The organism is Calothrix sp. FACHB-168 (genome assembly GCF_963889195.1).
In the GTDB taxonomy this organism is placed as follows: domain Bacteria; phylum Cyanobacteriota; class Cyanobacteriia; order Cyanobacteriales; family Nostocaceae; genus Aulosira; species Aulosira anomala_A.
This window is the reverse complement of the sequence record NZ_CAWPNJ010000028.1, coordinates 1-57,671: the sequence shown is the minus strand read 5'-3', so window position 1 is coordinate 57,671 and position 57,671 is coordinate 1. Positions and strand designations below refer to the sequence as shown.

The following is a 57,671-nucleotide window of genomic DNA, read 5'->3' as shown; positions in this document are numbered from 1 at the left end:
TAAACTCCGGGTCGCCCTATTTTTAGGAGCGTTCAGCAGCAATGCCTGGTTTTGGAGATATTGTTCAAAAAGCTTTTTACCTCGGTGTTGGTTTAGCTTCTTACGCGGGTGAGAAAGCAGGGGGAAAATTAGCCGAAGTGCGATCGCAAGTCCAAAAACTGGCCGATGAAATGGTGGCAAAGGGCGAAATGACCACAGATGAAGCCCGCCGCTTTGTCGAAGATATGATGAAGCAAGCTCAACAGCCTCCATCATCTACCGCACCTACAGACAAAACACCGCCTGCTGAACCTCGTCGCATCGAAATTGTCGAGGAAGATGAAGAACCAACGGTCAAAGATTCCTCCCCAACTGATGATGTAGATGGATTGCGTAACCAAGTGCTAGAACTGCAAGAAGAGTTAAAACGGTTGCAACGCAATGACTAGTCAATAGCAGTAATTTAGCCATAGCACAAACAAAGTAAATTTTTGCATATACTTGAACTAGGATCTACCTAGTAAATCATGGCGGGAATCCAAAATCCTTTGTGAACTTTCAGCTAAGATACTAGTACTTCCAGCCAGGTCACACTGAGCGCTCTATTCATCAGCCAGTAAAGGTGTCAAGTTTATGGACAATTGGCAAAAAGATTTGATCGACATCATTGAGACTGTGGCTGAGGAAGTAGAGCAGTTTTTCCTGGGAATGAGTGACATGGTAGATGCTTTTTTGGAACTCACAGAAGAAATTACTGAACAGGTACAAACTACAATTGCGACTGAAGTTGACCAGTATTTACAAGATTTAGCCGAGCCAATGTTTGAGGCTTACTGGGAACTAGAAGATGTAGTTACAGATTTAGATCCGGGTTTTCCCTATTCAGTGGAAGCCACAGCAGAAAAAAATCCGGCTTGTATCGGTTGTACCCATTACCACGGACAAGCTTATGGTGGTAATTTATTAGTCTGTGCCATGCATCCTCACGGCTGGGATGATAATAATTGTCCAGACTGGGAACAGGATTAGGGACAAGGGAAGGTGGACAAAAACAATTGTACAGACGCGATTAATCGCGTCTCTGCCCAATGCCCAATGCCCAATGCCCAATGCCCAATGCCCAATTACAACTGACTATTTGACAAATGACAACTGACACCAAAGAAATGAAATATGGCGAACGCGAGATTGCGGAAGGACAATTAATTACCTTTCCGAATCCGCGTGTGGGTAGGCGATATGAGGTTAGCATTACTTTACCGGAGTTTACTTGTAAATGTCCGTTTTCTGGCTATCCGGATTTTGCGACGATTTATATTACCTACGTCCCCGATGAGCGGGTAGTGGAGTTAAAAGCGCTGAAGCTTTATATTAACAGTTACCGCGATCGCTATATTTCTCACGAGGAATCTGCAAATCAAATTCTTGATGATTTTGTCGCTGCTTGCGATCCTTTAGAGGTGACAGTCAAAGCAGATTTTACTCCCCGTGGGAATGTGCATACTGTGGTGGAAGTACGTCATCAAAAATAATACCTAAATTATCTCGTTGACTGTTGACTGTTGACTGTTGACAGTTAAGAGTCATTAGGGGTGGGTTTAACCAACATATCTGTTTTCAAGCATGAATATTTGACAAAACCCGCCCGTACAATAGTGAAAAAGAGGAATGGAATATTTTTTTTAATTAGAAATGCCAAATGGCGTATACTTCCCTCCCAAACCCTCAACAATCGATTGGGTATTTGCAATCAGCATTTTTTGATAGGTATCGGCATCACTCCCTGCTTCTCCTAAACTATCAGCATAGAGTTCTCTGTCTGAAACCTTGACATTAGCATTTTTCGCTACTGCTGTAATTAACTTGGCATCATTTGTTACCTCTGCAAAAATCGTCGGTACGCCAGTTTTTTGAATATCTTTCACCAATGCACTCACCCTGGCGGCTGTGGGTGCGGCTTCAGTGCTAATTCCCCCTAATGCTTGTTCTACAGGGATACCATAGGCTTGAGCGTAATAACCTAAAGCATCGTGAGTTGTGACTAACTTGCGATTTTTTGGTGGAATTGTTGCTACTTCCGATTTAATCCAGGTGTCGATTTTGCTAATTTCGTTAGTAACTTTTTGAGTATTTTCACTATATAAATTAGCATTTTCTGGTTTTAATTTACTCAAACTGTCGCCAATTACCTTCGCTATGGCTACCCCATTTTGAGCATTATGCCAAACATGGGGATCGGTGACAGTTTTGCCATCTTCTGCAAACTTTTGCGGGTTGGGAACAGCTAGTTCGTTCACTGCGACTTTGGTAGCTGGGTTAGAAGTTGCTTTGATCAACTTAATTAACTCCGGTTCAAAGTCATAACCGCCATATAATATCAATTTAGCTTGTTCAATGGCTTTGCGATCGCCTGGTTTAGCTTGGTAAACATGAGGATCGGAACCAGGCTGAATCAAACATTGCAGATTCACTGTTGTGGCGGCTATTTGTTTGGTTAAATCGCAAAGTATCGTATTAGTTGCTACCACCAACGGAACTTCGCTGGCGGCGGTAGCTGGGTTTGCAGTTGCAATGGAAGCAGCGCTGTCTACTGGTTTTGTTTGTTGTGTTGTGGTTGGTGTCGCCTCGCATCCCAGTAAGCTGAAGGTAAGAGCTAATACCATCAGTCCTTTATTTTGTCGATTTTCTAACATTGTTGATACTCAGAAATATGATTATGATTATCATTATCATAAAATCGGAGTCTCAGGGACTTTTAAGTAAAAAAATATTCCATTGCTATTTGTTCATTGTTGACTGTTGACTGTTAACTGTGAACCGTCAACACTTCGACTGCGCGGTAGTTGAGCGAAGCCGAAACTACCCCGCAGTCAAAACTCAATAACCGCAGTCAACGACTTTAATGGAATAATTTATTTTTTGGAGTTACCTAATGTTAGAAGTTCGTCATTTAGCAGTTAACTACAGAGGCGTTTGTGCGGTGACTGATGTCAGTTTCCGCCTAGAACCAGGACAAATCGTTGGTGTCATCGGCCCCAATGGTGCGGGTAAAAGTACGATGGTGAAAGCGATTTTGGGTTTAATTCCCCGTGAAAGTGGGGTAGTTAAATTTCGTAACGGTTCCTTGAAACAGCATTTGGCGCAAATTGCTTATGTACCGCAAAAAAGTCAAATTGATTGGGATTACCCGATTACAGTGTTTAATGTGGTGATGATGGCGAGAACTAGACATACAGGGTGGTTTCGTTCCCATTCTCGCCAATCCCAAGCCATAGTCAGAGAAGCTTTAGAACGTGTGGGGATGTGGGAATTGCGTCAGCGTCAGATTGGGGAATTATCGGGAGGACAACAGCAAAGAGTATTTTTAGCGCGATCGCTTGCCCAACAAGCTGAGTTATTCTTTTTTGATGAGCCATTTGTCGGTGTAGACAAAAAAACCGAGGCGGTAATTTTTGAAGTATTTAACGAACTGAAATATCAAAATAAAACCTTGATGGTGATTGGTCACGATTTGGGCGAAGTTTCCCGCAGATATGACCGATTTTTACTTCTCAATAAAACCATTATTGCTGATGGAAATAGTGCAGAAGTCATAAATGCTAAAAATATTCAAAAAGCCTATGGTGATGGAGTCTTTTTTCTCCGCAGTGAATTAATTTAATTAGAACTGATGCACAAAAAATCAAACTCTTATCTCTCTGCGTTCTCTGTCTTGAAAAGTTGTTCATGGGGGAAACCCCCAAGACCACACTTTTCGCTGTGTCCTCTGCGGTTAAAATTCTCTTAAAGTTACGTAATACCTGTTAATTAATGTGGAGTTTATTTAATGTTAAATCTACTTTTAGAGCCGCTACAATTTGAATTTATGCGCAACGCCTTATTTACATCCATAATGCTGGGGGTATTGTGTGCTGTTGTCGGTAGCTATTTGATTGTACAACGCATGGGATTATTAGGAGATGTGATTGCTCATGCTGTTTTACCAGGATTAGCGATCGCCTTTTTTTTTGGTGTCGATATTTTTATCGGTGCGTTCATTTCTGGTACAATCAGTACCTTGATTATTGCCTGGATTGAAACTCAGTCACGGGTAAAAGTTGATGTAGCAATGGCAATGGTTTTTTCAGGTTTTTTAGCATTAGGAATTATGCTAATTACAATATTAAAAAGTCAAATAGACCTGCATAGTTTTTTATTTGGCGATATTTTAGGCGTAACTACATCTGATGTTGCACGTACTTTAATAATTACAATAATTGTTTTACTAGGTGTAAAATTATTTTACAAAGAATTATTATTTTACACCTTTGATGCTTTAGCCGCGCAAGCAATAGGATTACCTGTAAATTTAATGCAAATCGGTTTAATTTCCGCCATTACTCTGACCATCATTGCTAGTATGCAAGCAGTGGGAGTAGTTTTAGTAGTATCACTATTAATTGGGCCTGCTATCACAGCTTATTTATTAGTCAAAGAATTACATCAAATGATGTTTTTAGGAGCAATTATTGGTATAGTTGGCAGCGTGAGCGGCATGTATATCAGCTATTATTTAAATGTGCCATCAGGAGCCGCAATTGTTCTAGTCATATCTGGACTATTTTTATTAGCGCTTTTATTAAGCCCATCACAGGGAATTCTCACGAGACCAGAAATGGCTCATCAAAGAGCTAGACTAATTCAACAATTGACATCTGCAAAAAAGAAATGAGTTAATTTTAGATTTTAGGTTTATTCTTTGTAGAATATACAAATTCTCTATGAAGATGAGCTTTTATTTATAAAATGAACCGCCAAGTACGCCAAGTAAGAAGGAGTAATGATTAAGCTCAATTTCACAGAGAATTGCTATTAGTTTTTGTAGAGCAAATATGAATTAACTTGCTCTTTGGCTAGTTTAGACTTTAAATGTTAAATCTTCTCCTGAAGGAGAGGCTACGCCAACAACCCAAAATCTAAAATCTAGAATTCGGTTACAGATATGGCTACAGCATTAAAAAAACAACTTCTTGCACCAGTGTGACAAGCAATATCACCAACTTGCTCAACTTTCAACAAAATGGTATCTCCATCACAATCATAAAAAAGCTGTTGGACTTTTTGAATATGCCCAGATGTCGCCCCTTTATGCCATAATTGGCAACGCGACCGACTCCAATAATGAGCTTCACCAGTAGCGAGTGTTTTTTCAATTGATTCCCGGTTCATCCAAGCCATCATTAAAACTGTACCATCGCGGTAATCTTGGGCGATAGCTGGAATCAAACCTTGGTCGTTAAACTGCAAATTGTTCAACATTTGATTAACTGCTTTTAAATAACTTGTTTAGCAATTACAACCTCTTCTAAGCGGTGAAGCAATTCATCCAGATTCATAGTTCCTAAATCTCCGCCGAGTCTAGTTCTGACGCTCAGATTTTGATTTTCTACTTCTTTTTTACCGACAACAGCCACAACAGGAATTTTCTCTAATTCGGCTGTACGAATTTGTTTTCCTAATCGCTCACCACTGTTGTCTATTTCGGCTCTTATCCCAGCTTTTTTTAAAGCAATTACTACAGATTCAGCATATTCTCGCACATCATCACTCACAGGTAATAAGCGTACTTGAATTGGGGCTAACCATAAGGGAAAATCACCAGCATAGTTTTCTACTAAAATGCCAAAAAACCTTTCTAAAGAACCAAAAATAGCCCGATGAATCATAATCGGTCGTTGACGACTACCATCAGCTGCAATATATTCCATATCAAAACGTTCTGGTAAATTAAAATCTACCTGAATTGTGGAACATTGCCACAAACGACCGATAGCATCTTGGATTTTAATATCAATTTTGGGGCCATAAAAAGCACCACCACCTTCATCAACAACATAATTCCAGCCTTTAGCATCTAAAGCTTGTTTGAGCGCTGATGTTGCTAACTCCCAGACTGTATCTGTTCCTACTGATTTATCTGGACGGGTAGAAAGATTAACTTCATAATTTTTAAAGCCAAAATCTGACAAAATCTGTTCTGTAAGATTTAAAACTTTGAGAATTTCTTCAGCGATTTGGTGAGGTAAACAGAAAATATGTGCATCGTCTTGGGTAAATCCTCTCACCCGCATCAAACCATGTAAAGCCCCGGAGCGTTCATAGCGATAAACTGTACCTAATTCTGCCAATCTTAAGGGTAATTCGCGATAGGAATGGAGTTGATGCTTGTAAGTTAAAACATGAAAGGGACAATTCATCGGCTTAATTTGATAAGCCTGATTTTCTACATCCATCGAGTCAAACATATTCTCTTGATAAAAGTCAAAATGACCCGATGTTTTCCATAAATCAAGATTGGCTATATGGGGAGTGTAGAGTAATTGATATCCTGATTCTAGATGGGCTTTGCGCCAATAATCTTCAATAATGTAGCGAATATTTGCACCTTTGGGATGCCAAAAAACTAATCCCCCACCAGCTGCTTCTTGAATACTAAATAAGTTCAGTTCTTGACCTAATTTTCTATGATCTCGGCGTAAGGCTTCTTCTCTTTGTTTGAGATATGCTGCTAATTGGGCGGGAGTTTCCCAAGCTGTACCATAAATACGTTGTAGTTGGGGCTTGGTTTCATCTCCTTGCCAATAAGCGCCAGCAATATTTAATAATTTAAAAGCATCAGGTTGAATTTCACCAGTAAAATTAATGTGAGGCCCTGCACATAAATCCCACCAATAATTATTGTTAGGTTGAATATCTGTAATAAATAAAGAAGATTCTGGTGTCCCAACATCAGGACTACCAATAAAGTAACGAGTAATTGTTTCTGCTGGTGGAATCCGGTCGAGAATTTCTAATTTATAAGGTTCGTTTAATTCGGTAATTTCAGCGCGAATTTCTGCTCTTTCTACCTCTTCGCGAATGATAGGAAGATTCGCTTTGATTATCCGCACCATTTGTTGCTCAATTTTTCCCAAATCATCAGGGGTAATACTAACTGGACAATCAAAATCGTAATAAAAGCCGTTTTCTATAACTGGGCCAGTTGCTACTTTAGTCCCAGGAAATAGCTTTTGCACCGCCATCGCCATGATATGGGCGCAGGTGTGACGAATTCGCAGCAGTTTCTCACTGTCTTCCTGGGATAGGTTTTCCTGGGGTTTATTTAAGGAACTGACCATAGTTAAACTATAATGATAATCGTTATCATTATACGCCAAAACACAGAAAATTCCCCACCATGAGGGTGGGGAGTCGGTTAAAAAAATCTACTTTTTGCCAAAACCTTGACCTCGCTTCCCCTTTTTCCAAATAATTAACTCACCATTATTCCCACCGGCGGCTAATAAATGTCCTTGGGGATGCCAAGATAGACAAGAGAAACCATTTGCAGCACCATCAAGAACTTGAGATATACGCTTACCCTTATTCGAGAGACAAACCCAACCATCTTCAGCAGCAGAAGCTAACAGGTGAGTGTGGGGTTGAAATTGGAGCGATCGCACTGTATCTTGATGTACTGTGAGAACTTGCGCTTCCCAATCATCAGATTTTTTTTCCCACACCACCACACCTTCGGCGCTAGCAGCAGCCAAAAGCGGTGCGCCAGATTTTGTGGCTGTATCTGACCATGTTAAATCACGAATTTTACCCGGAAAGCCGCGCATCATCCAAGGGTTGGGATTCTCCCATTCTAAAACAGTAATTGAACGATCCATATTCGCAGAAGCGATATATTTACCATCCGGCGACCAAGTTATCATCAAACTTGCAGACTCAACAGGTAACAAAGAAGGTTCATCATTCCAATTTTCCGCCATCCATATTTTTACCTCTTGATAACCAGCAACAGCTAAACTTTCCCCGTTGGGATGCCAATTAATATCAAGTACAGAGGAAGTATTAAAATTTAGTATCGCCTCAAGTTCACCAATTTCTGCATTCCATATCTGCACGATGCGACCTAAACTAAAAGCCAGTAGATTGCTGTTTGGACTCCACACCATTCTGTCAATCCAAGCACCATCATTCTTCCGTACACTGACTAATTCTGGCTGCTGGGACTGTAAACGCCAAATTTTCACCTCTCCATTTTGCCCAGTTGCAGCGAGAAATTGACCATCCCAAGAAAAAGCCAGACAATCTAAAGATTCTCCATTTCCTGGTAGGAGAGAAATTCCCTCAACTCCTTCTCCCACCAACCACATCATCACCTCGCCATGCGCAGAACAAGCGGCGAGAATATCACCTTGAGGAGACCAAGTAACTGCTGTAACATAATCTGACAGCATTCCTCGCCACTGCTGCTCAAATTCTCCTTGTATCTTTGCTTTTAAACTAGACACGCCCAAAAACCTCTTGACTGATATCTTGCACCTACACCCTATAAGGGTGAGGCTATACAACCAAAGCCTGCCTACGCAGGCTGATAAACTTCGTTTTTCGTTTTATTGCGAAAATGACATGTTTATTGAAAAGAAGTTATTTCAGTATAAATACTTTAGTCCAAGATGTGAGTTGATAACTCTGCGTACCTCTGAGTGCAAAACAATAATTTACCCAAGTAGTTACACAAAAATCACCAATGACGGTTGTACGGGCGGGTTCACAGATATCCTCGTGGATCAACAATGATCTAAATAAACCCGCCCCTACTGTTGACTCTAAAGCAACATCAACGCTACTTCCTTAGCAAAATAAGTCAAAATCAAATCAGCACCAGCCCGTTTCATACTGGTTAAAGTTTCTAAAATCACCTTTTTCTCATCAATCCAACCATTTTGCGCCGCAGCTTTAATCATGGCGTACTCACCACTGACGTTATACGCAGCTACGGGTAAATTAGTATAATCTCTTACCTTTTTGATAATATCCAAATAAGCCAAAGCCGGCTTAACCATGACAATATCTGCACCTTCAGCAATATCTAGGGCTACTTCCTTGATTGCTTCCCGTGAATTTGCGGCATCCATTTGGTATGTTTTTTTATCGCCAAACTTAGGCGCAGAATCTAATGCATCGCGAAAAGGCCCGTAATATGCAGAGGCGTATTTTGCTGAGTATGCCAAAATTCTGACATCAAAATATCCAGCTGCATCTAATCCCCGACGGATAGCGCCAACTCTACCATCCATCATATCGGAAGGCGCAACCATATCAGACCCGGCTTCAGCTTGGGACACTGCCATTTTCACTAATACTTCGACTGTGGGGTCGTTGAGAATCACGCCATTTTCATCGACAATGCCATCATGACCGTGGGTAGTAAATGGGTCAAGGGCGACATCGGTAATTACTAAGATATCAGGCACAGCTTGTTTAATTGCCTTGATGGTGCGCTGTACCAATCCTTCAGGGTTGTAGCTCTCCGTACCAGTATCGTCTTTTTTAATTTCTGGAATCACGGGAAATAATGCGATCGCATTTATCCCCAATCGAGATACTTCCGCAATTTCATTGACTAACAAATCTAGACTATATCGATAACATCCCGGCATGGAAGCAATTTCCACTTTTTGCGCTTCTCCTTCCATGACAAACATCGGATAAATCAAGTCATCCACAGTCAATGTTGTTTCCTGAACCATGCGACGTAAGGTAGCAGTGCGACGCAAGCGCCGAGGGCGATGTACTGGGGTAGTAGGAGTAAGATTTTCTGATGACATGAGATTTGAAAACGATTATCGCTAACATATAATGATAATCGTTTTCATTGTCCGCACCGCAAAATACTTTCACAAAAAAATAGCAATCCGGTTATTCTGCTTTTAAGTTGCACAATCCATCGTGAGGGCTGTCAACAGTCAACAGTCAACAGTCAACAGTCAACAGTCAACAGTCAACAGTCAACAGTCAACAGTCAACAGTCAACAGCCCCTATTAATAGTTATGCAATATTGAACAGCCCGAACCTACAAATCGCGCCATAATTGAGTTATTGGTCACGATAATGGTGTACAAATTTGAACAATTGAGCCGTAAAGAGGTTGAATCAATGTTAGGAATTACGCTTCAAGAAACGAGAGTGTACCGGGAAATTAAGGAAGAAGGAGAAAGAGCGCTGGTTATCCGTCTATTAACTCGGCGGGTGGGAGAATTACCTCAAGAGGTGCGTGAAAAAGTTGAATCTCTTCCCCTAGAACAATTAGAGAATCTAGGGGAAGCACTGCTAGATTTTACTAGTTTGGCTGATTTGCAAGCTTGGTTAGAAGCATAAATTATGGCTGCACTAAAGATAGAATGATCCCAACTAGGGAACCAACAAGTAGAACCATACCGCTAAGAGAACTGATACCAAAGCCAACTATACGTTTTTCCGCAGCTTGATAATATCCCCAAGCGTAAACAATTCGTCCTACCAGCCAAACTGCACCAATACCAGCTGCCCATAACGGGTTAACGTAAAAAGAGAATAACCATAAACCCGGTAAGAACAGAACTATTTGCTCTAGAGTATTTTGCTGAACGCGCAACACTCGCTCAAAGTTCGGATCTCCTGTCATTTGTGGAGGTGGTACTTTATATTTACCTCTCGCTCGACCAACATTAATTGTAATGACTAAGTAGAGTACCAGTGTCAAAGCAGTTATCAGACTAGTCCAGGGTGACATATCAATGCAAATCTTTGTGTACCAAAAAAGTATACTTAATGTTGATGATTGACGGTTGACTTACTTAAAGACAAGCTGATAGGCGACAACTGACGCATTCCAGAAACTAAACTTAAGCCACCCATACCAAACACGAACCAAGGTACTAATGATTCTAAAGATCGCACTTCCCGTGCAGTTTTTGCTGGTTGCTTGGGATCGTAACGCACAACTACGATTTTGCCTTTAATTACTTTAGAAGAATCACGATGACCTGTAAATTGAACGCGATCGCCTTTAGCGGAAAACTCGATAATTGGTGCATAGGTGTCTTTTTGCTGATTCTTACTATCGCGTTCCCGATAATGGGCATTATCCACAACTGTACCCTGTGTTTCTATGAAGTGGGCACGCTCATATGTTATTTGGTGGTTGACGTAAAAACCTCCCCCAATCATCAGCAATCCAAATAACACCAGGTAAGTTCCACTCCATTTATCTTCAAATGTAACTTGCCGAATTTTAATATTCATGGATTTGGCAATCCCAAGTAAATATAAGTTTTATTACTGCATTCAGTCTTGCTTTATAGCTTCACGAATACAGACTATTTACTTAACGGTAAATCTATCATTAATTATGTGAACTACCTTTCGTAGATTGAAAAGTCTGGTTAAACCCCTTACTTACTCCATAGTGGATAGTTTTAAATTCTACAATGTTGGTGCTGGGATTGTAGAGAGTGTAGATGGCTTTCCCTGGATTGCGTCCCACATTACCCACGCCTATAACTTGACTGGGTGTAATGTTGACGGTTTGGGAAACTGGGGGACTATCAAGGGTGGTAACCCCTGTGGTGATGGAACCTGCTTGTAATTCGTATTGAAAAGCTAACCCAGAACGACCGCAAAATAAATTATGGGCTTGCATTCGTGACAGGCGATCGCACATTACAATTGCAGAAGTATCTGGTGTCAGTTCCTCATCTACAGATACCGTTGTTCCATGAATTAGCAAACAATCCAGTTCAAAAAAACCAAAATCCAGATTTCTGATCCATTGTACTGTTTGGCGAGAAACACTATCCCAAAGTAATTTGGCTGTATCTCCTCCATATTTAGCCATCAATTCCGTCGGTTCTCCCGTCGCACCTAAACAATGCAAAATCAAGCATTGTTCTTCCCACCATCCCTTACAAATCTGAGGTATTAACTCACCACGGCGAGGTTTACGCACCCGTTCTACCAACTGTTCCGATTCTGCTGTCGGCCCTACTAAATCACCCAGAATATACAAAGCCTCTATTACCCGACTTTGACGTTTAATATCAGCCATCACAGCCTCATAAGCTGCCAAATTACCCTCAATTCCACTCAAAATAGCCCATTTCATACAATTTTAGATTTTAGATTTTAGATTTTAAATTACTTGTCCCCCTTCCCTTGTCTCCCTCACCGCGTACACACATGAGTCGGATCATCCGCCCGTTCCGCAAACTCTAAACCCCGCGCTAAACGCCAAGCAAAAATTGCTGGTAAGCCCTTTTCAATAATCGCCGCACAAGTTTTTTGATAATCATAAGGGACTTCACGCAAAATTACGGCTTGAGTATCTGTGTCATAAATTATATATGTGGCATTGGGTCGCCCATGTCTTGGTTCTCCCACAGAACCAACATTAATAATTCGTTTTAAGGATGTATTAAAACTCTTTTCTTGGGCTTTTTCACCTTCAATTTGCACGCTAACTTTTAACTTACCTGCATCTAAATTGCGAACATAAGGAACATGAGTATGACCGCAAAATAGCACATCTGCATTTACAGATAGTACCCTTTCTAAAGCCACAAAAGCATCAAGTTCTGGTAATAAATACTCGTGATTACTGTGAGGACTACCATGTACAAAAACAAGATTTTCGTGACGCAAACTGTAAGGTAATTGGGCAAGAAATTCGCGGTTTTCTGGGTGAATTTCTTTGTTAGTCCACTCATGAGCTAAATGTCCGCGTTTCTCAGCTAATAATGAGGGATAACTACAGTCACAAGCGTTCAAGCCTTCCACAATATCGTCATCCCAACAACCAGCACAAGTGGGAATATCTAAAGAACGAATTTGTGCTACTACTGCATTTGGATGGGGGCCATATCCGACTAAATCACCAACACAATAAATTTGTTCAGCTTTGTGTTTATCTATATCTAATAAAACAGCATCTAAGGCTTCATAATTACCATGAATACATGATATTACCGCTATTTTCATGCTTCTATTTCCTCAGCCAGCAATTGTTTAGTTTGTTCTTGGTAATTTAAAATTGCCATATCCGATAAACAGCAATCTCCCAATGTTTGAGTTACAGTAGCTTCATCTAAGTCTTGAGCAAAAACTTCTATCCCACTAAAACGTTGTGGTCTACCTTCTAAATGACGAGGTAAGTCGAATTCGAGAAAGTCATTTTTGGGAACGCCAGCCACATAATCTGCGTATAAATACCGCCCATCTGCAATATTAAAAATGCCTTTTGCACGGATGACTTGACCATAAGCGCCATGTGTCATTTCATACCAAAATTCGTCTAAACTGTTTTCATCCAAAACTTCGCCAGTGCTGGAGGCACGCCAAATTCTAGCTTGTGTTGCAGTATTGGAGATATTTGCCCCTGGTATAATTTTGTTAGCCCATTCATGCCATTCGGAATCTTGCAGGTTTGGGGGTAGAATTGCGATCGCCTGATAATGTAAATTATCTAAAATCTGGGTAACTGCGCTTAACTCTAAGTAAAACCCCAATTCTAGATAAACCGCATCAGCTAAGGCTAGTTGATTCAAAAACTCAACTCTTTCGCTATCATTAAAAACCTTCACCGTGGGAAATTCTGCTACAAGGCGAGTTTGGTCTATAGGAACAGCCCCCGTACCCGGACTAAAATACAATACTTTGTCTCTCTGTTGTAATCTCAACTGTTGCTCAATCCAAGTGGTTTTTCCACAGCCAACAGGCCCAGCAACAACGGTAATTAAAGGTATCATACCAGAATGATAATCGTTTTTATGGTTTTAAAAAAATCAAGCACTGCGCAGATGAGACAGCGCCAGACTCGGCTTGACAATTGCGGGAACAATCTTTTCACTCGCCATTTTTGCGCCTGACAAATTTCTCGCGGTTGGGCCTACTTGTAAAGCTGCTAACCCACCCATGATAAATAATTCCGAACCGGGAATACGCAAATATTCATCTAAAACAGGTAAACCGTTAACTATAGAAGTGGGGTAAGTTGCGAAAACTTCTTGTAATAATGGCTCAGATGTAGCATCAAATTGAGTACCAGTAGAAAGCCAAATTCTACTATATTCTTGCTGACTTCCATCACTACATTTAACTAGCCAATTCTCACCTAACCACTCAGCTTTGACTACTTGACAATTTTCATCAAGTTTCAGATTACCATGACGCACCTGTCGCCGCAGTTGCATTCCCATTGCTGGTGTCATAGAACCACCATTACGCGCTTGTTTAATCATAGTAAAGCGCTGTGTGTAATCTGATTCGGCAAAAAATCCCTTGAGATACTTCGGCCCTAACCATCCTGGTTCCGCATCAAATAATTTTTCTTGTAACTGTCTGCGTAACATTAAATCGACTTTTGCACCACGGGAAATTGCACCTACGGCTAAATGTCCGCTAGTTAACCCACCACCAATAATTAGGACTTTCTCACCCATGAAGCGCAACTTCCGTAAATCTACGGTGTGGGAATGACAAAGTCTATCTTGAGGATACAATGACTCAATTTGGTTTACCCAGTCAGGAAAGTTTAATTTAGCACTACCTGTTGCTAATACTACCCGTCGCGCCATAATTGCTTGTCCATCTTCTAGCCACAAACGCAAGCGGGGACGAATCAAATGACGCAAAGGTTCAATGCGAATTACCTTTAAAGGAATGACTTGCTGTGGTATGGAAAAGCGAGAAATTACATCCTGACAAAAATCTCCAAATAGCTTAGTTCCTGGTAAATCGTAGGGGGGGAATAATTCACTACCGCGAGATTCCGCGAATTTCCGCAACGCAAAAGGATTGGGGTCAGGATGATGAACTGCGGGGGAACGTAAATGAGGAATTTCTAAAGCTGCAAATTGATGTTCCCAATTACTCATCCATATACCACTAGGGTCAAATACTAAAAATTTACCCCGGATATTTTGGCGTTTTTGTAGCAGGTGCGTTACCAAGGTTAAAGCATGAGGGCCAGCACCGATAATTGCTAGGTCAATTGTTTGGGGTATGGATGGTGGAGTATCTTGCATTTGCTGGTTCAGATTATGATAATGATTATCATAATAGTTTAAAGTAATTCATGATGACGAGTTAGGGACTTTCAGGTAAAAAAAGATTCCATGACTATTGTTAACTGTTGATCGTTGACAGTTCACAGTCAACAGTCAACAGTTAACCGTCAACTTAAAACTTCGGATTGTGTTGTACCAAATTCATAAATTCTTGACGAGTACGAGGATCTTCTGCAAATACTCCACGCATCGCACTGGTAACAGTCCAAGAACCAGGTTTTTGCACACCACGCATCACCATACACATGTGGGTTGCTTCGATTACTACTGCTACACCACGGGGTTGGAGTAAACCTTGTAATGCATCTGCAATTTGTAAAGTTAGACGTTCTTGAACTTGTAAACGGCGTGCATACATTTCACAAATGCGGGCGATTTTTGATAATCCGATGACTTTACCGTTAGGAATGTATGCTACATGGGCGCGACCAATTATTGGTAATATATGGTGTTCGCAAGAGCTAAAAATATCGATGTCTCTGACTAACACCATTTCGTTAGCATTTTCGGTAAATACTGCCCCATTTAAGAGTTCATCTAAGGATTCATGATATCCTTTGGTGAGAAATTGTAAGGCTTTGACAACTCTTTTGGGCGTATCTTTTAAACCTTCACGGTCGGGATTTTCTCCTAAACCAATCAATAAGGTACGCACGGCTTGAATCATTTCTGATTCTGTAACATTGGGTAATTGCTGATTGCGTAAGGTGAGCATTTCTTCAGAGGAGGAGATTAGTTCGGGAGGAATTGATAAAGTCATTGTTGATAAATTAATTGTTGATTGTTACAAAATTTTGGGTTTTCGATTTTCTGTTGGGAAGCTAGGTACAGGTTTGCATGAAATGCTGGTGAGTTGAGGATGGGAGGTTAAACGCAAAGTTGCGCAAAGGTAGGCGCAAAGGTACGCGGAGAATGAGATATGAATTAAGGAATTTTTTTGGTTAGTTGTGATTGTTGGTTGAGGATGGTTATGGATGATTAATTGAAGATGTTCAGACTAAACATGCATTTAAGAGGGAGTTAATGTGGCTTTTATCTAGGTCTCTACCAATGACAACTAACTGATTTTTTGGTGGAGATGTCCAGTCATCTGCATGTAGTTGATAACGCACTCCACTAAGTTGGAAAATATGCCTTAAGTCGCTATCGTTGAACCAAAGTAAGCCTTTGGATCGCATAATATTTTCTGGTAGTTTGTCTGTGAGAAATTCTTCAAATTTGTGAACGTCAAAGGGGCGATCGCTCTGAAATGATATGGCTACAAATCCCTCATTTTCTATATGGTGAGAGTGATGTTTATGCTCGTGATGATGGTGGTCATGGTGGTCATGGTCGTGGTGGTGATGATGTTCGTCTTCCTCTAATAGATGCTCGGTATAATCATTGATTGGTGTTAAATCAACATCTAAAATTAAGGGTAATGCTACTTCACCAAATTGACTGTGTAGAATTCTGGCTTGGGGTTTGAGTTGCTTGATGTAATTTTCTAATTCTCCTACTTTTTCGGTTGTTGTTAGGTCAGTTTTATTTAAGAGAATTACATCGGCATAGGTGATTTGTTTTAAAGCTGCTTCGCTGTCATAATGGCTAGGGGTGAATGCCTCAGAATCTACTACGGTGATGATAGAATCTAGCTGCGTTAAATCTCTGAGTTCTGTACCTAAAAATGTGAGGATGATTGGTAGAGGATCGGCAATACCAGTAGTTTCAATTACTAAATAATCGATACGTTCTTCTCTTTCAAGAACTCGATAAACTGCATCAACTAATCCATCATTAATGGTACAACAAATACAGCCGTTGCTCAGTTCTACCATATCTTCATCCATCGATACGAGTAACTGACTATCGATGTTGATATCACCAAATTCGTTAACCAGGACAGCTACTTTTAAATCGTGCTTATTCTTGAGAATTTGGTTAAGCAGCGTTGTTTTCCCACTACCAAGGAATCCTGTAATAATTGTAACTGGCATTCCTCGCTTAGGAATAGCAACTATTTCGGTGTCGGTTGCTATATTTGTGGCTGTGTTAGTCATAATTCCTGGTTAATGCCATAGGCTGTTTGATAACGATTCTCATTCTACACAAAAATTTGCCATCTGCAAGCAACAATTGTGCTTTGCGACTTCAACAATGGTTAGAGGTGCGCCAAATATCAAGTTAATTGTGCGGAAACTGGTGAAAAAACTGGCTAAGGAAGAGTTAGCTGCACAAGGGTTGGTGTAAATTTTGCCGTATGTGGAGAGAAAAGCGATCGCATTCACCTTATGTAATGAATTTTTGCCAACTAATCATCAATAGTTCAACTAAAAAGCTGCAACTGTGAGGTTAAAAGGTGCAAACTTGGAGTTCAAAGCTGCAAACCTCGCCTTCAGAAGTTCAAGTTCCGAGTTCAAAGCTGCAAACTTCGCCTTCAGAAGTTCAAGTTCCGAGTTCAAAGCTTCAAGCTTCGCCTTCAGAAGTTCAAGTTCCGAGTTCAAAGCTCCAAGCTTCGCCTTCAGAGGTGCAACAATGTCGCTATAAATGAGATTGGTGGTGATGCGAACTAAAAGTACCTTGTTTAGGATGTAGCAGTAGCCAGATAGATTAGGACATCAAGTCAGTCAATAGTCAATAGTCAACAGTCAACTGTCAACCGTCAACAACTATAAAACAAAATGGGGCACAGCAATGCTGTACCCCGGAAAATATATATGAGTTATTGTGATTTTATTAACCAGGTATCACAGCGATACAATCAATTTCTACCAAAACATCCTTAGGTAAGCGCGATACTTCTACACAAGCGCGTGCTGGTGCTGTGTCTTCTGGAAAATATTTGGCATAAATCGCATTTACAGCCGCAAAATCATTCATATCAGCCAGAAAGACGGTAGTTTTTACCACATCTTCAAAACCTGCACCAGCTTCTTTTAAGATAGCTTCTAAATTAGCGATTACCTGTTCAGTTTGCTTTTTAACATCATCAGTATAGACAACTTGACCAATGCGGGGATCGATGGCAATTTGTCCAGCTACAAACAACATTTGACCAGAAGCGGCGATCGCTTGATTATACGGCCCCACTGGTTCCGGTGCATTATCAGTGCGAATAACTTGGCGTGTCATAGATATTACTTTCCCCAAAGATGCTTGCTGCTTACCGACTTCCATCTCACAGGCGATCGGTTTGTAAACTTCTCCATCAGGCATTATCGCACCAGTTAGGTCAGCATCTTTAAAGCTAGCTCCGTAAATATTTGCTCCAGTAAAATTAGCCTTCTTTAGGTTTGCACCATCAAAGTTTGCCAATATCAAGTTAGCATCTAACAAACAAGCTCTTTCTAGATTCGCGCCTTGTAGCAAAGATTTTCTCAGGTTAGCTGCTCTAAGATTTACTCCACACAAATCTGCATAACTCAGGTTTAAATCTGACAAATCAAATTTTTCTAAATTTACCCCCCGGAGTTGAGCTTTTGGGAAATTTGCACCTTTAAGATTCACTCCAGTAAAGTCAACTTGGGTTAAATTTACCTGAGTCAAGTCTGCTCCGGTGAGATTTGCATCTTTCAAGTTAGCGCAGCTTAAGTTCGCACCACTAAGATCCGTCCAACTCAAATCAAGTAAACCACCTTGCACCCGCATCAAATTTGCGCCTCTAAGAGATGCTCTAGAAAGCTTTGTTTCCCAAAGATTAGCTTTTACTAGCGTTGTCTCACTCAAATCTGTGCCATTCAAATTTGCTTTGTATAAGTCTACCTCACTCAAATTTTTGCCTTTGAGGTCTACTCCTTGAAGATTAACTGCATGAAATTTCCTTTGACCTTCCGCAAATTTCTTTAAAAGCTCCTCAGCATCCATAATGCACCTTTAAATACCCCTGCCTCAGTATAATCTCGATAATTTGGCAGGAGTATTCTTCTCCTCTCTTCCTTAGCGAACTTCGCGCCTTCTCTGCGAGACGCTTCGCGAACGCGGTTCGTTTCCCCCAACCCAACCCATAAAGCCGAAATATTAATTACTCCCTCTCTCTGTGCCCTCTGCGCCTCTGCGGTTAACTCCCCCAACCCAACCTCGGACGCAACCCATAATGCCGATACTGCCAATAATCCCGCAGAATGCGATCGTGGTCAAAACACAAATTCCCAGGAACCCGCCAAGACTCAAAAATGCCGATATTCTTCGCATCATCACCGGCTTTAGGTTCACCTTTTGCGATCGCTAAAAACACAACACTCATAGTATGCTGACGCGGATCGCGGTTGGGGTCAGAATATACCAAAAATTGTTCAATTAACTCCACCTGTAAACCCGTTTCCTCCTCCGCTTCCCGCTTCGCCGCTACTTCCACCGCTTCACCATAATCGACAAAACCACCAGGAAGCGCCCAACCTAAAGGCGGGTTATGTCGCTCAATTAACACTATAGGTAGATGAGGGCGATCCACCAATTCAATAATGATATCTACTGTCGGCGCGGGATTTCTGTAATTCATCTGCATTATTAAGGATTAAGTAGTAATTATGAGCTTTTATAGGGAATTGTTACATTCTCTACATCTATCACCATAGGCAGCTTTTAAACCAACCCCTACCGTGATAAATTCGATGCGATCCCCTAGCGTCATGTTAAGGCGATCGCTTGCTCCTATATCATCTAATTAACTATGCCTTTCCCTAGATCCAGTGGCATTTTGCTGCACCCTACTTCCTTTCCCAGTCGATTTGGGATTGGGGATTTAGGCCTAGAAGCCTATAATTTTATTGATTTTTTGCAACAGAGCTATCAACAATATTGGCAAGTTTTACCTTTAGGGCCTACTGGGTATGGTAATTCTCCTTATGCATGTTATTCAGCAATGGCGGGTAACCCCCAACTCATCAGTCCAGAACAACTCAAAGACCAGGGTTTACTCACAGAAGATGACTTTGCTAACTTACCAGCATTTGACACCTCTCAGGTAGAGTACGAAAAAATTGCGCCCATCAAGCTTGATTTGCTCAAAAAAGCCTGTAATAACTTTAAAACTCAAGCCACACCTTTACAGCAAAAAGAATTTTCTGGTTTTTGTCAGAGTAAAGCTTATTGGCTCGATGACTATGCTTTATTTATGGCGCTGAAAGATAGCAATGGCGGCTCAAGTTGGTATACTTGGGAACCAGAAATTGCCAAACGCGAACCCAAAGCCATCGAGCAAGCACAGCGACAGCTAACTGAAGAAATTTACTTTCACAAATATCTCCAGTTTGAATTTTTCCGTCAGTGGTCGGAACTCAAAACCTATGCCAACATGAGGGGTATCCACATAATTGGCGATATCCCCATTTATGTAGCTCATGATAGCTCTGATGTCTGGGCTAATCCGAATATTTTCTGTTTAGATGAAGAGACAGGCGAAGCAGCTTTGATGGCTGGCGTTCCACCAGATTACTTTAGTGCTACAGGTCAACTGTGGGGTAACCCAGTCTACAACTGGGAGGAATTAGAAAAGCAAGACTTTAAATGGTGGCTGGGACGCTTCCAAGCCATGCTGGATTATGTGGATGTGATTCGCATTGACCACTTCCGAGGTTTTGAAGCATACTGGGCTGTGGAACAAGGAGAAGAAACAGCAATTAATGGTGAATGGTTAAAAGCGCCTGGGGAAGAATTGTTTGAGACAATCAAACAAAAGTTAGGTACTCTACCTGTATTAGCAGAAGATTTAGGAGTAATTACGCCAGAAGTAGAAGCACTGCGCGATCAATTTGAATTTCCGGGAATGAAAGTTTTACAATTTGCTTTTGGTTCCGATCCTGGTAATCCTTTTCTACCCTTTAACTACCCCCGCAATGCTGTAGTCTACACCGGCACTCATGATAATGACACCACAATTGGCTGGTACAACCAAGCTAGTGATTGGGAAAAGCGTAACTTGTTACTTTATATTGGCTGTATCAGTCCTGAAGGAATTCATTGGGATTTAATTCGACTGGCTTTAAGTTCTATTGCCAATCAGGCAATTATTCCTTTACAAGATGTTTTAGGATTGGGAACAGAAGCGCGAATGAATTTCCCCAGTGTTGCTGAAGGGAATTGGGGATGGCGTTATCAAAAAGAAGCCTTGACTGAGGAATTAAGCCAGAAGCTCAAGGTTTTGACTACACTCTACGGACGCGCACCCAAAGAATCCTGAGAGATTGCTGAATTTTCATCAAAATAAATCAGCACTTCAGTGTTGCAAAATTTACTAACTGAAGTGCTGAGTAATTAAGGTAAATTATCTTGCGAGCAAAATTAACGTGGTAGACTACGGGGTCTAGCAGCAATTTGCACTTCCTCTGGCTTTCCTAACTCACCCATTTCCTTGGGTTGCTCCTGATTGACGCTCATCAATACACCACCAGCATTATCAGTTTTCACAGTGAGCTGCTCGTTAGCTTTCCAAGTGCGTTGAGTTCCTTGTGGAAGAGTACCCTCAAACTCAGTTTTACCATCAGCTACTACCCGAATCCAAGATGAAGCTTTTAAAGTAACACCCACCTGTACTGGTGTACCAAGTTTAGTGGTCATCAGGGTGTTGCTATATGGTTTGATATCTGGTAATACTTGTTTTGAGTTTTTTTGTTGTGCTGCTTTGGGTTGAGGTGGGGTAGTACTTGCTTGTAAAGCAGAATCTTTCACAAGTTGAGATAAGCCGCTTACAGAGCAGATAATCACAAATATATAAAGAAAATACAAATGCAAAGGACGTAATTGATTAATGGGCTTATTCGTCCAAGCTGGTTTAGGGTGCTTTTGTTGATAGACAATGGGAAAAGTGCTAGACAATTCCACGCCATTAAAACCTAAAGCATCGGCAAATTGCCGAATTAAACCTTGAAGATAAACTGGTTCTGGCAGTTCCTCTAAATTCCCTTCTTCTATCGCTTGCAGGAGCCGTTTGGGAATTCTGGTTAATATAACGACTTCTTCTAAAGATAAGCCTTGTTCTTGACGCGCCGCCCAGAGTTGACCGCCAATTTCCGCTAATTTTTCGGACTGTTGTTGCTCTACTGACAGTGTTGGTGGCTGATTATCCTTCCTGTTGAACCATTTCATGTGTAGTTACACTCCTTAACTCAGCTGAATCTGTAATAGGTATGTGCTTGATTTGCTGTTGCAAAAAGCGCATCTCATCATTTCTTAGGGAACGATACTTACCCTCTTTGAGATAGGGTTGTTTGGGAACTTGTAATTTAATCAGTCCGATGGCAGTTCTATGTAGCTTGATGACCGGGTAGCCTAATTGTTCGGCTATACGGCGAATCTGGCGGTTACGTCCCTCCTTTAAGACAATCTCTAAAGAGCTTTGTGCATTCAAACTTTCGATGAGGCGCACCTCAGCCGGTCTTGTTCTTCTACCATCTAGGATCACACCCTGACGCCACATTTGTAACAGTTCTTCTGGCGGATGTCCTTTAACTACTACACGATAAGTTTTAGGAACGCTGTGACTGGGATGGGTCAGCGCAAATGTTAAATCGCCATCGTTAGTCAGTAATAATGCACCTGTGGATTCTGTATCTAAACGCCCTACTGGGTGAATACCAGAACCACTACGTAATTCTTTGGCTAATAAATCTAAAACTGTTGTTCTTCCCTGCGGGTCGTAGCAAGTAGAAACTACCCCAGCAGGTTTGTTTAGCAACAGATATATAGAAGCAGGACGTTGTTTAGTAACGACTGGTTTGCCGTCAACTGTAATTTTGTCTTTTTCTGGGTCAACTTTTTGACCTATATGTGCTAACACACCATTAATCCGCACGCGCGATCGCCTAATCATTTCTTCAGCTTCACGACGTGAGGCAATACCCCATTGAGCGAGAACTTTTTGTAACCTAGCCTCCATGTGGAAATTACTTATTCTACCGTTAACATTTAAATTATAAAATTTGCACTTTGTCGTTAATCACCATAAATGTTACATTTATGGATTGATTAACTTCTACCGATTTTTGAGTCACTACCCATAAATAACAAGTGAAATGACTGAGCAAAATTCCGATGGCAAACGTAATCACAAGATACGGATAATTACGAATCTGCTCACAACGGCACTAAAGATATGGTTGCGAGCGCAAGTAAGTCAAGTTGCGCACATCGATGTGGACATTAAAGCTAGCGATCGCCAACTGCTCTCTGGAAAAATTCCTTGGGTATCGATTGGGGCTAGTCATGCTGTTTATCAAGGCCTCCATATTGGACAAATTCAACTCATCGCTGAAAATATTCAAGTCAACATAGGCTCGGTTATTAAAGGACAGCCGCTCAAACTGTTAGAAACAGTACCAGTAGTTGGTGAATTGATCGTCGAAGAGAAGGATCTGAATAATTCCCTCTCATCCGAGCTGTTATTAACGGCCTTAAATGATGTACTGGTTAAACTTTTACCAGAACACTGCGCAAAAACCAAGTCTATTTCTTGGCAAAAAATTATTCTGGAAAATCATCAAATTATACTGAGTGGCATTCTAACATCTGAAGGTCAATCTATGCCCCTGGATATATACCTGGGCATAAACTTAATCAATGGTCGCGAGTTGCAACTAGCACCAGTTCTCATCAAGTGCGATATTGTCACTCCAGAACAGAGTAATCATGAGTACACCTTCGATCTCGGTTCAGAGGTCGATATCCAAGAACTCACACTGATCCCAGGTCAGTTACGCTGTCGCGGGCAGATTAACGTCAATCCCTGATCATTAAAAATCAAAAACTTAAATTGCTTATTATTTATAATAATTTATCTTTTTGAAGAATGATGGGTATTGGGTATGGGGCATTGGGCATTGGGCATTGGGCATTGGGCATTGGGCATTGGAACAATTTTGGATTTTGGATTTTGGATTTTAGATTGGAATCCAAAATTGCAAATCTGTCTTGAAAAGTGACGCTCCTGCGTCGCTCTAAGCGAAGCTATGCCGTTCGCGTAGCGTCTCCGATAGGAGAAGGCTTTACGCTGCGCTAACAGAGCGCCGGCTTCCGGCGCTCCGACTTTTCGCAAAATCTAAAATTTATTGTCCTCCTTGGGGACTTCCAGAGAATAAATTACCCAATGTATTTAATGAGATTTTTCTTTACTCCCCCTGCCCCCTGCTCCCCTGCTCCCTGCTCCCTGCTCCCTGCTCCCTGCTCCCTGCTCCCTGCTCCCCTACCTCCTGCTCCCTCACCCCCCCTTGGCAATTAAGGGCAATAACAAAGTCACGAAATAGTAAACTAAGGGCGCTGTAAAGATATAACTGTCTGTACGATCTAAAATGCCGCCATGTCCGGGGATCAACTGTCCAGAATCTTTGACTCCAGCATCGCGCTTCAGCACAGATTCGATGAGGTCGCCTAAAAGACTAGCGATCCCGATTAGTAAACCCAAGGCTAAACCAGTGTACAGGGCGTTAGTCCAGTGAAGATAATAAGCGCCGCCTAAACCCACAGCGATGCTGGCACTAATGCCAAATACAGCACCTTCCACGGTTTTTTTCGGGCTGATATCAGATAAACGAGTTTTGCCGAAGAACTTACCAATAGTGTAAGCGCCAATATCAGCTGCCCAGATGCAGAAAAAGGTCAGCACGGTCGCTTTCAGTCCTTGAGGAAGGGAGGCCAGGTTTGCCTGGTCTAGAATATCTGCCCAACTAGCAGGCCAGTAACCGCCTAAAGGTAGATTGCTGAGGGCGACGTTACCGAGCGATCGCAATCTTACCCAATAACTAGGTAAGTAACCCACATAAAATAGCCCCATAATCGAAGCGGAAATATCAGCAATTGTCGCCATTTTGGGTTGAAATAGCAGGTAAAAACAAATAAATGTCCCCGCTATTGGCATCACCGCGTCAGCTAAGTCACCATTCAGCGTACAAATTATCAGTAAAACTTGACTGACAAACATAGTGGTTTTGACAGCAGGAGCCATACCTCTGGCTAGCACCAAATTAAAATATTCCTGTTGTCCTAAAAACACCACAATCGCAATCATTATGGTAAAATACCAGCCCCCTAACAAGGTAGAAAATAGAGCCAGTGCGATCGCAACAATTCCACTAATAATCCGAGACCAAGGCATAGAAGTATTGAGGATGGGGCATGGGGCATGGGGCATGGCGCATAGGGCATTGGGCATTGTAAATAATTTTGGATGAGATTTCCATCTAAAATCCAAAATTTCTTCTCCCTAGTCCCTTAAACCTAGTCCCTAGCCGCTAAATTTATGTAGATTCACTCTAGTTTCTCACCACTGAGGATAAAAATGGGATCTATGGCGGCAAAGGTTTGCGAAAAACCTCGCATTTCTAAGCGATTGACGCCAGATTGCACAACTTCAATATTTCGTGCTTGTAATTGAGAAAAGCTTTGAGAGATAGCATAAAGACTTTCTAGATTAGCAGCTGTCGCTACTACTCTACCCATAGGCGGCAGATAATCCCACACAGCTTGCAAAATATCTTGAATCGGGCGTCCTCCCTCAATACATACACGGTGAGGAGTAGGTTTTAGTTGCTGCAAACAATCCGGGGCAATACCTTCAATCACTTCCACATTTTTGACTTCAAAGCGATCGCAGTTTCGCCGGATCAAATTGGCTACTTCTTCATCCCGTTCTACAGCAATAATTTGCCCGTAAGGACACAATAATCCTACCTCTACAGGAATTGTACCTGTACCTGCACCAATATCCCATAATACGGAATCTGGCTGAAGCCGTAATTGAGCAATTAATAATAGTCTCACTTCTCGCTGGCTCATGGGTATTCCTGGTAAATGCTCGAACATTTCATCGGGAATCCCAGGGGTAATGTAAGGCCAAATTTTGGAAGGCATAGAATTACATATTTATACTAAAGATATCAGCTTGTTTATTGGCACAGTCACAGGCTCTCACCACCTCTAGGCGTAGCGCTATCAGTAATCATTATGATTCAAGAAATATTGGGCGAACGCTACGAAATTCAGCAGCAATTGGGCAAAAAAGCGGGCAGGCGAACCCTATTAGCCCGTGATTTACTAACTCAGGAACTCGTCATCATCAAGTTACTGATTTTTGGCGGTGACTTTGAATGGGACGATCTCAAGCTATTTGAGCGAGAAGCTGAAACTTTAAAATCTTTATCACATACTGCTATTCCTCGCTATTTAGATTATTTTGAAGTAAATTCATCGACAATTAAAGGATTTGCTTTAGTACAGAGTTATATCCCAGCCCAAACTCTAGAGCAATACTTAAAATCTGGGCGAATTTTTACAGAGGTGGAAATTCAACAAATAGCCAAGGCTGTTTTAGAGATTCTAATTTACTTACACGGGCTACATCCGCCTGTAATTCACCGCGATATTAAGCCTAGCAATATTTTATTGGGCGATCGCTCTGGTAATAGTGTTGGTCAAGTTTATCTGGTCGATTTTGGCTCAGTACAAACTGTTTTGGCAACTGAAGGCTCGACGCGGACGGTGGTAGGAACCTACGGTTATATGCCACTAGAACAATTTGGGGGGCGCACCGTTCCTGCATCGGATCTCTACAGCTTGGGTGCAACGTTAATTTACTTGCTAACGGGGACTCATCCCGCCGATTTACCCCAAAAGGATTTTCGCATTCAATTTGAGCAAGCAGCTAATATCAGTCCTGATTTGAGTCATTGGTTAGGCTGGCTGATCGAACCTAGCCTAGAAAAGCGTGCCAGTTCTGCCCTCAAAGCCATCCAAGCCTTAGAGAAACCCCTAGTTTACCAGGCGACTGATTTCACTGATTTAACGATTAGTCAACCGCCAGGGAGCAAAATTCAACTGACGAGAAATCAGGATGTGCTAGAAATTCTCATTCCGCCTCATGGCTGGCAAGCATCGATGTTATTCTTAGGTTTTTTTGCGATCGCTTGGAATTCATTCATCCTATTTTGGACGATTGGCGCGCTTGCTGCACCTTTTCCGGTTAATATCCCCTTTGCCTTGTTCTCCCTGCCTTTTTGGGGCGCTGGTGGCTTTATGATGTATGGTTTTTTATTTAGTATCTGGGGAAGTATGAAATTACGCCTGGATAGTCAACAAATATCTTCAACCTATGAGTTATTTGGATTTAAATTTCATCGTCCTCGACCATCCCCCCGGCAGAATATTACTAAACTAGTGTATATTCCACCACACTTTACTAAAGATTCTGATGGCGACAGAACCCAGGTACCCGCACAATTAGAAATCTGGGCTGGGGTACAAAAATATCAGCTTGGTGGTAATAATATTCCTCTCAAATCTGAAGCGGAAATGGAATGGCTAGCCCAGGAATTAAGCGCTTGGTTAGGAATCAAAATTGCCACCAAATAGAAAGTTAAGACCAGCAAATCTTTGAGTTATTTTTGACTCTGTATGCTCTTTTATTACGAATTAATAATTAGTATTAAAAAAAAGTAAGTATAAAAATAGCAACTTTTAGTAAATAGCAAAGTTTTCCCAGGAGCGATCGCGAACGTAAAATTAAATTATCCTCGACTTCAAGCCCATGATGGTTATTCCAGAACTTGAGCAACAACTCCTTCAACTTTCCCCCAACGAAAAACTTTATATTATCCAACTTCTTGCCCAAAGTCTCACTACACAAAACACCCCCTCTGGGCAACCCAGCACACTCTCAGAGTTCTTCCGTCAATCCCCTCTGACTGAAGTTGCTGAAGAACTCGATCTGAGCCGCGATCGCAGCGTAAACTATAACTACAACGATTTTGCAAAGAACAGGGGTTGTAATTATTAATCCTTGGTCTATTTAAGTTTTAAGTTAGTCACTATAGCAACTGCACTTTATAGTTAATTAAAGATGCTTGAGAGGAAGTATATATGTTATTTGGATTAGGATGGCCAGAAATTGCCATTATTCTGATAGTGGCTATTGTAATTTTCGGCCCGAAAAGAATTCCCGAATTGGGGAATGCACTGGGTAAAACTCTCCGGGGTTTTAAGGAAGAAGTTAAAGGTTCTAATTCAGAGAAGAATTCCGAGCAAGACCAGTAATATTGTTAATTGGCAGCAAAGCAAAGGTTAATAGTAGAGATACGCGCGATCGCATCTCTACTATTGACTAAAGCAGCGTATTGATGATCGGAGATACCACGCCATTTTGGGAATCTACGATGGACGTAGTTGAATTTTGTTGATGTGTTTCTTCTTTAACTACGCCGCGTGTTCTAATTAGGCGAATGGCACGGCTGACACTTTCTGGTAAAATCACGACCAAGCTGTTTTCCGGAGCCATATCCAAGCCTTTGTTAATTGCTTGGGTTTCGTCCAAAATTGCCTCAAACCGAGCATTGGGTTTAACTTGGGTAATGCCTTGAGTAATCAACGCTGCGGCTGAACCTCTGGGACGACCTCTCGTGTCATCGTCTTCTTTAACTATGATGTAATCAAAAATATCGGCGGCTAATTTGCCCAAGGTAACAAAATCTTCGTCACGGCGATCGCCAGGGCCGCCAACTACACCAATTCGCTGTCCTGTAGTCCAGTTGCGAACGAAAGCACCTACAGCTTCGTAACTAGCTGGGTTATGAGCATAGTCTACTAAGGCATGGTAGTTGCCTAAATTAAACAAATTCATCCGTCCTGGAGTTTGACTTACAGAAGCACGGAAGGTCTTTAAGCCGCCGCGAATCTGCTCAATGGTGACGTTTTGCACAAAAGCTGCCAAACTTGCGGCTAAGGCGTTAGCAATCATAAATGGCGCGCGTCCTCCCATTGTTAAGGGAATCGCTTCTGCCCTTTCGATGCGGTGTGTCCAATCGCCTTTGACAATTGACAGATAGCCATTTTCATAAACTGCTGCGACTCCGCCCTTTTGAATGTGCTTGCGCACTAGTTCTGAGTCGGGGTTCATGGTGAAGTAAGCAATATTCGCTTTTGTTTTTTCCGCCATCGCCGCAACTCGGTGATCGTCGGCGTTGAGTACAGCATAGCCATCTGGGAATACAGCTTCGGCGACTACACTCTTGAGGTTAGCCAATTGGTCAATGGTATCGATATCGCCTATACCTAAATGATCGGCGGCAACATTTAATACTACACCTACATTAGCAGCTTCAAAACCTAGCCCGGAGCGGAGAATCCCACCACGAGCGCTTTCTAAAACTGCGACCTCTACAGTCGGGTCTTGCAAGATTAAATGGGCACTTTGCGGCCCCGTATTATCTCCAGCTTCTACTAAGTAATCGCCGATATAAGTTCCGTCTGTAGTTGTATAACCTACTACTTTACCTGTCTGTTTATAAATATGTGCTAGTAATCTGGTAGTAGTGGTTTTACCATTAGTACCGGTGACGCTCAGAATGGGAACGCGGCTAGATTGCTCGTTAGGAAAGAGCATATCCATGACTGCGCCTGCAACATTGCGGGGAATGCCTTGACTGGGCGCAACATGCATTCTAAAGCCAGGGGCGGCGTTAACTTCAACAATTACGCCATCTACTTCCCTTAAGGGGCGGCTAATATCTGTGGTGACGATATCCAAACCGGCGATATCCAAGCCAATAATTTTGACTACCCGTTGTGCTAGCCAAATATTTTCTGGGTGGATTTCATCGGTACGGTCTAAAGCACAACCGCCTGTACTTAGGTTAGCTGTAGCGCGTAAATAACAAACTGTACCTTTAGGAAGAACGCTATTTAGGGTAAAGCCTTGTCTTTCTAGCAGCTGGTAACTAGTCCGGTCGAGTTCAATTTTGGTGAGTACATTATCATGTCCTTCACCGCGATTTGGGTCTTGGTTTGTTTCCTCAATTAGTTCCGCAACAGTAGATCTGCCATTACCTACCACATGGGCGGGTACTCGTTCAGCGACTGCTACGACTTTACCATCTACCACCAATACCCGATGATCTCGCCCTACATAATACCGTTCCACAATTACTGACCGAGATACCTGTCTAGCGGCTTCATAAGCGGCTTCGGCTTCTTCCCAGGTTCTAATATCAATGGTAATTCCCCGTCCGTGATTGCCATCTAATGGCTTGATGACTATGGGATAACCACCAACATATTCAATTGCTTCTTCCAAATCATCCAAGAAACTAATAACTGTACCTTTAGGCACTGGTACGCCAGCAGATGCCAGGATACGTTTGGTGGCTTCTTTGTCGCAAGCTAGTTCTACACCCAAAATGCTGGTGTTATCGGTCATGGTTGCTTGCATCCGCTTTTGGTTCACGCCATAGCCTAGCTGAATCAAAAAGCGTGCTTCCAAAGACATCCAGGGTATACCCCGTTTTTCTGCTTCTTTGACGATCGCTTCTGTAGACGGCCCCAAAGATGCATCGCGCCAGAAGTCTTTTAAGTCTTGAATATCTTGTTCTAGCTCGGCTTTGGGATAACGACCGCGATCGACTATACTTTGGCACAACCGCACGGCTGCTCGTCCGGCGTAGCGTCCCGCTTCTTCATTCAAGTACTCAAGCACTACCTGGTAAATTCCAGGTGTAGCTGTTTCGCGGGTGCGACCAAAGCCGACATGCATTCCGGCTAGTTCTTGCAGTTCGAGGGCTACATGCTCAACGATGTGGCCCATCATTGTGCCTTCGCGCACGCGCATTAAAAAACCACCCCGACAGCCCGGTGAGCAATAGTGGCCCTCCAGACTTGGCAAGGCTTCTACTAATCCTTCGTAAAAACCAGGGATTTCATTTGAGGGCTTATCGGCAAGGTTTTCTAAATCGAGGCGCATGACGATCAGCTTGTGGCGTCGAATGCTCCAGTAGTTTGGGCCGCGTAAGGTCTGGATCTTGAGGATTCTCATGGGAATAGGTAGATGGAGATTCGGAACCAATATTCTAGTTTCTTACTGGGATTGATCGTAAACTGTTTATCATGAACAGTTTTTCTTTTTAAATACTGTATATTTGATTTTTCTACGGTTAGAAATAAATCCACGATCAACTCAGTGTAACCTCAGATACTCTATTCCGTCAGCTGGAGATCCGGTGTACCGCAGGCAATACAGTGCGTTGGTACAGGTGGAAGCGATCGCCATAGCTGAGGATATGGAGGCGTAAATTATGGACAGTTAAGGGTTCATTTGCTCCTACATGGGGTTCATTTGTGTGGGTTAACTCCGTGGGATCGACAATCGTGACGCTACCTTTACCCATAACCTGTAGCCAGCCATCGCGCTCGAATACAGCACAGGTATCTTCGTCAATACCGATACCTAAGCGATCGGGGTGAGCTGCGATCGCGCTAATTAATCGCCCCATGCGATTACGGTTGTGAAAGTGTTGGTCTACAATCACTTCGGGAATAAAGCCTAAGCCTGTTGCCATATCTACCAGAGAGCGGTTGGGCGTTTCCCCACTACCACCGCCAGCAATCATATGATGCCCCATTACCGCCGCTCCGGCACTAGTGCCAGCTAAGGTAAGTTCCCCTGCCCTAACTCGCTGTCGGACAATGTCCATCACTGGCGTATCTGCCAACACGCCACACAGACGTAATTGATCCCCTCCTGTCAAAAAGACTCCGCTACAGGCTTCTAGAGATGCTTTAATTTGAGAGGCTTCGCACTGTTCCCGTTCGCGAATATCTAAAATCTCAACCTTCTCCGCACCCATTTCTTCAAAAATCCGAATGTACCGACCGCCAATAATGGCTGGCTCGCGAGAGGCAGATGGAATAATTGTAATATAAGCCTTGCTAGCACCAGCACGGCCAAAAAAAGTTCTTAGGATATCGCGTCCGTGAACTTTATCTTCTGCGCCTCCGATAACCAGAACGGCGGTTTTAGTTGCTTGGGGTGTCCTCATTTCCAGCGATTTAGCTTTTAATTGCGGCATTGTGTTTCTCCTGTCAACAACTTCAGGAGCCATCGCCTAGTACGGGTTTGCCGGCTTGTGGCGAATGGCGTGTGAATATAACAAAGTTCAGTAGCCTAACTATTTTTGCGCTTTGCTTGTTTGGGAGGACACTTTTTGCAGTTGCGAGTGTTTGCTCGATTCACAAGACGCCTCAGTCTTGATATGTCCATTTTCCTCAAAGCCAGCGCCTTGTTTGTTCACCTGTCCACTTTTGCCAGTTTGGCAAAATAGTGCGAGTAGGGCTAAGTGGGGGCTAGGCTACGCCCGCGATGGGGGCGAGTAGGTTTTGACAAGCTGTGTTCTGAGGCTGGCTGGATGCATCCTGAAAGTTGTTAACTGAGTTCAGAATATTAATTTAAATGTAGTTTTGACAATATTTAAACATAAAGTAAGTAAATAGAAAAACTTTTCGTCTCCCGCAAGATCTAAGTTTTCTGGTACTTTTAGTTACTATTGACAAACTTTATCTCTAGCCCTACCACTCATTAGCTTCTTGTGTTTCCTAGACATTCAAATTTAAGATTAGTGTTCTTGAATACGAATAACTGTGCGCTTTGATATAGTTACGCTTTTTCCTGACTGTTTTACCTCAGTTTTGAGTTCTGGATTGCTGGCTAAAGCCTTAGCCAAACAGATTGCGCAAGTCAATCTTGTTAATCCTAGAGACTTTACCAATGACAAGCACCGGAAAGTAGATGATGAACCCTATGGCGGCGGTGTGGGGATGCTGATGAAGCCGGAACCCATTTTCGCTGCTGTAGAGTCGTTGCCGATTCTACCGCAAAGAGAGGTGATTTTGATGAGTCCTCAAGGACAAACTATTAATCAACCACTTTTGCGCGAGCTGGCAACAAATTATAACCAATTAGTTGTCATTTGTGGCCATTATGAAGGAGTTGATGAGCGAGTACTGCATTTAGTTACCCGTGAAGTCTCTCTAGGCGACTTTATTCTCACTGGTGGCGAAATCCCCGCAATGGCTTTGCTTAATGGTGTGGTAAGACTATTACCGGGCACTGTAGCGAAGGTGGAATCATTGACAGCCGAGAGTTTTGAAGAAGGTTTGTTAGATTATCCCCAATACACCCGTCCTGCCAATTTTCGCGGCTGGAAAGTACCGGATGTCTTATTGTCTGGAAATCACGCCGCCATCGCCCAGTGGCGTTACGAACAACAAATCCAAAAAACTAGCGATCGCCGTCCGGATTTACTGGAAAAATGGCAAAGGGAAAAGGAGGACAAGGCAGACAAGGAGGACAAATAATTCAAAATTCGCGCATTCAAAATTCTATTTGCCCAATGCCCAATGCCCCATGCCCAATGCCCATTGATTATTGACTATTGACAAATGACAAACATTCGTATAGGTAACGGCTACGATATTCACCGCTTAGTGAGCGATCGCGCTTTAATTTTAGGCGGTGTGAACATTCCTCATGAATTGGGTTTGCTGGGGCACAGTGATGCTGATGTGCTAACCCATGCGATTATGGATGCCATGCTAGGGGCATTATCTTTAGGGGATATTGGACATTATTTTCCACCGACAGATCCCCAATGGGCGGGTGCAGATAGTTTGGTGCTATTAACTCAAGTAAACCAGCTAATTTGCGATCGCGGTTGGCGAATCAGCAATATTGATTCGGTGGTAGTCGCAGAACGACCAAAATTGAAACCCCATATTGAGACAATGCGGGATAAGCTAGCGGCTGTTTTACAGTTAGAACCAAATCAAATTGGTATCAAAGCTACTACTAACGAAAAATTAGGCCCTGTGGGAAGAGAAGAAGGGATATGCGCCTATGCTGTGGTTTTACTAGTAGCTGCTAATTAACTCAAATTTCGGTAACAGATTGGTTAATGGATAGCATAGGTATACATGAGCAAGAAATTTCTCAAGAATTATTCAATTATTTGGGAGAACTAGGACAATGGAAGCTGCAAAATTTCAGATTCCTAATTATGTTGCTGATATTGTTGTCTTGGATAAGGATGAGCAGATTGTTTTATTAGTGGAAGTTAAAGCAACAAAATTAGAAGGGAGAAATGCCAAAGAGGAAGCTATTTCACAATTAAAGTCATATTTACAAAATGCCAAAAATACTCGGTTTGATTTAGCTAATGACACATTCGCGATGTTAGCAGATCTAGGAAATGTTGATATTTTCAAATGGCATGGCAAGAAGTTCTCAGATTCTCTAATGTCACTCAAAACTTCTAATATACTTAGTCATTATGATCCCGAATTTAGCAACAAAAGAATCTTGAGTCTCTATTTAGAAACCCTAGTAGAAGCTTGGTTGCGAGACTTAGCTTATCACTGGAAATCAGAAACACCGCCAGCATCAGAAAAGTTAGCAGAAATAGGGTTGCTGCAAAAATTAGAAGGTGGAACTACTCAGTCTCAGGTCAATCTGGATGGTAATACTTTACGTTGAAACTAACTTTTTGATGGCAATTGCCAAAGGACAGGATTTAGAAGCAGAAAATTTATTGAGTTCTTTATCTCAATCAATTCAGATAGCTATACCAGATATTTGTTATGTCGAAGCACTCAATAGATGGGAAAAAGAAAAGTATTATGTACAGGAATTTGAAAAAGAATTAAACAAACAAATTAATAACTCAGAACGAGATTTAACTTCTCCTAATGCTAATTCTTTTCTGATGTACTTGGAACAGACACGAATTTTGAATAAATCATTGCTAAACGATATTCAATCTCGTCTTCTAAATGCTATTGATGTGCTTCTTAAAAAGGCAGAAATAATCACTTTAGATACTAGTATAATTCGTAATATTTCTGAAGCAGTAATTCTGCAGCCGGATACATTACTTATTAAACAAGACATTATGGATAACTTGATTTTACAATGTATTATTAATCACGCAAAAAGTTCTTATTCCACAGAAAAGAAAGTATTCCTAAGCGGTAATAGTAAAGACTTTGGCAAACGAGAAGTTAAACAAGCTTTGAAGAATGCTGGAATCAAGTATTTAACTAATACTCAAGACTTTCTTGCATGGTTAAACTCTCAGTCCAGTTAAAAATTGATATTTGATTATTAAAATTATGAAATTTTCTACTATATGGGCTACAGTTAAACGGTTTTGGTTACTCATCATTATCTGTATAGTAACAGGACTGACAGTTGCGGCTTGTAACCCATCTAATTTTAAAACCACAGCCGCTCAAGTTCCCCAGTTAGTAACTAGTATTCTCAGCGATCCGAAAACATTTAATTTTGCGCTTAGTTCGGAATCACCAAATATTTTTGGTTGGACTTATGAAGGGTTAATTACAGAAAATTATGAAAATGGCCAAGTTGAACCAGCTTTAGCAGAATCCTGGCAAATTTCTGAAGATAAATTAAAAATTGTTTTTACCCTACGTGAAAATCTCAAATGGTCTGACGGACAACCACTGACAGTAGATGATGTAGTATTTACTTACAATGATATTTATCTTAATGAAGCTATCCCTACAGATGCTAGAGATGGGATGCGAATTGGTGAAAGTCGCCAGCTACCAACTGTCAAAAAAATTGATAATCGGAGAGTTGAATTTTCTATTCCCGAACCATTTGCACCTTTTTTACGCAGCACGACAGGATATCCAATTTTACCAGCCCATGCATTACGCGAATCTGTAACTACAAAAGACCAAGAAGGTAAACCAAAATTTCTGTCAAAATGGGGCGTAGATACACCACCAGATCAATTAATTGTTAATGGCCCTTTTAAATTAGAGAGATATGACACTAGCCAACGCATAGTTTTTCGCCGCAATCCCTATTATTGGCGTAAAGATGCGCAAGGAAAAGCCCAGCCTTATATTGAAAGAATAGTTTGGCAGATTGTGGAATCTACAGATACATCTTTACTGCAATTTCGTTCTGGTGGTTTAGATAGTGTAGGCGTTACTCCCGATTATTTTTCTTTGCTGAAAGTGCAAGAAAAGCAAGGCAATTTTAAAATATATAATGGCGGGCCTGGCTCTGGTACAACTTTTCTAATTTTTAATTTAAATAAAGGTGTAAGAGATGGAAAACCGCTAATTGAACCGAAAAAATCTCGCTGGTTTAATACTGTAGAATTTCGCCAAGCAGTAGCCTACGCCATAGATAGACAAACGATGATTAATAATACATTCCGAGGCTTAGGTCAACCGCAAGATTCACCAATTTCTGTTCAAAGTCCCTATTATCTTTCACCAAAAGAAGGGCTAAAAGTTTATGATTATAATATTGAGAAAGCCAAACAATTACTCCTGAAAGCTGGCTTTAAATATAACGACAAAAATCAGCTAATTGATGCTGAAGGTAACAACGTCCGCTTTACCTTGCTGACGAATGCTGGTAATAAAATTCGTGAAGCAATGGGTTCACAAATTAAACGGGATTTAAGCAAGATTGGCATTCAAGTAGATTTTAATCCTATTGCTTGGAATACCTATACAGATAAACTTGCTAATTCTCTAGATTGGGAAGCTGCTTTATTAGGTTTAACTGGTGGTTTAGAACCTAATGATGGGGCTAATGTTTGGTCTCCTGAAGGGGGATTACATATGTTTAATCAAAAGCCACAAACAGGACAAAAACCAATTCAAGGTTGGCAAGTTGCGCCTTGGGAAGCAAAAATTGGTGAACTTTATATCAAAGCTGCCAGAGAATTAGACGAAGCCAAGCGCAAAGCAATTTATGCAGAAACACAACAAATTACTCAAGAGAATTTACCATTTATTTACTTGGTGAATGCCTATGCAATGTCAGCGTTGCGCAATCGCTTTGAAGGCATTAAATTCTCTGGACTTGCTGGTGCATTCTGGAATATTCATGAAATCAAAATAGTTGATTAGTCAAGGGTCAATAGTCAATAGTCAATGGTGATGAGTTTTAGACAAATGACAAATGACAAATGACGAATGACAAATAACAAAGGACAAATAATACATGACCAATGAAAATGCTTTGCGATCGCTCTTAAAAGCGGTTGCAGATGGTAATGTGACGCCAAATCAAGCTTTAGACTCTCTCAAAGACCTAGCTTATGAGAAAGTGGGGGATTTTGCCAAAATTGACCACCATCGGGCGCTGAGGACTGGTTTTCCGGAGGTAATTTGGGGTTTGGGTAAAACTCCCGATCAGATTGCGCAAATTATGGAAGTGATGCGTCAGCGCAATCCGGTAGTTATGGCTACCCGCATTGAACCTGCAATCTACGCCACTCTACAATCTAGGGTGAGAGGCTTACGCTACTATGAGTTAGCAAAAATTTGTGCCATTACTCCCAGTGAAATTGAACCGCAGTTTGATGGTGTAATTGGTATTCTTTCAGCAGGAACAGCCGATTTACCTGTAGCCGAAGAAGCAGCCGTCACAGCCGAACTGTCTGGTTTTCGCGTATTACGTCTGTGGGATGTCGGCGTCGCGGGTATCCACCGTTTACTCAGTAATCGCCATTTAATTGAATCAGCATCGGTTTTGATAGTTGTAGCGGGGATGGAAGGTGCATTACCTAGCGTAGTTGCAGGTTTAGCGGATTGTCCTGTGATTGCAGTACCTACCAGTATTGGTTATGGTGCGAGTTTTGGCGGATTAGCACCCCTTTTAACAATGCTCAACTCTTGTGCGCCGGGAATCGGCGTAGTCAATATTGATAACGGCTTTGGCGCAGCCGTCTTAGCTGGGCAAATCTTGCGAACAGCAGTGAAATTAAATAATAGTCAATAGTCAATAGTCAATAGTCATTGGTCATTTGTCATTTATATCCCCCTGCTCCCTGCTCCCTGCCCCCTTCCCTTCCCTTATCCAACGCTGGACATCACCTACAAGTAGAGGTTATGACATAACCATACTTCAGGGTACTAAGTATGAACTATTTCAGTAATGTGCTAGCTGAGTTATTTTGGCATTCGCCTGTAACTTCATGGCTGGCTCAAAATATTACCGATCCGAATGTTTTGGGGCAAATGCAAAGCGCTTGGAACCATTTTGTCAAAACAGGGCAAGTTTGGGCGCTGTTAATTGGTTTGGTTATTGGCTATCTGATTCGGAATTTAACTAGCTACGGTTAAAGTAATTTAAGATTTAAGATTTTGCAAAAAATCGGATCGCTGACTGTCGGCGATCTGAATTTTTCTGGATGGATTGTTAATCAATCCAAAATCTTAACTTAATTGCCCCACCTTTAACGTTTATGACCGAACAAAAAACTTGGAGCCAGAGGTTTGAATCAGCGTTGCATCCAGCGATCGCTCTTTTTAATGCTAGTATTAATTTTGACATTGAACTCATTGAATATGACCTAACTGGTTCTCAAGCCCATGCCAAAATGCTGGCTCATACTGGCATCATTTCCCCAGAAGAAGGAGAAACATTAGTTACAGGCTTAGAACAAATTCGTCAAGAATATCGCCAAGGAAAATTTCAGCCTGGTGTTGATGCGGAAGATGTTCACTTTGCTGTAGAACGGCGATTGACAGAACTTGTGGGTGATGTGGGTAAAAAGCTGCATACAGCGCGATCGCGTAATGACCAAGTTGGCACTGATACAAGACTTTATCTGCGCGACCAAATTCAACAAATTCAGCAGCAATTACGGGAATTTCAAACTGTTTTACTAGAAATAGCGGAAAAAAATGTAGAAACGTTGATTCCTGGCTATACTCACCTACAACGCGCCCAACCGCTCAGTTTAGCCCATCATCTGTTGGCATACTTTAATATGGCGCAACGCGACTGGGAACGCCTAGCAGATGTATATCGCCGAGTGAATATCTCGCCTTTGGGTTGTGGTGCTTTAGCGGGAACGACTTTCCCTATAGATCGGCATTATACAGCCGAACTCTTGAATTTTGACAACATTTATGCTAATAGCCTGGATGGAGTGAGCGATCGCGATTTTGCGATCGAATTTCTCTGCGCAGCTAGTTTGATTATGGTTCACCTCAGCCGTCTGAGTGAAGAGGTGATTTTGTGGGCATCAGAAGAATTTCGCTTTATTATCCTCAAAGATACCTGTGCCACAGGTTCCAGCATCATGCCCCAAAAGAAAAACCCCGACGTTCCCGAACTAGTCAGAGGTAAAACCGGGCGTGTCTTTGGGCATTTACAAGCCATGCTGGTAATTATGAAGGGGCTACCGTTGGCATATAACAAAGATTTGCAAGAAGACAAAGAAGGTTTATTTGACAGCGTTAACACAGTCAAAGCCTGCTTAGAAGCAATGACAATTTTGCTGCGTGAAGGTTTAGAATTTCGTCCTCAACGCCTAGCAGCAGCTGTAGCCGAAGACTTTTCTAACGCCACCGATGTAGCAGATTACCTAGCAGCAAAAGGCGTCCCCTTCCGAGAAGCTTATAACCTCGTAGGTAAGGTAGTTAAAACCAGCATCGCCGCAGGTAAACTTCTCAAAGATTTGACATTGGCAGAGTGGCAAGAAATACATCCAGCATTTGCAGCCGATATTTATGAAGCCATCTCTCCTCGTCAAGTCGTCGCCGCCCGTAATAGTTATGGTGGTACAGGCTTTGCCCAAGTTCGCAACGCAATTAATACCGCCCGTACTCAGCTAGGGGCTAGAGGCTAGGGGCTAGGGGGCAGAAATTTGAGATTTTGGATTTGAGATTGACATCTCAAATTTAAAATCCACGCATTCTTGACAATGCCCAATGCCCAATGCCCCATGCCCCATACCCAATGCCCAAAAAATAATTCAGGACGTACATGATCTGTACGCCCTGAACAATCAAACATTTAAAGAGTAAGAATTTTAATAGATGGCTTACTCAGCATCAATTGCTGATACACCCTCATCTTCATCACTCTTAGGAGGTCTTTGTTGGAACCTTCTCTGCATTCTTCCTGTAGTAGTTCGTTTACGAAACTTTCTGGCGTATGCCTGGTTCCGTAGCGCCTTTTCTTTTTTCGGGTTACGGCGCTTAGCCATGTTCACCTCATTAAATAAACAACAAAAAAAAGCTACTAGGCAATATCAGCTACCGTTGTTATTGATATATATTTAGCCTAGCGTAGCTATCAGATAGTTTGAACAGCATACAATTATAACGTATATAATTGGGTAATGTCAACATTTATTCAGCGTCTATTTCTGGTTGCGTAGCATACACATTCGTGAATTTTTGTCTATCAAAAGGGGGAATTAACACAATCAACTATTGAATATAGCAATCAATTGAGGTTTGTTGACAGTTAACTGTTGATAGTTAACAGCCAAAACCGATATTTTGCACAACTGAAATAGGAATGCTATGTGCCAGTTGTGTAAGTTGTGATTAGTTTTAAACAAATATTTTTCAGGAATTTATTTTGTTCATATAAATGATTTGATTCATTACTAGATTGACAGATTAATTTTGATAAGAAGATTATATATTAAGGGAATTTATCGCCTGATAAATCTAGCTGAAATTAAGCAAAAAAGCATGATGATACTTTTGATTTTATATGTAAACCTAACTTGTGTATATTTCACTAATTAACTATGAGTTACCGGATAAATTACTGAATTTATTATTTGAGTTTGATAAAAATTTAGCTAATGAATCAGTTTTACTGATTGTAAATACAAGCTGATTTATCAAAACTGCATCCCTCAAGGGACTTCTTCTAAGAAAGTGCTAGAATGAAAACTCCAAACCATTAACATTTTGTATAGTACACAACTAATTTTTTGGTATTTAAGCAGTTATGTTAATTGGTCAGGAATTTTAGAATACAATACACAAATTTGCAGATTGAACATTCTTGCTTTGTTTACTATAGCTTTACAGTCTACACGTAGCTTATGGCGCTTTGGGCAAACGGTATTGGGGATAATTTTCCGTCATCCCATTACCGGTACCAGCATTATCCCCATCCTACCTGATGGTCGGATTGTGCTAATTAGGCGCAGTGACAATGGCCTCTGGGCGTTACCTGGGGGTATGGTCGATTGGGGAGAAGATATTCCTAGTACAGTCCGCCGAGAATTGTTGGAGGAAACTGGCTTGGAGTTAGTAAAAATCCGGCGTTTAGTTGGGGTTTATTCTTCGCCAAGTCGAGATCCGCGAATTCATTCGATTTGTGTTGCAGTGGAAGCCGAAGTTCAAGGCGTGATGGCAATTCAGGATAAATTGGAAGTTACAGAGATCCAAGCATTCTCTCCTAATTCCCTACCTTTAGAACCAATGTCTCATGACCACTCTCAGCAGTTACAAGACTATTTAAATGGCTTGACAATAGTGGCATAACAATATTTACTTATTCGGTAGTCAACTGCAGTATGAAGTAGAAAGTATGAAGGGACAAACCTCGAATTTTGGCAGCATCTACTCTTGGGGTATGTAAAGATTATTTTGAATTGGCATCTTTACAAGTCGCTTTGTATCTACATTCTTTAGACTTCATATTTTTTAGTCATATAGTCATTGGTCTATATTTACTGTGCAATGATTATTGATTATTATGCTAAAACTTAATCGTTAAAATTCAGATGGATACGCTATTTCGTAACTCCCGGAGAAAACTGTCTCAAGGGCTATTATTCTGGCGCGAAGTCGGTCAGGGAACGCCAATTATTTTTTTACATGGTGCTTGGAATGATAGCAGCCAATGGGTATCAGTAATGGAATCTCTTGCAGATAATTTTCATTGCTTCGCCCCAGATTTATTAGGCTGTGGCGAGTCAGATAATCCTAATGTTCACTACAGTGTTGAGTTACAAGTAGAGTGTTTAGCTGAGTTTTTAGCAGCGCTAAAGCTGGAGAATGTGTATTTGATAGGACATTCTTTAGGCGGGTGGATTGCTGCTAGCTATGCTTTAAAGTATCCAGAGCAAGTAGAGGGTTTAATATTATTATCACCAGAGGGTGTGGCTGTAGAAGGACAAGAGAAAAGATGGAAAAAGATGCAGTGGTTAATGGATGCACCAAAATTATTATTTCAAATTTTGCGATCGCTCCTACCAATAATGAAAATTTTCGGTTTGCATACCAAAATTGAAAAGTATTTACAAAAGCGCAAAAATCTACTACAACAATCTACAGCCTGTCAATTACTCTTTAACCGACCAAAGCCAGAAATTGCAGCAGAATATCTTCAAGACAAATTGCACCTGCTAGCAAATCCTGTTTTAATTTTACAAGGTGGTAAAGATACACCTGATGCTTTAGCTCAGAGTCAAACTTACCAGCAACGTTTACATCAAGCTGAATTAAAAATTATTCCTCACGCTGGCGATAATTTACCAGAATCTTGTGTAGGGCTAGTTGCTGAAGATATTCAGGAATATGTCAAAGCCATTCAAAACTCAAAGTTCAGAATTCAAAATTAAGGAATTTAGATTTTTGTATGTTTCTTTTAACAAGATTTACCAGTGAATGTAGCTGAATTAGTCACGGTTTCAATTATTCTTTTACTCGTAGCCACCGTTGTTGCTTTACTGTCGCGCTGGCTACGAGTTTCTTATGTTGCGGGTTTAGTTTTAGCAGGTTTAGCAATCACAGAACTTTTACCACAACGGATTGGTTTGAATGATTCGCTGATTTTAAATTTATTTCTGCCGATTTTGGTATTTGAAGCCGCTATTAATACAGATATTAGCCGCCTGCGCACTACAGTTAAACCAATTGCTTTATTAGCCGGGCCGGGAATTATTATTTCTTCTGGCGTGACAGCTGCAATTTTAAAATGGGAATTGGGACTAAATTGGATAGCTGCACTACTGGCGGGAGTAATTTTAGCAATTACTGATACTGTGTCTGTAATTGCTGTATTTAAGGAAGTACAAGTCCCTTCTCATCTGTCAACAATTGTTGAGGGAGAAAGCTTATTTAATGATGGTGTCGCCTTAGTTTTATTTAGTTTAATTGTCAAAGTTAGTACAGCTGGCTCAATCTCATTTCTCGCCGGAATGCAAGAATTATTTGTAGTAATTATTGGCGGAACTTTAGTCGGGTTAGCTGTCGGGTATTTAAGTACGGGTTTATTTGTCCGTGCTGATGAGCCATTGAGTAGTATATTACTCACAGTAGCTGTAGCTTTAGGCGCTTTTCAACTGGGACAATCTTTTAGCGTTTCTGGGGTGGTGGCTGTAGTAGTTGCTGGCTTAATTGTTGGTTCAGTAGGTATTTCAGGCAAAGTATCCGCTTCTACAAGGTTGACATTACTCAGCTTTTGGGAATCTATTGCCTTTGGGGTAAATAGCTTTATTTTTCTGTTAATTGGTATAGAAGTTGACTTAACAACTTTATGGCAAACTCTACCGGCTGTGCTGTTAGCGATCGCAGCTTATCAAATAGCAAGGATAGTTTCAGTTTATCCACTCTTAGCTATTGTACGTTGGTTTGACCGTCCGATTCCTTGGCGCTGGCAACATGTGCTATTTTTTGGCAATATTAAGGGTTCTCTGTCGATGGCGTTAGCGTTGAGTATACCCGCAAGCATTCCAGGGCGAGAACAACTAATTGCGATCGTTTTTGGGACAGTATTATTATCTGTAGTTGGTCAAGGAGTAAGTTTACCTTGGTTGGTGAAGCGATTGCAATTATCTCAAGTTTCAGCAACGCGCCAACAGGTAGAAGAATTACAAGCCCAATTAATTACAGCCAAAGCCGCACAGGATGAATTAGATACTCTTTTAAAAACAGGAGTATTACCAAAAGCTGTATATGAAGAGATGCGTTCTGGCTATCAAGTACAAGTCGCAGGTGCAGAAAAAGCATTACGAGAATTATATAATCGTCGTGCTGACGATCTAGAACCTAAAACCAATGAACCGAGTAAGCTTGATGCTATTCGCCGTCGATTATTGCTAGCAGAAAAAGGTGCATTAAATGAGGCGATACGTCAGCGAATTTTGTCAGCAGAAATAGTTTATGAACGGCTGAAAAAAATTGATGAGCAATTACTGAAATTAGATGATGATTAATTTGTCATTTGTCATTTGTCATTTGTCATTTGTCATTTGTCATTTGTCATTTGTAATTATAAAATAATACCAATCCCCATTCATACGTAATTAAGATTTTTTTTCGTAGGGGCGGGGAAACCCCGCCCTTGTGAGGGTTTCAATGTTAAGTTTTAGATTGCATTTTGGGATAAGTAAGTCGCCCGGAATAAAACCACATATTTTACAGCAATCCCAGACATATCATTTAATTCATTACTTTACAGATGTATTTTGAGAATTTTTGACATTTTTAATAACTTTACCAGTACTCACAAAAGACACACCTTGTTGAAATTCCGTGGCTATCATTACGGCTTCGACTATCGGCTCAGAAATGACTTTTGCAGATACCCATTCGACAATAAAATTTGCACCTATACCGCCACTGGTATCTCTTTTATTAATGAAAAATTCTGTAGAACCTAAAGCTTTTAATTGAATCGGTTGGTCTAAATATTGTCTAATTAATGCACCATCAGAATCATAATAACGCACAGCCGTAATAATTAAGGGATTAGTTAAATCTGTATTGCGAATACTTAAGGTAGCGGCTAAGTTTAAAAGTTGCGGCTCGTCGCCATGATATATATGGGAATATATGGGTACATAAATAGTTTGACCCATTGCGACAGGAAAATTTTTGTCTAGAGTTACGACTTGTTGAGATGATGTAGTCTTATTATTTAGAGATTGTGAATTTTGCTGCTTATTGGGTGATGTACAAGCTACTAGAAAAATCAAAACGGCAGCTATTAAATAAAAACGTATATATAGCTTCATTAATTTTATTTACAGCCTTCAATAAAATCTATCATTTGATGCAGTGAACCTGGTTTTGTGACAACTAGTATAGTTGATTCAGGTTCTAAGACTGTACTACCGTTAGGAATAGTTAAATCTTCATTAGGATGGGGTTGATAGCCAATAATTAGAGAACCTGTAGGAAAACGGGAATCTTGAGCAATTTCGGCAATGCTACGATTTACTACATAGCAGTTATTGGGAATTGCTAGTTTTAAAACTTCAATTTGTCCTTGCTCAAAATGCATCATTGATTCTACTTGCGGATATTCAATTGCATTCACCATTGTGGAAACTGCTAGTTCAACTGCGCCGATAATATGATTAGCTCCAGCTAATTTAAACGGTTCAGCAAAATCGGAATGGCGCATCCGCGTCACAATATGGGGAACGCCGTAATGTTTGGCGAGGGTTACCATTGCTAAGTTCAACGCATCACTCCGCAACACAGCTGCTAAAGCATCGGCTTTGCGAATTCCTGCTTCTAATAAAACTTGTGTACTGACGGCGCTACCTTCAAAAGCCATCGCGCCTACTTGCTCGCGGGCGTAGCGACAAGCATTAGGATCGATATCAATGACTGCTACAGTGTGTCCTAGTTCGATTAATTTCTGCGCTAGGCTGAGTCCGACTAAACCAGATCCACCAATTAGCACGTACATAGCTGTTGTTTGATAATGTTCAGACTCTTACTTTACCAAACGTGGCTTTTAAGGGCGGCTATACCCCAAAAGGTTAAATTAGGTTCTACAGTTAAACGGGATGCGATCGCGGGATACAAAACTTGCAGATAATTGAATAGTAAAGTGCGATCGCCTCCTTTAATCGCAATCTTCCCTTCAGGATATAATTGCCACCACGCCTCAATAAAATCTTTGATTCCAGCTAACAAGGTATAAATCACGCCGCTTTGAATCGCTTCTTGAGTATTTAAAGCGAAGCGTGGCGGAAGAGATGCAAGAGATTCTGTCTCTATTAGGGGTAATTGTCCAGTTTTTTGCCCCAAAGTTGCAAATTGCAAGCCTAAACCCGGTAAAATCGCTCCTCCAAGTAAACAATGGTTAGCATCCGCAGCCGTAAAAGTCAGTGCTGTTCCCGCATCAATTACCAGCATGGGAAATCCCCAAGTTTTACCCGCACCCCATAAAGCCAAAGCGCGATCAATTCCTAATGTAGGATAGATGTTTTTGAGGGGTATTTGCTCTAGGGTGATTACCCGCACATGAGGGTAAGTTTGCCACAGTGCTGTTTGACTGGGAACTACAGAGGCGATGGTGAGGGGGCAGGGGGCAGGGAATGAAATTTCTGGGGGTATATCAGCCAGTGTGTGAGATTGTGCTAGTTGCTGGATGAATAATTCTGGTAAATATTCGGTATCCCAGGTACAGTCAAGCTTTGCGCCGATAAATAACGCCCAATGTAGCCGAGTATTGCCAATTTCCAATGCCAACCAAATATTGTCTGTTTTACCCACTTCCCTATTACCCATCAACATCTACAGGACTTACGCAAAAATTTTTCCAATCCTTAATTTTTGGAACCGCATTAGACGCGAAGCGGCTTCCCGCAGGGTAGACGCCAAGAACGCCAAGAGTTCGTAGAGTCTGCATAAGTCCTAATCTATTTTCTCAATGCCCCATGCCCCATGCCCCATGCCCAATGCCCAATGCCCAATGCCCAATTTATTTTTCTTAAGTTACCTATAGATTTTTTAATAAAAATTTACAATCCTGCCATGTCAAAATAAAGTTAGAGGAAAATATACTCATTTTGTCAAGGAGGGGAGTTATGGTAGCGCTCACCGAAAGAATTGAAAAAAGGCTAACCATTCAGACTGTGGATATTGCTGAAGATACTACAGCTATTCGCTCTTTGGACTGGGATCGCGATCGCTTTGATATTGAATTTGGTCTGCAAAACGGTACAACTTACAATTCATTCTTGATTCGCGGTGAGCAGACCGTGCTTGTTGATACCTCCCATGAGAAGTTTCGCCAGCTATATTTTGATACGCTCACAGGGCTGATTAATCCTCAAGAAATTGATTATTTAATTGTCAGCCACACTGAGCCAGATCATAGCGGTTTAGTGAAAGATTTATTACAGATAGCACCGGATATTACTGTAGTTGCTTCAAAAGTAGCAATTCAGTTTTTGGAAGATTTGGTACATCAGCCGTTTAAACGCCGGATTGTCAAAAATGGCGATCGCTTGGATATTGGTAACGGTCATGAATTTGAATTCGTGATTGCTCCTAATCTGCACTGGCCGGATACTATATTTAGTTTCGACCATAAAACGCAAATTCTCTACACCTGCGACGCTTTCGGGATGCATTATTGTACCGAGAGTACTTTTGATGAAGATTTAAAAGCCATTGAAGCGGATTTTAAATATTACTACGAATGCTTAATGGGGCCGAATGCGCGGTCAGTGCTGTCAGCTTTAAAGCGCATGGGCGAACTTCCCGAAGTAAAAATGATTGGTACTGGTCACGGGCCTTTACTTTATCATAACGTTACCAAACTTACCGGACTTTACCGGAGTTGGAGTCAAACCCAACCCAAACCAGAAACAGTCATTGGTATATTTTACGTTTCTGAATACGGTCATAGCGATCGCCTTGCCCAAGCCATTGCCAATGGTATCAACAAAGCTGGGGTAGCGATAGAATGGGTAGATTTAGGTTCTGGCATTGATTTACAAGAACTGCGAGAATTAGTAGGTCGTTGTGCTGGGTTAGTTGTGGGTGTACCGCCTGTTTCCAGTTCTGCGAATATCCAAGCCGCCCTCAGCACTGTTTTAGGCTCTGTGAAGGAAAAGCAAGGTATTGGTATATTTGAAACTGGCGGCGGCGATGACGAACCGATAGATCCTTTATTAACTAAGTTCCGCAATTTGGGACTAACAACAGTTTTTCCCGCCATTCGCATTAAACAAACCCTCAGCGAAAACACTTATAAACAGTGTGAAGAAGCTGGTACAGACTTAGCTCAGTGGGTAACACGCGATCGCAGTATTAAAGCGATGAAATCTCTGAGTGCTGACTTAGATAAAGCCCTGGGGAGACTTAGCGGCGGTTTATATATCATCACCGCCAAAAAAGGCGATGTGAAGAGCGCCATGTTAGCTTCTTGGGTAGCCCAAGCCAGCTTTAAACCTCTAGGATTTTCCATAGCAGTTGCTAAGGATCGGGCGATTGAATCACTGATGCAAGTAGGCGATCGCTTTGTCCTCAACATCCTAGAAGAAGGCAATTATCAAACATTAATGAAGCACTTCTTAAAGCGATTCGCCCCTGGTGCAGATCGCTTTGAAGGCGTGAAAACCCAGCCAGCCGAAAACGGCGTACCCATCCTCACCGATGCCTTAGCTTATATCGAGTGCGAAGTCCAAAGCCGAATGGATTGCGGCGATCACTGGGCAGTCTACAGCACCGTCTCCGCCGGACGAGTATCTAAGTCAGAAGCCTTGACTGCTGTGCATCATCGTAAAGTTGGTAACCATTACTAGGGGCTAGAAGGGGGACAAGGGGGACAAGGAGAACAAGGAGGACAAGGGGGAAATATGCCCAATGCCCCATGCCCAATGCCCCATGCCCCATGCCCAATGCCCCATGCCCCATGCCCAATGCCCAATGCCCTATTCCCTATGCCTTATGTCTACTAAACCTCGTGACGTTCAAGTTTTTCCGATAGCTACAAATACCACCGTACTGCGATCGCGCAGTTGGTCAAGGTTAAGGTTTGAAATTGAATATGCTTTAGCTAAGGGTACAACAGCTAATTCATACATAATTCAAGGTGATAAACTCGCCCTAATTGACCCCCCTGGCGAAACTTTTACGCAAATCTACTTAAATGCTTTGCAGCAAAGATACGATGTCAAAGCCATTGAGTATGTAATTTTGGGTCATGTCAACCCCAACCGCGCCGCGACTCTAAAGGCGTTGCTAGAAGTTGCACCGCAAATTACCTTTGTTTGTTCTAATCCAGGCGCGATCGCTTTACGTGGAGCGCTAGAAAATCCAGATGTGCCAATTCTGGTGATGCGGGGCGATGAAACCCTAAATTTAGGTAAGGGTCACGATTTACAATTCATTCCTACCCCCAATCCCCGCTACGCTGACCTCCTCTGCACCTATGACCCACAAACAGAAATTCTCTATACAGATAAGTTCTTTGGGGCGCATATTTGTGGCGATCAGGTGTTTGATGAAGGCTGGGAATCAATTAACGAAGACCGCCGCTATTATTTTGATTGTTTGATGGCTCCCCATGCCCGTCAAGTGGAAACAGCCCTAGATAAACTAGCTGATTTCCCCGCGAGAATTTACGCCACCGGACACGGGCCTTTGGTACGTTACGCCTTAATTGAACTCACCAAAGCTTACCGGGAATGGAGTCAGCAACAAACTTCCGCAGACTTGACAGTTGCGCTAATTTATGCATCAGCGTATGGCAATACAGCTACATTAGCTCAGGCGATCGCTCGTGGCATCACCAAAGCAGGTGTAGCAGTAGAATCGATTAACTGTGAATTTACAGATCCAGAAGATATCCGCGCGGCTGTAGAGAAATCTGCTGGTTTTGTCATGGGTTCGCCGACATTGGGAGGACATGCACCCACACCAGTACAAACAGCTTTAGGGATTGTTCTCGCTACCGCTACTAATAATAAACTTGCGGGTGTATTTGGTTCCTTTGGCTGGAGTGGTGAAGCCGTTGATTTAATTGAAGGTAAACTCAAAGACGCAGGTTACCGCTTTGGTTTTGACACCATCCGCGTCAAATTCAAACCCAACGATGTCACCTTGCAACTGTGCGAACAAGCCGGAACCGACTTTGCGCAAACATTGAAGAAAGCGAAAAAAGTGCGATCGCAAAGCGTACCCGCCACCACTGTAGAACAAGCCGTAGGGCGAATTGTGGGTTCTCTGTGCGTCCTCACAGCCAAGCAAGACGATATATCCAGCGCCATGCTAGCCTCCTGGGTAGCGCAAGCCAGCTTTAGTCCCCCTGGCTTAACCATAGCCGTAGCTAAAGACCGTGCTATCGAATCGCTAACACATACAGGAAATCAATTTGTCCTAAATATCCTCCAAGAAGGAAATCACTTAGGCTTGATGAAGCACTTCCTCAAACCCTTCGGCCCCGGACAAGATAGATTTGCTAGTGTCGCCACACAAGAAGCCGAAAACGGTTCTCCCATTCTCAATGATGCATTAGCATATTTAGAATGTTCTGTCAAGAACCGCATGGAATCCGGCGATCATTGGCTAGTTTATGCAACTGTCGAGAATGGCAAAGTGCTAAATCAAGACGGTGTCACAGCCGTACACCATCGCAAATCCGCGACTCATTATTAACACTCTTCTATTTCTTCTTCTCTCTGCGTCCTTGGCGTCTACCCTGCGGGAAGCCGCTTCGCGTCTAATGCGGTTCATTAAAAAAATCAAACTTAATGAACCGTATTAGTTAGTGGTATGTCGCATTAATTGTCAGCATCAAAAACGAACCGCAAAGGCGCGAAGTACGCAAAGCAAGAGAAATGAAGAAAAAACTTACCCTACATAATTAATAGGACAGACCCTAGCCGCATCCCTAATGGATGACGGCTAATGTTAATTACTGGACTTAAGCAAAAATTAGCAGAAACCTTAATTTATTGAACTGCCTTAGACGCGAAGCGGCTTCCCGCAGGGTAGACACCAAGGACACCAAGAAGTTGTAGAGTGTGCGTAATTCCTAGATTCAATCCTGTTACACCCTTGTCACTAACTTGCGCCGCAGGAAATCCAATGCACCACAGGCACTAACATAGCGAATATAAGCGCGGGTGCGCGTTGAGCCAAAGCGATACTCAATACTTGTAACTTCATCCTTCGGCCCGGCTAAACCCACATAAACCAAACCTACAGGCTTTGTCTCACTCCCCCCTGTTGGGCCTGCAATACCAGTGACACCCAATCCCCAAGTAGTAGACAGGCGGGTTTTAACTCCCAGCGCCATTTGTTCAGCAACAGTAGCACTCACAGCGCCAAATTTATCTAAATCCTCTGGGTTAACGCCTAACATACCCACTTTTACGGAGTTGTCATAAGAAATTACACCGCCCCAAAAGTATTCCGAACTACCAGAAATATCAGTTAACATCTGCCCCAATCCCCCACCAGTGCAGGATTCTGCTACTGATAGAGTTTCTCCCGATGCCTGCAATAACTTACCCACTACCACAGCTAAGGTATCATTATCTATACCGTAATAATCTAAGCCAGCAATTTCTCTGATTTCTTTTTCAATCGGCGCAATTAAATCTGCTGCAACCGCTTCCGAAGCCGCCTTAGCAGAAACTCGCAATCTCACTTCCCCATTACCTGCGTAAGGCGCAACTGTGGGATTAGTCAAATCAAAATAAGAAGCGACTTTTTCCGCCAAAGCCGATTCACCAATTCCCCAAAATCGTAAACTGCGGCTGTAAATAATTTCTTGACCCCAGCCTTGGCTTTTGAGAAAAGGTACTGCGGTTTCTTCCCACATCCGATACATTTCCGACGGTACGCCGGGGAAGGTTAAAATTGTCACTCCTAGACGAGGTTGCCAAATAATTCCTGGTGCTGTGCCTGTGGGATTAGGTAAAATATCTGCACCTTGGGGAATCAAAGCTTGTTTGCGGTTATTTGCGCTCATTACCCGACCCCGTTGGGCAAATTTCACCGTCATATCTTCGATAATTTCCGGCTTTTCTACCAAAGGTGCGCCAAAAAAATCAGCGATGGTTTCGCAGGTAAGATCATCTGGGGTGGGGCCAAGTCCACCTGTAAAAATTAAAATTTGCGCCCTAGAAGTAGCAATATCGATAACTTGCTTGAGTCGGTCAACATTATCTCCAACTACGGTTTGATAGTGATGAGGAATACCTAATTGGGCTAATTGTTTAGCTAAATATTGAGCATTGCTGTTGAGAATATCCCCTAACAGCATTTCTGTACCCACACAAATAATTTCTGCACTCATAGATTTTGATTTTAAATGATATGAATCCCTGTTTAAACCTGCTTCCGCAATGGGGAGAGGTTGAGAAAACCTGGAAATTCAGGACTCAAATTTTAACAAAAAAGATTTAATATTTTACCGCGAAAGTTTCCAAACTCGCCAAATAGCAAAACCGATCGCTGAAGTAGATGCAAAAGCGTATGTCATACCGCTAGGTATACCAGCAATAGCTAATGCTAAACTGCCCACCCAGAGGGTTAAAGAATAAATAAATAATACTGTCCAACGATGGGATAAACCAGCCTTGAGTAAGCGATGATGCAGGTGGCTTTTATCTGCTGTAAAGGGAGATTTACCGCTACGCAATCTAGTTAGAATCACGGCTGACATATCGACAATGGGAACCGCGAGAATTAAGTAAGGCAATAATACTGCTGTAAAAGCGGGAATTTTCACCAAACCAATTACACCCACAGAGGCTAGGGTAAAGCCCATAAAATAAGCCCCACCATCTCCCATAAAGATTTGTGCGGGGTTGAAGTTGTAGCGGAGAAATCCTAGTGCTGCACCAGCCAAGGCGGCAGCTATGAGGGCGGCGGCTGGTTGATTCATAAACAGGGCGACAACCAGCATGACTAAAGCTGCAATTCCCGATACCCCAGCCGCTAATCCATCTAAACCGTCAATCCAGTTAATAGCATTTACCATCCCCACTAGCCAAATGACTGTAATCGGTAAACTCAGCCAGTATAGATTCACAATGCCGACATAGGGAATGGTAACAAAATCTATACTTACGCCCGCTTTCCATGCGCCAGCTGCGATAATAATTTGCATCAACAGACGCGACAAGGGTGACAAGTTCAGCAAGTCGTCGGCTAAACCAATAAGAAAGAAGCCGAGACCGCCTAAAGTGACACCCCAAATTTGCCATTCCTTGTCTGGTGGTAGGCTGCCAAATCCACCTAACCACCAAACAATGAGTAAAGAGGTAACTGTCCCTGCGAAAATCGAAACTCCTCCCAGGCGTACCATTGGGCGTTGATGGACTTTGCGTCCGCCAGGCTGGTCTACATTTCCACTTTTTATACCAATGTTCCTGACATCTGGTGTAGTCCAGAGAACGACTACAGCAGCCACGAGGAAGGAAATCAGATGATAAATCTGAGGAGGCATCTGTATTTTCAAAAGGTAAGTTTTCAGACAGGATTGGGGGCTAGGGGCTAGGGACTAGAGAATTAGGGGTTAGGGAATAAGAAGAAAAATCTTTATACCCAATGCCCAATGACGCCACTGAGGGAGCCGGGAAACCCGCCCAACGCGGTGGCTCCCCAATGCCCAATGCCCAATGCCCAATGCCCCATGCCCCATACCCTATACCAATGCTGGTACGGGAATTTCTAGATGAGAGTACAGAGGGAAGCGATCGCATAATGCTGCGACTCTTCGCCGACAATCAGCCGCAACTTCGTCAGAATCTGGTGAGAGCAGGCGATCGGCAATAATATTACCAATCTCGGTAAATTCTGCTTCTCCTAATCCTCTACTTGTCATTGCTGGCGAACCTAATCGCAAACCACTGGTAACAAATGGTGATTGTGGGTCGAAGGGAACTGTATTTTTGTTAGCAGTGATATTGACACCACTAACCAACTGATCCGCTTGTTTCCCAGTCATGCCAATAGACCGTAAATCTACTAACATTAAATGGTTATCTGTCCCATCTGATACTAGTTTTAATCCCCGATTTTGTAATTGTGCCGCTAAAGCACGGGCATTATCAATTACTTGAGCAGAATAGGTTTTAAACTCAGGCTTTAACGCTTCACCAAAAGCTACTGCTTTAGCCGCAATTACATGCTCTAAAGGCCCGCCTTGAGTTCCGGGAAAAACAGATTTATCCAGCTTTTTACCCAATTCTGCGTCCCCAGTCAAAATTAAACCACCACGAGGGCCTCTGAGGGTTTTATGGGTGGTAGTAGTGACTACATGACAGTAAGGAATCGGGTTAGGATGAAGACCAGTAGCGACTAAGCCCGCAATATGGGCAATATCTGCTAGCAAGTAAGCACCCACTTCATCAGCAATACTGCGGAACTTTTCAAAGTCAATAATCCGGGGATAAGCCGAATAACCGCAAATTAAGAGCTTAGGACGCTCTTTTAAGGCTAATTCGCGAATTTGCTCGTAGTCTAGTTGTTCGGTTTCTTGGCTAACGCCATAATGACGCACTTGGAACCATTTACCCGACACATTCACCGGGGAACCGTGGGTTAAATGTCCGCCATGAGACAAATCCATCCCCATAATTTTGTCGCCTGGTTCTAGGAGTGTCAAGAACACGGCAAAATTCGCCTGTGCGCCAGAATGGGGTTGGACGTTGGCATGAACCGCACCAAATAGCTGTTTAGCGCGATCGATGGCTATTTGCTCAACTTTATCGATAAATTCACAACCGCCATAGTAGCGTTTACCAGGAAGTCCCTCAGCATATTTATTTGTCAGTACAGAACCTTGAGCCGCCAATACGGCAGGAGAGGTAAAATTTTCACTGGCAATCAACTCTAAATGATCGCGTTGACGCTTAAGTTCTTGATTCAACAAATCCGCGATCGCTGGATCGCTAGCATTCAAAAAGTCCGAATTAGTCTTACTCACTTCAGCTATCCTTAGGGAAATTGCACAAGGGTTATTTTTGGCTGCGTGTTACATCGTAGCAACAATCCACAGTCCAGATTACATAGTTAAACGTCTATAGTTCAATGACTTTCGCTAATAGATGTTAATTTCTGCTGACTTATTTATTATGAATTGGGCATGGGGCATTGGGCATGGGGCAATTCAATTTTGGATTTTGGATTTCCGATTTTGGATTAGGGTTAAATCTAAAATCCGTCTTGAAAAGTTCGGAGCGCCGGCTTCCGGCGATCTGAACTTTTCGCAAAATCTAAAATCTAAAATTCCTAGTCCCTAGTCCCTAACCCCTATCTCTCAGCTGGACTTTGAAGATAAAAATATATGTATTACTATATGTATTACTTTTTACTAAAAAAACGCCGCTTAACTATACACAACATAGAATAAATATAGAGTCTACTAAGCAATCATTGCTCAAGAGACATTAGAGGTTATTTTTAGGCGTTCACTGCCCAATTGAATCAATATCCACTTTTTTTACTGGTAATTCTCCGGCTGGGGCGTCTAAAAAGCCGATCCTCCCTAAATCAAATGTGGATCGTAGTGTGAATTTACAGGAGGAAAGAGAATGCTAGTAATTTTAATGGAAGATCAAATCCTCACGCCCCTTAAGGTTTGCCAATCTTGTTTACTAGCCGATCGTAGCGGACAACCACGTTGGAGCCAAGGTCAACTGCGTTGTGGTCAACAACTACCCACCATCAACGCCCAGCAACCAGAGCAATATGAATGTATGATGGGTTTCCGCATTGCGAATATAGAATAACTAGGAATATTGAGATTTACTAGCAACCGCAAGCAACTGCGTTATCAAAAATTTGGGTCTAAAACCCCGTCGTTCTCAGACGGCTTTATGCTTTTTGTGTTAGCATAAGTATGTGGTGAATTGGTCGATACCCATGATTGTTTACGAGTTTAAGGTTAAAGGGAAGGATCAGCAATATCGGGCGATAGACGAAGCAATTCGTACTAGCCAATTCATTCAAAATAAGTGCTTACGCTATTGGATGAATAACAAAGATTCAAAGGTAGATAAGTACGCATTAAATAAATACTGTGCGGTATTAGCTGCTGAATTTCCCTTTGCTGATGAATTAAACTCAATGGCTAGACAATCTGCGGCTGAACGTTGTTGGAGTGCGATAGCTCGGTTTTACGATAACTGTAAGAAAAAGGTTAAGGGTAAAAAGGGTTTCCCAAAGTTTAAGAAAAATTGCCGTTCCGTTGAGTATAAATCAACTGGGTGGAAGCTTTCAGAAACTAGAAAGGCAATAACTTTCTCAGATAAGAAAGGTATTGGAACTCTCAAGTTAAAGGGAACCTATGACCTGAACTACTTTTGTCTCAAACAAATTAAGCGTGTGCGGTTAGTGCGTCGTGCTGACGGGTACTATGCTCAGTTTGCAATCGATGTTGATGGGCGAATAGAAACTCAACCCACAAATCAAGTAGTGGGTATAGATTTGGGATTAAAGTACTTCATTGCCGACAATAAAGGCAATGTTGAACCCTCACCCCAGTTTTACCGCAAGTCAGAAAGACAGTTAAACCGCGCAAATCGCCAAAAATCTCAGAAGTTCAGCCCTGAGAAACACAAAGCCAAGCTTCAACAATCACACAATTACCACAAAGCTAGAATAAGATATGCCCGTAAGCATTTAAGGGTAAGTAGGCAACGAAAAGAGTATTGCAAGAGATTAGCTTACTCCGTGATCCAATCTAACGATTTGGTAGCCTATGAAGATTTAAATGTCAAAGGGCTGGTACGTAATCGGTATCTAGCTAAATCAATCTCTGATGCTGGTTGGTACACTTTCCGCAGTTGGTTAGAGTATTTTGGACATAAATATGGAAAGGTAACTATTGCAGTTCCTCCCCAAAATACAAGCCAAAATTGTGCTAATTGCGGTGAGAAAGTACAGAAATCCCTATCAACTAGAACTCATGTTTGTCCTCACTGTGGGTTCCATGAAGACAGGGATATCAATGCAGCCATCAACATTTTGAGAAGGGGTCTAGCTACCGTGGGGCACACGGGAACTTACGCTACAGGAGATTTGCCCTCTTGGGCGGTTGGGGTAACCCTGCTGTCTAACGGCAAGTCTGTGAATGTAGAATCCCCGCCCTTATAGGGCGTGGAGTGTCAACCTAGGCTCAAGTGACTGTTGAATTTTAGTTAGCCACAGGAGAACGCACAATGACTTGGCGCGGGTCTACAACGGTGTCCGATCGCATTTTTGCTTGCTTACCTTATCTATTACCTTTAATTGATGGGTTGATGTTCGGTTATATTTCCTTATTAAGGCAATTTCCCGCACTACAAGTTGTATTTTTGCCTCTGCAACCAATTATTGCCATTTACGCTAGTTTAGGACAAATAGGACAACTAATTGTTTTCTTTGCCTTATTCTTTTTAGTGGTGAGAAATGAAAAAATCCTTCATTTCATTCGCTATAACACCATGCAGGCAATTTTGTTAGATATCATTGTGTTTCTGTGCAGCATAGTTTTGCGGGTTGTCGCACTCCCTGGTATAGATTTTGCAATTCAAACAGTAGCCAGCACCATCTTTCTCGGTCTAGTGGCAGCAGTTGGATATTCTGTAGCTCAGTCACTGATGGGACGTTACGCAGAAATTCCCGCAATTTCTGATGCTGTTTACATGCAAGTGCGTTAGCGATTAACGGGCAATCACAGTGTTCTCTAGGCGACCAATGCCTTCAATTTCTACACGGACGCGATCGCCTAGTTGCAACGCGCCTACACCCTCTGGTGTGCCTGTTAGCACCACATCCCCTGGTAGCAAGGTCATTACTTGACTGATGTAGGATACTAAAAAATCCGGTGGAAATACCATCCGATCGATACAGGCGGATTGTACGGGATTAACATCGTCATTTAAAAACGTCTGTAATCTCGCTCCCGGATTTAATTCGCGAACAATCCACGGGCCTAACGGACAAAATGTGTCAAAACCCTTGGCGCGCGACCATTGACCGTCCTTTTTTTGTAAATCTCTGGCGGTAACATCATTAGCAATGGTGTAGCCCCAAATTTTTGTTTGGGCTTCTTCGGGAGTACAATCACTAGTGCGATCGCCAATGATCAACGCTAACTCGCCTTCATAATCTACCCGTTGAGACAGCGACGGATATTTAATTTCTGTCTCTGAGGCAATAATACATGTTGACGGCTTGAGAAATAGCAAAGGTTCGCTCGGTACAGGCGTCCCCATTTCTGCTGCATGATCTGCATAATTTTTACCTACCGCCACAATTTTTGAAGGCGCACAAGGAGCCAGAATGTGATAATTTTCTGGTTCCAAAATTAAATCTGTTGGCTGTCCTTGTAGCCAAGGTGGAGCATCTAGTACTTGGACTTTCAAGGATAGTTGTAATAGCCCATAGTAACTGGAGTTTAGACTAAATGGAAGCAAACAGAAAATAACAGCAACAGATTTACTGAACTAAAAAAATACACCATAAACGGGTAGGGGAAGCGCCCCAAAAAA

General features: G+C 42.0%; 56 protein-coding genes, 1 other RNA gene and 1 pseudogene (1 of these 58 running past the window's edge). 29 read left to right on the top strand and 29 right to left on the bottom strand.

Translation table 11 applies throughout. From position 1 onward, the window contains the following. From ffs to queF, 4 genes are all read left to right on the top strand, one after another. An RNA gene (gene ffs / locus AACW45_RS17585) (signal recognition particle sRNA small type) lies at positions 1-16 on the top strand; it begins 81 nt to the left of the window's first position. Positions 17-41: 25 nt separating this feature from the next. Then, complete coding sequence (locus tag AACW45_RS17580) at positions 42-428, top strand: phasin family protein (protein ID WP_190633802.1); 387 nt, start codon at positions 42-44, stop codon at positions 426-428. A gap of 184 nt (positions 429-612) precedes the next feature. Then, entirely contained in the window at positions 613-1,008 is a 396-nt protein-coding gene (locus AACW45_RS17575; RefSeq protein WP_190633801.1) for a hypothetical protein, read from the top strand. Positions 1,009-1,124: 116 nt separating this feature from the next. Further along, positions 1,125-1,511: a preQ(1) synthase gene (gene queF / locus AACW45_RS17570; RefSeq protein WP_190633800.1), complete on the top strand. Its 387-nt coding sequence runs from the start codon at positions 1,125-1,127 to the stop codon at positions 1,509-1,511. A gap of 150 nt (positions 1,512-1,661) precedes the next feature. Here queF and AACW45_RS17565 read toward each other — a convergent pair whose 3' ends face one another. After that, complete coding sequence (locus tag AACW45_RS17565) at positions 1,662-2,672, bottom strand: metal ABC transporter solute-binding protein, Zn/Mn family (RefSeq protein WP_190633799.1); 1,011 nt, start codon at positions 2,670-2,672, stop codon at positions 1,662-1,664. Positions 2,673-2,911: 239 nt separating this feature from the next. On the opposite strand from AACW45_RS17565, the gene AACW45_RS17560 reads away from it, so the two are divergent. Together AACW45_RS17560 and AACW45_RS17555 are read left to right on the top strand one after the other, a co-directional pair. Continuing rightward, positions 2,912-3,640, top strand: coding sequence for a metal ABC transporter ATP-binding protein (locus AACW45_RS17560; RefSeq protein WP_190633798.1), 729 nt, complete (start codon positions 2,912-2,914; stop codon positions 3,638-3,640). 165 nt (positions 3,641-3,805) lie between these two features. Then, positions 3,806-4,690 carry a metal ABC transporter permease gene (locus AACW45_RS17555; RefSeq protein WP_190633797.1) on the top strand — a complete coding sequence of 295 codons (885 nt, stop codon included), beginning with the start codon at positions 3,806-3,808 and terminating at the stop codon, positions 4,688-4,690. A gap of 251 nt (positions 4,691-4,941) precedes the next feature. On the opposite strand, the gene hisI is transcribed toward AACW45_RS17555, so the two are convergent. The 4 genes from hisI to hemB all read right to left on the bottom strand — a co-directional run bounded on the left by hisI (position 4,942) and on the right by hemB (position 9,620). Then, positions 4,942-5,277 (bottom strand): phosphoribosyl-AMP cyclohydrolase, encoded by a 336-nt coding sequence (gene hisI, locus AACW45_RS17550; RefSeq protein ID WP_190633796.1) that lies wholly within the window; start codon positions 5,275-5,277, stop codon positions 4,942-4,944. A 14-nt stretch (positions 5,278-5,291) separates the two neighbouring features. Continuing rightward, positions 5,292-7,136 carry a threonine--tRNA ligase gene (thrS, locus tag AACW45_RS17545; RefSeq protein ID WP_190633795.1) on the bottom strand — a complete coding sequence of 615 codons (1,845 nt, stop codon included), beginning with the start codon at positions 7,134-7,136 and terminating at the stop codon, positions 5,292-5,294. Positions 7,137-7,223: 87 nt separating this feature from the next. After that, complete coding sequence (locus tag AACW45_RS17540; protein WP_242045708.1) at positions 7,224-8,306, bottom strand: WD40 repeat domain-containing protein; 1,083 nt, start codon at positions 8,304-8,306, stop codon at positions 7,224-7,226. Between the two features lie 312 nt (positions 8,307-8,618). Next, positions 8,619-9,620, bottom strand: a complete 1,002-nt coding sequence (hemB, locus tag AACW45_RS17535; protein ID WP_190633794.1) for a porphobilinogen synthase — start codon at positions 9,618-9,620, stop codon at positions 8,619-8,621. Positions 9,621-9,853: 233 nt separating this feature from the next. Between hemB and AACW45_RS17530 the strand changes: the two are divergent. Then, positions 9,854-10,171, top strand: a pseudogene (locus AACW45_RS17530) (DUF4351 domain-containing protein); the annotation flags it as partial. Between the two features lies 1 nt (position 10,172). Here AACW45_RS17530 and AACW45_RS17525 read toward each other — a convergent pair. The 8 genes from AACW45_RS17525 to AACW45_RS17490 all read right to left on the bottom strand — a co-directional run bounded on the left by AACW45_RS17525 (position 10,173) and on the right by AACW45_RS17490 (position 16,934). Next, positions 10,173-10,565, bottom strand: a complete 393-nt coding sequence (locus tag AACW45_RS17525; protein WP_190633792.1) for an MAPEG family protein — start codon at positions 10,563-10,565, stop codon at positions 10,173-10,175. Between the two features lie 35 nt (positions 10,566-10,600). Continuing rightward, entirely contained in the window at positions 10,601-11,077 is a 477-nt protein-coding gene (locus tag AACW45_RS17520; protein ID WP_190633791.1) for a DUF3592 domain-containing protein, read from the bottom strand. 100 nt (positions 11,078-11,177) lie between these two features. After that, complete coding sequence (locus AACW45_RS17515) at positions 11,178-11,936, bottom strand: metallophosphatase (protein ID WP_190633790.1); 759 nt, start codon at positions 11,934-11,936, stop codon at positions 11,178-11,180. 59 nt (positions 11,937-11,995) lie between these two features. Next, positions 11,996-12,808 carry a metallophosphoesterase family protein gene (locus tag AACW45_RS17510; RefSeq protein ID WP_190633789.1) on the bottom strand — a complete coding sequence of 271 codons (813 nt, stop codon included), beginning with the start codon at positions 12,806-12,808 and terminating at the stop codon, positions 11,996-11,998. Further along, positions 12,805-13,575, bottom strand: a complete 771-nt coding sequence (locus AACW45_RS17505; RefSeq protein ID WP_190633788.1) for a CobW C-terminal domain-containing protein — start codon at positions 13,573-13,575, stop codon at positions 12,805-12,807. The genes AACW45_RS17510 and AACW45_RS17505 overlap by 4 nt, the downstream gene beginning before the upstream one ends. Positions 13,576-13,611: 36 nt before the next feature. Next, positions 13,612-14,853, bottom strand: a complete 1,242-nt coding sequence (locus AACW45_RS17500; protein WP_190633787.1) for an FAD/NAD(P)-binding protein — start codon at positions 14,851-14,853, stop codon at positions 13,612-13,614. Between the two features lie 154 nt (positions 14,854-15,007). After that, positions 15,008-15,655 carry a GTP cyclohydrolase I FolE gene (gene folE, locus AACW45_RS17495; protein WP_190633786.1) on the bottom strand — a complete coding sequence of 216 codons (648 nt, stop codon included), beginning with the start codon at positions 15,653-15,655 and terminating at the stop codon, positions 15,008-15,010. Positions 15,656-15,887: 232 nt separating this feature from the next. Continuing rightward, positions 15,888-16,934, bottom strand: coding sequence for a CobW family GTP-binding protein (locus AACW45_RS17490; RefSeq protein WP_190633785.1), 1,047 nt, complete (start codon positions 16,932-16,934; stop codon positions 15,888-15,890). Between the two features lie 299 nt (positions 16,935-17,233). Here AACW45_RS17490 and AACW45_RS17485 point away from each other — a divergent pair, with 299 nt between their 5' ends. After that, positions 17,234-17,425 (top strand): hypothetical protein, encoded by a 192-nt coding sequence (locus tag AACW45_RS17485; RefSeq protein WP_190633784.1) that lies wholly within the window; start codon positions 17,234-17,236, stop codon positions 17,423-17,425. Positions 17,426-17,610: 185 nt separating this feature from the next. Here AACW45_RS17485 and AACW45_RS17480 read toward each other — a convergent pair whose 3' ends face one another. Then, on the bottom strand, positions 17,611-18,738 hold the full coding sequence (locus AACW45_RS17480) for a Rid family detoxifying hydrolase (protein ID WP_190633783.1): 1,128 nt from the start codon (positions 18,736-18,738) through the stop codon (positions 17,611-17,613). A gap of 193 nt (positions 18,739-18,931) precedes the next feature. Continuing rightward, positions 18,932-19,372 carry an NUDIX domain-containing protein gene (locus tag AACW45_RS17475; protein WP_096647927.1) on the bottom strand — a complete coding sequence of 147 codons (441 nt, stop codon included), beginning with the start codon at positions 19,370-19,372 and terminating at the stop codon, positions 18,932-18,934. Between the two features lie 171 nt (positions 19,373-19,543). On the opposite strand from AACW45_RS17475, the gene malQ reads away from it, so the two are divergent. After that, positions 19,544-21,052 (top strand): 4-alpha-glucanotransferase, encoded by a 1,509-nt coding sequence (malQ, locus tag AACW45_RS17470; protein WP_190633782.1) that lies wholly within the window; start codon positions 19,544-19,546, stop codon positions 21,050-21,052. Between the two features lie 101 nt (positions 21,053-21,153). On the opposite strand, the gene AACW45_RS17465 is transcribed toward malQ, so the two are convergent. Both AACW45_RS17465 and AACW45_RS17460 read right to left on the bottom strand, forming a co-directional pair. Further along, positions 21,154-21,957 (bottom strand): helix-turn-helix domain-containing protein, encoded by an 804-nt coding sequence (locus AACW45_RS17465; protein WP_190633781.1) that lies wholly within the window; start codon positions 21,955-21,957, stop codon positions 21,154-21,156. Continuing rightward, on the bottom strand, positions 21,932-22,747 hold the full coding sequence (locus tag AACW45_RS17460; RefSeq protein ID WP_190633780.1) for a pseudouridine synthase: 816 nt from the start codon (positions 22,745-22,747) through the stop codon (positions 21,932-21,934). Before AACW45_RS17460 ends, AACW45_RS17465 begins: the two co-directional genes overlap by 26 nt. A gap of 136 nt (positions 22,748-22,883) precedes the next feature. Between AACW45_RS17460 and AACW45_RS17455 the strand changes: the two genes are divergently transcribed. Next, on the top strand, positions 22,884-23,597 hold the full coding sequence (locus tag AACW45_RS17455) for an LmeA family phospholipid-binding protein (protein WP_190633779.1): 714 nt from the start codon (positions 22,884-22,886) through the stop codon (positions 23,595-23,597). Between the two features lie 467 nt (positions 23,598-24,064). Here AACW45_RS17455 and AACW45_RS17450 read toward each other — a convergent pair whose 3' ends face one another. Together AACW45_RS17450 and cbiT are read right to left on the bottom strand one after the other, a co-directional pair. Further along, positions 24,065-24,958 carry a phosphatidate cytidylyltransferase gene (locus AACW45_RS17450; RefSeq protein WP_096646250.1) on the bottom strand — a complete coding sequence of 298 codons (894 nt, stop codon included), beginning with the start codon at positions 24,956-24,958 and terminating at the stop codon, positions 24,065-24,067. A 152-nt stretch (positions 24,959-25,110) separates the two neighbouring features. Then, the gene (gene cbiT, locus AACW45_RS17445; protein WP_190633778.1) at positions 25,111-25,713 is read right to left on the bottom strand and encodes a precorrin-6Y C5,15-methyltransferase subunit CbiT; all 603 of its coding nucleotides are present in this window, start codon (positions 25,711-25,713) and stop codon (positions 25,111-25,113) included. A 93-nt stretch (positions 25,714-25,806) separates the two neighbouring features. On the opposite strand from cbiT, the gene AACW45_RS17440 reads away from it, so the two are divergent. The 3 genes from AACW45_RS17440 to tatA all read left to right on the top strand — a co-directional run bounded on the left by AACW45_RS17440 (position 25,807) and on the right by tatA (position 27,891). Further along, complete coding sequence (locus AACW45_RS17440) at positions 25,807-27,210, top strand: serine/threonine protein kinase (RefSeq protein WP_190633777.1); 1,404 nt, start codon at positions 25,807-25,809, stop codon at positions 27,208-27,210. A 175-nt stretch (positions 27,211-27,385) separates the two neighbouring features. Continuing rightward, a complete protein-coding gene (locus AACW45_RS17435) occupies positions 27,386-27,634 on the top strand; it encodes a hypothetical protein (protein ID WP_242045707.1) in 249 nt (82 codons plus the stop codon). Between the two features lie 83 nt (positions 27,635-27,717). Then, the gene (gene tatA, locus AACW45_RS17430) at positions 27,718-27,891 is read left to right on the top strand and encodes a twin-arginine translocase TatA/TatE family subunit (protein ID WP_190633776.1); all 174 of its coding nucleotides are present in this window, start codon (positions 27,718-27,720) and stop codon (positions 27,889-27,891) included. 67 nt (positions 27,892-27,958) lie between these two features. On the opposite strand, the gene cphA is transcribed toward tatA, so the two are convergent. Together cphA and AACW45_RS17420 are read right to left on the bottom strand one after the other, a co-directional pair. Continuing rightward, positions 27,959-30,661, bottom strand: a complete 2,703-nt coding sequence (gene cphA / locus AACW45_RS17425) for a cyanophycin synthetase (RefSeq protein ID WP_190633853.1) — start codon at positions 30,659-30,661, stop codon at positions 27,959-27,961. Between the two features lie 169 nt (positions 30,662-30,830). After that, positions 30,831-31,694, bottom strand: a complete 864-nt coding sequence (locus AACW45_RS17420) for a cyanophycinase (protein ID WP_096646243.1) — start codon at positions 31,692-31,694, stop codon at positions 30,831-30,833. Positions 31,695-32,262: 568 nt separating this feature from the next. Here AACW45_RS17420 and trmD point away from each other — a divergent pair. The 8 genes from trmD to argH all read left to right on the top strand — a co-directional run bounded on the left by trmD (position 32,263) and on the right by argH (position 39,305). Further along, positions 32,263-32,979: a tRNA (guanosine(37)-N1)-methyltransferase TrmD gene (trmD, locus tag AACW45_RS17415; RefSeq protein ID WP_190633775.1), complete on the top strand. Its 717-nt coding sequence runs from the start codon at positions 32,263-32,265 to the stop codon at positions 32,977-32,979. An 84-nt stretch (positions 32,980-33,063) separates the two neighbouring features. Next, positions 33,064-33,549 carry a 2-C-methyl-D-erythritol 2,4-cyclodiphosphate synthase gene (gene ispF, locus AACW45_RS17410; protein WP_190633774.1) on the top strand — a complete coding sequence of 162 codons (486 nt, stop codon included), beginning with the start codon at positions 33,064-33,066 and terminating at the stop codon, positions 33,547-33,549. Positions 33,550-33,646: 97 nt separating this feature from the next. Beyond that, positions 33,647-34,153 carry a type I restriction enzyme HsdR N-terminal domain-containing protein gene (locus AACW45_RS17405; protein ID WP_190633773.1) on the top strand — a complete coding sequence of 169 codons (507 nt, stop codon included), beginning with the start codon at positions 33,647-33,649 and terminating at the stop codon, positions 34,151-34,153. Between the two features lie 13 nt (positions 34,154-34,166). Beyond that, positions 34,167-34,763 (top strand): PIN domain-containing protein, encoded by a 597-nt coding sequence (locus AACW45_RS17400; protein WP_242045706.1) that lies wholly within the window; start codon positions 34,167-34,169, stop codon positions 34,761-34,763. Positions 34,764-34,788: 25 nt separating this feature from the next. Continuing rightward, the gene (locus AACW45_RS17395; protein WP_190633771.1) at positions 34,789-36,573 is read left to right on the top strand and encodes an ABC transporter substrate-binding protein; all 1,785 of its coding nucleotides are present in this window, start codon (positions 34,789-34,791) and stop codon (positions 36,571-36,573) included. A 94-nt stretch (positions 36,574-36,667) separates the two neighbouring features. After that, on the top strand, positions 36,668-37,447 hold the full coding sequence (gene larB / locus AACW45_RS17390; RefSeq protein ID WP_096646238.1) for a nickel pincer cofactor biosynthesis protein LarB: 780 nt from the start codon (positions 36,668-36,670) through the stop codon (positions 37,445-37,447). 140 nt (positions 37,448-37,587) lie between these two features. Next, the gene (locus tag AACW45_RS17385) at positions 37,588-37,791 is read left to right on the top strand and encodes a hypothetical protein (protein ID WP_190633770.1); all 204 of its coding nucleotides are present in this window, start codon (positions 37,588-37,590) and stop codon (positions 37,789-37,791) included. Between the two features lie 122 nt (positions 37,792-37,913). Then, complete coding sequence (gene argH / locus AACW45_RS17380) at positions 37,914-39,305, top strand: argininosuccinate lyase (protein ID WP_190633769.1); 1,392 nt, start codon at positions 37,914-37,916, stop codon at positions 39,303-39,305. Positions 39,306-39,500: 195 nt separating this feature from the next. Here argH and AACW45_RS17375 read toward each other — a convergent pair whose 3' ends face one another. Beyond that, on the bottom strand, positions 39,501-39,665 hold the full coding sequence (locus AACW45_RS17375) for a hypothetical protein (RefSeq protein WP_190544201.1): 165 nt from the start codon (positions 39,663-39,665) through the stop codon (positions 39,501-39,503). A gap of 808 nt (positions 39,666-40,473) precedes the next feature. Between AACW45_RS17375 and AACW45_RS17370 the strand changes: the two genes are divergently transcribed. The 3 genes from AACW45_RS17370 (at position 40,474) to AACW45_RS17360 (ending at position 43,646) form a co-directional block, all read left to right on the top strand. Further along, positions 40,474-40,968, top strand: a complete 495-nt coding sequence (locus tag AACW45_RS17370; protein ID WP_190633768.1) for an NUDIX hydrolase — start codon at positions 40,474-40,476, stop codon at positions 40,966-40,968. 242 nt (positions 40,969-41,210) lie between these two features. Further along, positions 41,211-42,050, top strand: coding sequence for an alpha/beta fold hydrolase (locus AACW45_RS17365; protein ID WP_190633767.1), 840 nt, complete (start codon positions 41,211-41,213; stop codon positions 42,048-42,050). Positions 42,051-42,092: 42 nt separating this feature from the next. After that, positions 42,093-43,646, top strand: a complete 1,554-nt coding sequence (locus AACW45_RS17360; protein ID WP_190633766.1) for a Na+/H+ antiporter — start codon at positions 42,093-42,095, stop codon at positions 43,644-43,646. Between the two features lie 234 nt (positions 43,647-43,880). Here the strand turns inward: AACW45_RS17360 and AACW45_RS17355 are convergent, their stop codons facing one another. From AACW45_RS17355 to AACW45_RS17345, 3 genes are read right to left on the bottom strand one after another with little or no spacing between them, the layout of a single operon-like run. After that, positions 43,881-44,447, bottom strand: a complete 567-nt coding sequence (locus AACW45_RS17355; protein WP_190633765.1) for a DUF3124 domain-containing protein — start codon at positions 44,445-44,447, stop codon at positions 43,881-43,883. A gap of 5 nt (positions 44,448-44,452) precedes the next feature. After that, positions 44,453-45,130, bottom strand: coding sequence for a potassium channel family protein (locus tag AACW45_RS17350; RefSeq protein WP_190633764.1), 678 nt, complete (start codon positions 45,128-45,130; stop codon positions 44,453-44,455). A 32-nt stretch (positions 45,131-45,162) separates the two neighbouring features. Continuing rightward, entirely contained in the window at positions 45,163-45,957 is a 795-nt protein-coding gene (locus AACW45_RS17345) for a pantothenate kinase (RefSeq protein ID WP_190633763.1), read from the bottom strand. Between the two features lie 299 nt (positions 45,958-46,256). Between AACW45_RS17345 and AACW45_RS17340 the strand changes: the two genes are divergently transcribed. Together AACW45_RS17340 and AACW45_RS17335 are read left to right on the top strand one after the other, a co-directional pair. Next, the gene (locus AACW45_RS17340) at positions 46,257-47,981 is read left to right on the top strand and encodes a diflavin flavoprotein (RefSeq protein ID WP_190633762.1); all 1,725 of its coding nucleotides are present in this window, start codon (positions 46,257-46,259) and stop codon (positions 47,979-47,981) included. Positions 47,982-48,126: 145 nt separating this feature from the next. Then, positions 48,127-49,836, top strand: coding sequence for a diflavin flavoprotein (locus AACW45_RS17335; RefSeq protein WP_190633761.1), 1,710 nt, complete (start codon positions 48,127-48,129; stop codon positions 49,834-49,836). A 394-nt stretch (positions 49,837-50,230) separates the two neighbouring features. Here the strand turns inward: AACW45_RS17335 and AACW45_RS17330 are convergent, their stop codons facing one another. The 3 genes from AACW45_RS17330 to glyA form a co-directional block, all read right to left on the bottom strand. Continuing rightward, entirely contained in the window at positions 50,231-51,484 is a 1,254-nt protein-coding gene (locus AACW45_RS17330) for a competence/damage-inducible protein A (RefSeq protein WP_190633760.1), read from the bottom strand. Between the two features lie 114 nt (positions 51,485-51,598). Beyond that, a complete protein-coding gene (locus AACW45_RS17325; protein WP_190633759.1) occupies positions 51,599-52,639 on the bottom strand; it encodes a glycosyltransferase family 4 protein in 1,041 nt (346 codons plus the stop codon). A 198-nt stretch (positions 52,640-52,837) separates the two neighbouring features. Beyond that, a complete protein-coding gene (gene glyA / locus AACW45_RS17320; RefSeq protein ID WP_190633758.1) occupies positions 52,838-54,121 on the bottom strand; it encodes a serine hydroxymethyltransferase in 1,284 nt (427 codons plus the stop codon). Positions 54,122-54,728: 607 nt separating this feature from the next. On the opposite strand from glyA, the gene AACW45_RS17315 reads away from it, so the two are divergent. The 3 genes from AACW45_RS17315 (at position 54,729) to AACW45_RS17305 (ending at position 56,837) form a co-directional block, all read left to right on the top strand. Next, complete coding sequence (locus AACW45_RS17315; protein ID WP_190633757.1) at positions 54,729-54,926, top strand: hypothetical protein; 198 nt, start codon at positions 54,729-54,731, stop codon at positions 54,924-54,926. Between the two features lie 133 nt (positions 54,927-55,059). Then, positions 55,060-56,292, top strand: coding sequence for an RNA-guided endonuclease InsQ/TnpB family protein (locus AACW45_RS17310; protein ID WP_190633756.1), 1,233 nt, complete (start codon positions 55,060-55,062; stop codon positions 56,290-56,292). Positions 56,293-56,357: 65 nt separating this feature from the next. Continuing rightward, a complete protein-coding gene (locus AACW45_RS17305) occupies positions 56,358-56,837 on the top strand; it encodes a Tic20 family protein (protein WP_190633755.1) in 480 nt (159 codons plus the stop codon). A 3-nt stretch (positions 56,838-56,840) separates the two neighbouring features. Here the strand turns inward: AACW45_RS17305 and AACW45_RS17300 are convergent, their stop codons facing one another. Further along, positions 56,841-57,605, bottom strand: coding sequence for a fumarylacetoacetate hydrolase family protein (locus tag AACW45_RS17300; RefSeq protein WP_190633851.1), 765 nt, complete (start codon positions 57,603-57,605; stop codon positions 56,841-56,843). Positions 57,606-57,671: the final 66 nt, after the last annotated feature.

Excerpts from the sequence above, each read along its gene's own strand:
- AACW45_RS17580 (WP_190633802.1), top strand. The coding sequence starts at position 42 with ATGCCTGGTTTTGGAGATATTGTTCAAAAAGCTTTTTACCTCGGTGTT.
- AACW45_RS17575 (WP_190633801.1), top strand. The coding sequence starts at position 613 with ATGGACAATTGGCAAAAAGATTTGATCGACATCATTGAGACTGTGGCT.
- queF (WP_190633800.1), top strand. The coding sequence starts at position 1,125 with ATGACAACTGACACCAAAGAAATGAAATATGGCGAACGCGAGATTGCG.
- AACW45_RS17565 (WP_190633799.1), bottom strand. The coding sequence starts at position 2,672 with ATGTTAGAAAATCGACAAAATAAAGGACTGATGGTATTAGCTCTTACC.
- AACW45_RS17560 (WP_190633798.1), top strand. The coding sequence starts at position 2,912 with ATGTTAGAAGTTCGTCATTTAGCAGTTAACTACAGAGGCGTTTGTGCG.
- AACW45_RS17555 (WP_190633797.1), top strand. The coding sequence starts at position 3,806 with ATGTTAAATCTACTTTTAGAGCCGCTACAATTTGAATTTATGCGCAAC.
- hisI (WP_190633796.1), bottom strand. The coding sequence starts at position 5,277 with ATGTTGAACAATTTGCAGTTTAACGACCAAGGTTTGATTCCAGCTATC.
- thrS (WP_190633795.1), bottom strand. The coding sequence starts at position 7,136 with ATGGTCAGTTCCTTAAATAAACCCCAGGAAAACCTATCCCAGGAAGAC.
- hemB (WP_190633794.1), bottom strand. The coding sequence starts at position 9,620 with ATGTCATCAGAAAATCTTACTCCTACTACCCCAGTACATCGCCCTCGG.
- AACW45_RS17525 (WP_190633792.1), bottom strand. The coding sequence starts at position 10,565 with ATGTCACCCTGGACTAGTCTGATAACTGCTTTGACACTGGTACTCTAC.
- AACW45_RS17520 (WP_190633791.1), bottom strand. The coding sequence starts at position 11,077 with ATGAATATTAAAATTCGGCAAGTTACATTTGAAGATAAATGGAGTGGA.
- AACW45_RS17515 (WP_190633790.1), bottom strand. The coding sequence starts at position 11,936 with ATGAAATGGGCTATTTTGAGTGGAATTGAGGGTAATTTGGCAGCTTAT.
- AACW45_RS17510 (WP_190633789.1), bottom strand. The coding sequence starts at position 12,808 with ATGAAAATAGCGGTAATATCATGTATTCATGGTAATTATGAAGCCTTA.
- AACW45_RS17505 (WP_190633788.1), bottom strand. The coding sequence starts at position 13,575 with ATGATACCTTTAATTACCGTTGTTGCTGGGCCTGTTGGCTGTGGAAAA.
- AACW45_RS17500 (WP_190633787.1), bottom strand. The coding sequence starts at position 14,853 with ATGCAAGATACTCCACCATCCATACCCCAAACAATTGACCTAGCAATT.
- folE (WP_190633786.1), bottom strand. The coding sequence starts at position 15,655 with ATGACTTTATCAATTCCTCCCGAACTAATCTCCTCCTCTGAAGAAATG.
- AACW45_RS17490 (WP_190633785.1), bottom strand. The coding sequence starts at position 16,934 with ATGACTAACACAGCCACAAATATAGCAACCGACACCGAAATAGTTGCT.
- AACW45_RS17480 (WP_190633783.1), bottom strand. The coding sequence starts at position 18,738 with ATGGATGCTGAGGAGCTTTTAAAGAAATTTGCGGAAGGTCAAAGGAAA.
- AACW45_RS17475 (WP_096647927.1), bottom strand. The coding sequence starts at position 19,372 with ATGAATTACAGAAATCCCGCGCCGACAGTAGATATCATTATTGAATTG.
- malQ (WP_190633782.1), top strand. The coding sequence starts at position 19,544 with ATGCCTTTCCCTAGATCCAGTGGCATTTTGCTGCACCCTACTTCCTTT.
- AACW45_RS17465 (WP_190633781.1), bottom strand. The coding sequence starts at position 21,957 with ATGAAATGGTTCAACAGGAAGGATAATCAGCCACCAACACTGTCAGTA.
- AACW45_RS17460 (WP_190633780.1), bottom strand. The coding sequence starts at position 22,747 with ATGGAGGCTAGGTTACAAAAAGTTCTCGCTCAATGGGGTATTGCCTCA.
- AACW45_RS17455 (WP_190633779.1), top strand. The coding sequence starts at position 22,884 with ATGACTGAGCAAAATTCCGATGGCAAACGTAATCACAAGATACGGATA.
- AACW45_RS17450 (WP_096646250.1), bottom strand. The coding sequence starts at position 24,958 with ATGCCTTGGTCTCGGATTATTAGTGGAATTGTTGCGATCGCACTGGCT.
- cbiT (WP_190633778.1), bottom strand. The coding sequence starts at position 25,713 with ATGCCTTCCAAAATTTGGCCTTACATTACCCCTGGGATTCCCGATGAA.
- AACW45_RS17440 (WP_190633777.1), top strand. The coding sequence starts at position 25,807 with ATGATTCAAGAAATATTGGGCGAACGCTACGAAATTCAGCAGCAATTG.
- AACW45_RS17435 (WP_242045707.1), top strand. The coding sequence starts at position 27,386 with ATGATGGTTATTCCAGAACTTGAGCAACAACTCCTTCAACTTTCCCCC.
- tatA (WP_190633776.1), top strand. The coding sequence starts at position 27,718 with ATGTTATTTGGATTAGGATGGCCAGAAATTGCCATTATTCTGATAGTG.
- cphA (WP_190633853.1), bottom strand. The coding sequence starts at position 30,661 with ATGAGAATCCTCAAGATCCAGACCTTACGCGGCCCAAACTACTGGAGC.
- AACW45_RS17420 (WP_096646243.1), bottom strand. The coding sequence starts at position 31,694 with ATGCCGCAATTAAAAGCTAAATCGCTGGAAATGAGGACACCCCAAGCA.
- ispF (WP_190633774.1), top strand. The coding sequence starts at position 33,064 with ATGACAAACATTCGTATAGGTAACGGCTACGATATTCACCGCTTAGTG.
- AACW45_RS17405 (WP_190633773.1), top strand. The coding sequence starts at position 33,647 with ATGGAAGCTGCAAAATTTCAGATTCCTAATTATGTTGCTGATATTGTT.
- AACW45_RS17400 (WP_242045706.1), top strand. The coding sequence starts at position 34,167 with ATGGCAATTGCCAAAGGACAGGATTTAGAAGCAGAAAATTTATTGAGT.
- AACW45_RS17395 (WP_190633771.1), top strand. The coding sequence starts at position 34,789 with ATGAAATTTTCTACTATATGGGCTACAGTTAAACGGTTTTGGTTACTC.
- larB (WP_096646238.1), top strand. The coding sequence starts at position 36,668 with ATGACCAATGAAAATGCTTTGCGATCGCTCTTAAAAGCGGTTGCAGAT.
- AACW45_RS17385 (WP_190633770.1), top strand. The coding sequence starts at position 37,588 with ATGAACTATTTCAGTAATGTGCTAGCTGAGTTATTTTGGCATTCGCCT.
- argH (WP_190633769.1), top strand. The coding sequence starts at position 37,914 with ATGACCGAACAAAAAACTTGGAGCCAGAGGTTTGAATCAGCGTTGCAT.
- AACW45_RS17375 (WP_190544201.1), bottom strand. The coding sequence starts at position 39,665 with ATGGCTAAGCGCCGTAACCCGAAAAAAGAAAAGGCGCTACGGAACCAG.
- AACW45_RS17365 (WP_190633767.1), top strand. The coding sequence starts at position 41,211 with ATGGATACGCTATTTCGTAACTCCCGGAGAAAACTGTCTCAAGGGCTA.
- AACW45_RS17355 (WP_190633765.1), bottom strand. The coding sequence starts at position 44,447 with ATGAAGCTATATATACGTTTTTATTTAATAGCTGCCGTTTTGATTTTT.
- AACW45_RS17350 (WP_190633764.1), bottom strand. The coding sequence starts at position 45,130 with ATGTACGTGCTAATTGGTGGATCTGGTTTAGTCGGACTCAGCCTAGCG.
- AACW45_RS17345 (WP_190633763.1), bottom strand. The coding sequence starts at position 45,957 with ATGGGTAATAGGGAAGTGGGTAAAACAGACAATATTTGGTTGGCATTG.
- AACW45_RS17340 (WP_190633762.1), top strand. The coding sequence starts at position 46,257 with ATGGTAGCGCTCACCGAAAGAATTGAAAAAAGGCTAACCATTCAGACT.
- AACW45_RS17335 (WP_190633761.1), top strand. The coding sequence starts at position 48,127 with ATGTCTACTAAACCTCGTGACGTTCAAGTTTTTCCGATAGCTACAAAT.
- AACW45_RS17330 (WP_190633760.1), bottom strand. The coding sequence starts at position 51,484 with ATGAGTGCAGAAATTATTTGTGTGGGTACAGAAATGCTGTTAGGGGAT.
- AACW45_RS17325 (WP_190633759.1), bottom strand. The coding sequence starts at position 52,639 with ATGCCTCCTCAGATTTATCATCTGATTTCCTTCCTCGTGGCTGCTGTA.
- AACW45_RS17315 (WP_190633757.1), top strand. The coding sequence starts at position 54,729 with ATGCTAGTAATTTTAATGGAAGATCAAATCCTCACGCCCCTTAAGGTT.
- AACW45_RS17310 (WP_190633756.1), top strand. The coding sequence starts at position 55,060 with ATGATTGTTTACGAGTTTAAGGTTAAAGGGAAGGATCAGCAATATCGG.
- AACW45_RS17305 (WP_190633755.1), top strand. The coding sequence starts at position 56,358 with ATGACTTGGCGCGGGTCTACAACGGTGTCCGATCGCATTTTTGCTTGC.